The organism is Nocardiopsis yanglingensis, from assembly GCF_045809185.1.
GTDB classification, from domain to species: Bacteria; Pseudomonadota; Gammaproteobacteria; order Xanthomonadales; family Xanthomonadaceae; genus Stenotrophomonas; species Stenotrophomonas yanglingensis.
This window is the reverse complement of sequence record NZ_JBJNRH010000019.1, coordinates 1-56,413: the sequence shown is the minus strand read 5'-3', so window position 1 is coordinate 56,413 and position 56,413 is coordinate 1. Positions and strand designations below refer to the sequence as shown.

Genomic DNA, 56,413 nt, shown 5'->3' with positions numbered 1-56,413 from the left:
CAGACAGCGAGACACAGGGCGGTATGGCGGGTCATCAGGTTCATTCGGTCAGGCAGGGGAACCCCCGGTTACCGGCACACCCGGAAGGTGCACGCGGTAGACCGAGGGGGAGAGAGCGGGAGCGGACGGGCCGCCCACCCTGTCGGCGCAGCCGGCAGGAGGGAGGGAGGCGGGCGACCAGGCCGCGATTACTTGGTCAGGATCAGCTTGTCGTTGCTGGTGTGCCGCAGACGATAGAAGCGGTCGCCGTGCTGGATCAGGATTTCACGACGGCCCTTGAGCAGGGCTTCGCTGTCGATGACCTCTTCCGGCGGAACGACGCGGACCGGACGATCGCGGAGGGTCAGCGTTTCGGGGCGCAGCAGTACAGGTTGAGCATTCATGAGCATCTGGACTCGTGCGAGGGACGAGTTAAATGATAATGATTCTCAGTTGACAATCAACAACCATTCTCAATTTCATTGATGAGATTAATGATCGAATTCGGAAATTCAATAGACTGCATCAATCAAATATGAGCGCGGCGCCTCCGTAGAGTCGAGCCATGCTCGACTCTACAAAGGGCTGTCAGGCGAAGACGGCTTCGACCTGGGCCCAGCCGGCGGCGTCGACCTGCTCAAGCACGTCCAGTGCCTGCAGGTTCTGCAGCAGCTGGCTGACCCGGCTGGCGCCGAGGATCACGCTGGAGACATTCGGGTTGCGCAGGCACCAGGCAATCGCCAGCGTGGCAGGCGCCTGGCCCAGCGCACGTGCCACTTCGCTGAATCGGCGCACCTGGCCCAGGCGGGCCTCGGCCTCAGCACCCAGCACCAGGTCCTGCAACCACTCCATGCCTTCCCGCCCCAGCCGCGCATCGGCCGGGATGCCCTGGTCGTACTTGCCGGTGAGCAGGCCCGAGGCGAGCGGCGAGAAGATGGTGGTGCCCAGGCCAGCGCCGGCATACAGAGGTGCGTACTCCACCTCCACCCGTTCGCGGTGCAGCAGGTTGTACTGCGGCTGCTCCATCGACGGGCCCTGCAGGTTGCGCGCCTCGGCGATGTCCAGCGCCTGCTGGATCTGCGCCGCCGACCACTCCGAGGTGCCCCAGTAGAGAATCTTGCCCTGCCGCACCAGGGTGTCCATGGCGTGCACGGTCTCGGCGATCGGCGCCTCCGGATCCGGGCGGTGGCAGTAATAAAGGTCCAGGTAGTCCACCCGCAGGCGCTTGAGCGCGGCATGGCAGGCGTCGGTCACGTGCTTGCGCGACAAGCCGCGCTGGGTCGGCCGCGGGTCCTTGGCACTGCCGAAGAACACCTTGCTGGACACGCAGAAGCCGTCGCGTGGCAGGCGCAGGTCGGTGATCACGTCACCCATGACCTGTTCGGCACGGCCGTTGGCATAGCCCTCGGCGTTGTCGAAGAAGTTGACGCCATGATCCCAGGCGGCGGCCACCAGGTTGCGGGCCTCGTCGCGCGGGATCTGGTCACCGAAGGTCACCCAGGCGCCGAAGGACAGGGCGGAAATCGGCAGGCCGGTGGAGCCCAGGCGACGGTATTGCATGCGAATCTCCTGCTGCGGGCCCGCATCCGGGCCGGGATCGAGCCCCATTCTACCTGCCACCGCCAGCCGCAAGCCCTTGCCGTTGCTGGCCTGATCGGCACCGATGGCCGCGCGCACGCTGCTTTTTCTTGCCCCGGCCCCTGCCCTGCACTAGGCTTCCCGTTTTTCGCGACGCCCCAGGGGAGTCACTCACATGGTCGAAGGTTTGGGCAGGATCGGCTTCGGCCTGTTCGGGTTGGCGGTGCTGATCGGCATCACCTGGTTGTTTTCCAATAACAAGCGCGCGGTTGACTGGAAGCTGGTTGCCACCGGTATCACTCTGCAGATCGCCTTTGCGGCGCTGGTGATCCTGGTGCCGGGCGGGCGCGACGTGTTCGACGCGCTGGGCAAGGGCTTCGTCAAGATCCTCAGCTACGTCAACGAAGGCTCGGGCTTCATCTTCGGCTCGTTGATGGATACCAAGAATTACGGCTTCATCTTCGCCTTCCAGGTGTTGCCGACCATCATCTTCTTCTCTGCGCTGATGGGGGTGATGTACCACCTCAACATCATGCAGGGCATCGTGCGCGTGATGGCCTGGTCGATCACCAAGGTGATGCGCGTGTCGGGTGCGGAAACCACCAGCGTCTGCGCCAGCGTCTTCATCGGCCAGACCGAGGCGCCGCTGACCGTGCGTCCGTACATCGCCAAGATGACCCAGTCCGAGCTGCTGACCATGATGATCGGCGGCATGGCGCACATCGCCGGCGGCGTGCTGGCGGCCTACGTGGGCATGCTCGGCGGCGGTGATCCGGCGCAGCAGGCCTTCTACGCCAAGCACCTGCTGGCGGCCAGCATCATGGCGGCCCCGGCCACGCTGGTCGTGGCCAAGCTGCTGATCCCGGAAACCGGCACCCCGCTCACCCGCGGCACGGTGAAGATGGAAGTCGAAAAGACCTCCAGCAACATCATCGACGCGGCTGCTGCCGGCGCCGGTGACGGCCTGAAGCTGGCGCTGAACATCGGCGCGATGCTGCTGGCCTTCATCGCCCTGATCGCGCTGCTGAACGCACCGCTGACCTGGATCGGCGATGTGACCGGCCTGGCCGCCGCCATCGGCAAGCCGACCAACCTGTCGACCATCTTCGGCTACGTGCTGGCCCCGATCGCCTGGGTGATCGGCACCCCGTGGGCCGATGCCACCACCGTCGGTTCGCTGATCGGCCAGAAGGTCGTGATCAACGAGTTCGTGGCCTACACCGAGCTGTCGCAGATCGTGAACGGCCAGATCGCCGGCGTGAGCCTGTCCGAAGAAGGCCGCCTGATCGCTACTTACGCGCTGTGCGGCTTCGCCAACTTCAGCTCGATCGCGATCCAGATCGGCGGCATTGGCGGCCTGGCCCCGGAACGTCGCCACGACCTGGCCAAGTTCGGCCTGCGCGCCGTGCTGGGCGGTACCATTGCCACCTTCATGACGGCGACCATCGCCGGCGTGCTGACGCACTTCAGTTGAACCCTTGGTTGAGAAAAGATTCCCTATGAGCAGCAGTGTCGTTGTCGTCGGTTCCTTCAATGTCGATCACGTGTGGCGGTGTGAGTCGCTGCCGGCACCGGGTGCGACCATTGCCGGCCGTTACAGCACCGGCCCCGGTGGCAAGGGCTTCAACCAGGCCGTGGCAGCCTGCCGCGCCGGTGCCGACACCCACTTCGTCTGCGCGCTGGGCGACGACGCCGGTGGCGCCACCGCCCGCGAGCTGGCCGCGCAGGACGGCTTCGGGCTGATCGCCGAAGCCAGCAGCGAACCGACCGGCACCGCCGGCATCTACGTCGATGCCCGTGGCCGCAACACCATCGTGATCGGCCCGGGTGCCAACGCCGCGCTCAGCACCGACTTCCTGCAACAGCAGCAGGCCCTTCTGACCGGCGCCAAGGTGGTGCTGGTGCAGCTGGAATCGCCGGTGCAGACCATTGAAGCAGCGCTGGCCACGGCCCGCGAGGCCGGCGTCATCACCGTGCTCAACACCGCACCGGCCGACGCCCCTTCGACCATCGGCCTGCTCAAGCTGGCCGATGTGATCACCCCGAACGAGACCGAGTTCGCCGCCCTGCTCGGCCGCCATGTCGGTGAGCGCGTGGATGCCAACGACGTCGCTGCGCTGGATGGCGCCAGCCTGCACGCGCTGTGCCGCAAGCTGGTCGGCAACGGCACCGTGGTGGTGACTCTGGGTTCGGTGGGCGTGTTCGTGTCGCATGCCGACGAGAACCTGCGCGGCGATACCCAGCCGTACTACCGCGTGGGCGCCGAACAGGTGCAGGCGATCGACACCACCGGTGCCGGTGACGCCTTCAACGGTGCGCTGGCCGCGTCGCTGGCGCAGGTGGCCGACGCCCCGTTCGCCCGTCACGTACGCTTCGCCAACCAGTTCGCTGGCCGTTCGACCGAGAAGGAAGGCGCTGCAGCGGCCATGCCGCGCTTCACCCCGGCCGACGCTGAAGCCAAGTAATTCCACGCCATGCGTGGATGAAAGGGCCCGGGTGTGTAGACACCCGGGCTTTTCTTTTGGCCAGTTCCCAGCGGCCGCGACCGCCTGTCGCATTGCCCGCATCCCGCCCCTCACCCACCATCCGCGCAGCTTTCTTGCACGGGCATGACATGGACGGATTCCCCTGGTTGCTGGTTGCCGCCGCCGGCAGTGCCATCGCGGCCTTGCTGCATATCGGCTGCATTGCCTTTGGCGCCCCTTGGTACCGGTGGTTCGGCGCTGGCCCGCGCATGGTCCGGCTGGCGCAGGCCGGGCATTGGTGGCCACCGCTGATGACCGCCGGCATTACAGCCGTGCTGGTGGCCTGGACGCTGTATGCACTGGCGGCCGCGGGCTGGCATTCGCCGCTGCCAGCCAGTCGTCTGGTCCTCTCAAGCATCGCCCTGCTGTTGCTGCTGCGCGCGGCGATGGGCTTCGGGCTGGCGCTGCTCCGGCCCGGCTACAACGGCCGGCGCTTCTGGGTGGTCAGTTCACTGGTCTGCCTCGGCCTGGGGCTGGCCTTCGCGCTGGGTGCCCGCCAGGCCTGGCAGAGCCTGGGGTAGCCGCCTACCATCGCCCGCCCTTGGGGGCGGCGGAAGCAACCGTCAAGCATCTGTTGATGCCGGTACGGCATGAGCTGGGTGCCGATCGGCCTGAACCGAGGCGGGCCTGACACGGCCGTACCGCCGCCCGCGCCCTACAATGGGCGCATGCAGATCGGCCCCTACACCATTGCCCCCAACGTCGTGCTGGCACCCATGGCCGGCGTCACCGACAAGCCCTTCCGCCTGCTGTGCAAACGGCTGGGCGCGGGTCTGGCCGCCTCGGAAATGACCATCAGCGACCCGCGCTTCTGGAACACGCGCAAATCGATCCACCGCATGGACCATGACGGCGAACCGGCCCCGATCAGCGTGCAGATCGCCGGCACCGAGCCGCAGCAGCTGGCCGAGGCTGCACGCTACAACGTGGACCACGGCGCGCAGATCATCGACATCAACATGGGCTGCCCGGCCAAGAAGGTGTGCAACGCCTGGGCCGGTTCGGCACTGATGCGCGACGAGCAGCTGGTGGCGCGCATCCTCGAGGCCGTGGTCAACGCGGTGGACGTGCCGGTCACGCTGAAGATCCGCACCGGTTGGGACTGCGACCATCGCAATGGCCCGTTGATCGCACGCATCGCCGAGGACAGCGGTATTGCGGCACTGGCGGTGCACGGCCGTACCCGCGACCAGCATTACACCGGCCAGGCCGAGTACGCCACCATCGGTGAGATCAAGGCCGCGCTGCGCATTCCGGTGATCGCCAACGGCGATATCGATTCACCGCAGAAGGCCGCCTACGTCCTGAAGGAAACCGGCGTGGATGCGGTGATGATCGGGCGCTCCGCTCAGGGCCGGCCGTGGATCTTCCGCGAAGTGGCGCACTACCTGGCCACCGGCGAGGAACTGCCGCCACCGTCGCTGGCCGAGGTGCGCGACATCCTGCTCGGCCACCTGCACGCGCTGCATGCGTTCTACGGCGAGCCACAGGGCGTGCGCATCGCGCGCAAGCACCTGGGCTGGTATGCCAAGGACCGGCCGGAGAATGCCGCCTTCCGCGCGGTGGTCAACCGTGCCGAGGATCCGGCCAGCCAGATCGCATTGACCAGCGAATACTTCGACCGCCTGATCGCCGGGGAACCGGCACTGTCGTCTGCTGCCTGAGCGTACTGCCACGCTCGACGCTACAAGAGCCCGCCCCATGACCCCGCCGATTTCCTCCCCGACCTACCTGCACGGATTCTCCGGCACCGAGCAGCAGCGCCTGATGACCCAGGCACGGCTGCTGGAATCGAGCATCTTCGGCCAGATCGACTACAGCGGCGCGCGTCGCCTGCTGGAAGTTGGCAGTGGCGTCGGTGCACAGACCGAAATCCTGCTGCGCCGCTTTCCGGAGCTGCACGTGACCGGCGTGGACCTGAGCGAAACGCAGCTGGCCACCGCGCGCGAGAACCTGGCGCGCACGCCGTGGTGCAGCGACCGCTACACCCTGCAGCAGGCCGACGCCGGCGAGCTGCCGTTCGAGGCGCGCAGCTTCGACTCGGCGTTCCTGTGCTGGGTGCTGGAGCACGTGCCGTCACCAGCACGTGTGCTGAGCGAAGTGCGCCGGGTGCTGGCCCCGGGTTCGCCGGTGTACATCACCGAAGTGATGAACGCCTCGTTCCTGCTCGACCCGTATTCGCCGCACATCTGGCGTTACTGGATGGCCTTCAACGATTTCCAGTACGACCACGGCGGCGACCCGTTCGTCGGCGCCAAGCTGGGCAACCTGCTGCTGGCCGGCGGCTTCCGCGACGTGCATACCGAGATCAAGACCATCCACCTGGACAACCGCGAACCGGCACGCCGCAAGACGATGATCGCGTTCTGGGAACAGCTGCTGCTGTCGGCCGCCGACCAGCTGCTGCAGGCCGGCGCGGTGGACGAGGACACCGTGGAAGGCATGCGCCGCGAGTTCCGCCTGGTGCAGAACGATCCCAACGCGGTGTTCTTCTACTCGTTCGTCCAGGGCCGCGCCACGGTGTATTGAGGCCCATCCTCGCCATCGGGCGGCCAGCGGCTCCGGCGGCAACCGGCTAGAATCCCGCAGTCCCGGCCTCGGAACGGCGCGTGCCGGGATCCCCCTCTATTGCCCTCAGGCATCGGTGTGCGGGTACGTCGCGCATGGATGGACCTTACCTGCGAGCGCATGATGAGTGACAGCGGCCGAACGCCTTTCCCCGCCCATGATGCGAGTCCGGGCGGGCTCCTGCCCGGCCAGACGCGCCTGCTCGCCGGAATCGTCGCGCTGTTGTGCGTTCTCTATGTCGCATTCGCGCTGACGCCATCCTCCTACTCGCTGGCCTACGAGTATCTGGGCCTGGCACCACAGCACCCGCTGCTCGGCAGCGCCCGCATGATCCGCAGCGACGAGTGGATCGTGTTCACGCCCTACATCCAGATCGCGGTCAACAACGACTTCGGCCAGATCAACGCGTACTCGCCTTACCACGAGTCGCTGCGTACCTTCCAGGCGCTGCCGCTGCTCGACTGGGGACTGCTGTTCAAGCCCTACCACTGGGCGTTCTTCGTCTTACCCGCAGCGAACGCGTATTCGTTCTTCTTCATGTTCATGGCCATGGCCTTCCTGAGCGGATGGGCCCTGTTCCTGCGCCAACTGCGGATGCCGGTACTGGCCGCAGTGCTGGTTTCGGCCACGCTTTTCTTCGCCCCATTCGTGCAGGTCTGGTGGACCAGCAATGCCGGCGCATTTGCCCTGGCACCCTGGGCCGCCGCAGCCTGGCTGCGCATCGGCAATCGTTGGCTGCGCATCGCGGCCAGCGCGTATGCACTCGCGGCCTGGGTAATCGCGGTCTCCTATCCGCCCTTCATCATCTCCTCGCTGCTGGCCATGGCCGTACTGGTACTCGCCTTCCGCCGCGATGCCCTCACGCTTCCACGACTGATCGATGCCGGCATCGCAGGTGCGATGGCCTTGGCCGTGTTCGTCGGCTATTTCCACGACATCATCCCGATCGTGCGCAACACGGTGTATCCGGGCCAGCGCCAGAGCGCCGGAGGCGGCGTCGGGCTGACGTCCCTGTTCGCGCACGTCTTCCCGAACCTGATGACCTACAGGTTCGCACCGCTGCCGATATTCAAAGCCTCCAACGAGTGCGAGATCGCCGTACTCGGCAGCCTGCTGCCGCTGTTCACGCTGGTGCTTGCCGATGGCGCACGACTGCGCGAATGGGCGCACGGCCACCGCGGCAGCGTGCTGACCCTTGCTGCAGGCGTACTGCTGATCGCCTGCTGGATCTTCCTGCCCGTGCCCGTTCTGGTCGGCAAGCTGACCGGGCTGTCGATGGTGCCCCCTGCTCGCGCGCTGCTGGCGCTCGGCCTGCTGATCAACATCGGCTGCGCAATGATCCTGGTCCGATGCGGCGTGCGCCTGGAGCGCAGGCGTTTGTTGCTGCTGGCTGCGCTGCTGATGATGGGCACCGTGGCCAAGTTCCTGTTCGGCGAAGGCCAGTTCAGCCGCCTGCACAGCGCCGCCGACGCACTGCCCTACCTCTGCCTGGCGGCACTGGCCATTGCCGCCCGCCGCCCAAAGCTGTCGGTGCATGCCGCCAGCCTGGTGCTGGCCACGGCCGCACTGGCCAACCTGCTGGGCAATGGCTTGTTCAACCCTGTGCAGCCTGCCGGACCGATCTTCGCGATGGACCGCGCTGCCGTGCTGGAGGCGCTGCAGGCACAGGGCGCCCGCAAGAATGCCGACGGTGTGCTGGTTGCACCCGGGGCCTACGGCGGGCTGCTGCCCGGCCTCGGCATCCCTGCCGTCAACCACGTGCTGTACCTGCCGCAGATGGGTTACTTCGGCAGGTACTTCCCTGACATGCCGGACAATGAATTCAACTTCACCTTCAACCGCTATCACCACGTTGCGGTGGCGACCGATGGCGATGCCCCCCGTGTGCTGCAGGGAGACCAGGTGGTAGTACCGGCCACGGTTCTGCTGGCACCGCCGTCGCTTCCTGCAGATGGCACGCTACAGTGAGCCCCACCATGAATGTCGCAGCTCACGCCCTTGCCTCACCCCGCATCGCCGTGGTGATTCCCTGCTACAAGGTGACCCGCCACGTGCTGGCGGTGCTGGCCGCGATCGACCCGGTGGTGACCGCGATCTACTGCGTGGACGATGCCTGCCCCGATGGCAGCGGCCGGCTGATCCAGGCCGAAGCGAACGACCCGCGCATCACCGTGCTGTTCCATCCGCACAACCGCGGCGTCGGCGGCGCCATCAAGACCGGTTACCGCGCGGCGATCGCCGATGGCATGGACATTCTGGTCAAGGTCGATGGCGACGGGCAGATGGACCCGGCACTGCTGATGGACTTCGTCGCGCCCATCGCCGACGGCCACGCCGACTACACCAAGGGCAACCGCTTCTGGAACCTGACCCACATCCGCCGCATGCCCCCGGTGCGACGGCTGGGCAACCTGCTGCTGTCCTTCATGACCAAGGCCTCATCCGGGTACTGGCAGGTGTTCGATCCGACCAACGGCTACACCGCCATCCATGCCAAGGTTGCCAGCCACCTCAAGCTCGATGCGGTCAGCGACCGCTACTTCTTCGAGACCGACATGCTGTTCCGCCTGAACACCGTGCGCGCCGTGGTGCAGGATGTGGCGATGGATGCGCACTACGCCGACGAGACAAGCAACCTGCGCATCGGCCGCGTCCTGGGCGAATTCACCTTCAAGCACCTGCGCAACACGCTCAAGCGCATTGCCTACAACTATTTCCTGCGTGATCTCAGCATCGCCTCGCTGGAGCTGATCGCCGGCAGCAGCCTGCTCGCCTTCGGCGGGCTGTTCGGGCTATATCACTGGGTGCGATCGGCGCAGGCCGATGTGGCTACGCCGGTGGGCACGATCATGATCGCCATGGTCGCGCTGATTTCCGGGCTGCAGTTCCTGCTGGCGTTCGTCGGTTTCGATATCGCCAACGTGCCGCGCCAGGTGCTGAACCGTTCGATCAAGCTCAACCGCCTTCCGCAGTAGAGCCATGCCATGCGTGGCTGTTGTTCGCGCCATCCATGCATGGCGTGGATCTATGGGTGCGCGGCACCGGTCGCGGAGGCTGCCGGCTCGTGCCAGATGCGCTGCCACATCGCGGCAAGCCGGCGCCCGGCGTCGGCGCGCGCGGCGGGACTGCTGTAATCCGCCCGCACCTGCTCGGGCGTGATTGGCCGCCACTGCCCGTCGACCTGCTCGGCCACGACAAAGTTGAACGTGTAGTCCGGCTCCAGCCCCATGCGCAGGTCGCTCAGCACCAGCCGCCCGTCCACCACCTGCGCACGCATGAAGCCACGGTTGAACCACGTCAGCTGCTGCACCGCCGGGATGCCTCCTGCTTCACGGAAGGCCTGCACGTTGGACGCGTGGCCTTCGAACTGCATCGGCCCGTGGTCGGCCACCAGCGAGCGGTCGCCCACCACGTAGCCGGTCGGCGTCATCGCCACCACCCGCCACAGCAGGGTGTTGAACGGCATCGGCACCGAGAAGCGCGGTGCATCGCCCAGGCCCATCGCCGCCAGGCTCTGCTGCGCGGCACGGTCGACCTGGGCCTTGGCGATCAGGCCCCAGCCCAGGTAGGCACTGCTGACCAGCAACGCCACACCCAACACCTTGCCTGCCCAGGACCGAGCGCGGCCGAACCAGGCCAGCACGCAGCCCAGCAGCAGCCACACCGTGTAGCCGGGATCGATGATGAAAACGCTGGAGCCCATGGTCGGGTGTGGCCGCAACGGCCACCACAGCTGGGTGCCGTAGACGGTGAACGCATCCAACAGCGGATGGGTGACCAGCGCCAGCTGGATCGCCCAGAACCAGCGCACCGGCGATTGCGCGACGCGGCCGTTGCCGAAGCGCTTGAACAACCACCAGACCAGTGCAGCCACCCAGGGCAGCACCAACAGCGAATGGCTGAAGCTGCGGTGCTCGATCATGTTCGCCACCGGGTCGGCGGCGGTGAAGCCGAGCCACAGGGCGTCGAGGTCCGGCAGGGTGCCAAGCGCCGCACCGGCCAGCAGGGCCGCGCGGCGATGGCCGGGCGGGGCGATGGCGGCAGCGACGGCGCCGCCGAGCACGATCTGGGTCAATGAATCCATCGGCCGATGCTAGCGCGATGACCACACGTTTGTGGGGTCTTCGTAGAGCCGAGCCCATGCTCGGCTGCTCTTCGTTGCGTGTAACGGCAGCCGAGCGTGGGCTCGGCTCTACAAAAGGCAGGCTACGCCGCCTGCGACATCCGCGCGCCCGGCAGCTCCACCAGAGTCTGGCCGTTGTGGTCGAGCAGGCGCAGCGCGCCATCGTGGTCTTCGGCCAGTGCGGTCAGGCTCTCCACCCAGTCACCGTCGTTGGCATAGACCAGGCCATCGCGTTCAATCAACGCAGCGCGGTGGATGTGGCCACAGACGATGCCATCCAGTCCGCGCCGGCGCACGTCGTCCAGCCCGGCCTGCACGAAGCGCTCGATGTAGCGTTCGGCGGCACCGCTGCGCTTCTTCAGGAACTCCGACAGCGACCAGTAGCGCATGCCCAGCACGCGCCGCACCGCGTTCAGCGCCTGGTTGCCGGTGAGGATCCGGTAGTACAGCCAGTCGCCGAACTTTTCCTGCAGGCCACCGAAGTGGGTCACGCCGTCGTACTCGTCGCCGTGTGCGACCAGCAGCCGGCGGCCATCGGCGGTCACGTGGATGGCACGGCGGCGCACCTGCATTGCCGGCAGCATCAGTCCGCACACCTGCCGCAGCGAGGCGTCGTGGTTGCCGGGAATGTAGACGATCTCGGTGCCTGCACGGCGCAGCGCATGCAGGGCCTGGATGACTTCGCTGTGCGACTGCCGCCAGTTGGCGCGGCGATGCGCCATCCACCACAGGTCGATGATGTCGCCGACCAGATACAACCGTTCGCAGCGCAGCTGCGAGAGGAACCGTGCCAGCTCGGTGGCATGGCAGTGACGTGAACCCAGGTGCACATCGGAGACGAACACTGCGCGCCGGTGCGGCGACAGGTTCGCCAGCGCGCTCATGCCGGCGTCCCCGCGTCGCGCAGGTAGCGTTTGCGCTTGTTCGGCCGGATCGCGCACAGGTCCACTTCAATCAGGCCGTCGATCGAATCACTGAAGTCCGGGTCGACACCGAAGGCGAGGAAGCGGGCACCACCGGGTTCGCACAGATCGGTGTACTGGCGGTACAGCGTTGGTACCCCCGTGCCGAGTGCGGCCAGGTTGGCCTTGAGCACATCGAACGCGGCGCCTGCATCCAGCTCGCCGAAACTCGGCGGCGCGACGAAGTACTGGAACGGCCGGTTCGATTCGGCCAGGCCTGCGCTACCGCTGTAGTAGCGCTGGTAGTACGCCACCAGCTGCTCGCGTGCATCACGTGGCAGTGCCGCGCTGATCGACACCGCGCCGAACAGGTAGCGGATGCCCGGCCGGCACTGCAGGTAGGCACCGATACCCTGCCACAGGTAATCCAGGCTGCGGCTGCCCCAATAGTCGGGCACCACGAAGCTGCGGCCCAGTTCCAGGCCTTCGGCGATGTGGGTGATGGCATCGTCGGAATAGCGGAACAGCGACGCGCTGTAGAGCCCGGACAGGCCGTGCCGGGCCAGCGCATGGGCGCCGCGCATGATCCGGTACGCGCCGGCAATGCGCTGCGCGGCCGCGTCCCAGATCACGATGTGCTCGTACCGCGGGTCGTAGTCGTCCAGGTCACGGCTGCGCCCGGTGCCCTCACCCACCTGGCGGAAGGTCAGTTCGCGCAGGCGACCCAGCTCCAGCAGCAGAGGTGAATCGGCGGTACAGGTGGCCAGCAGGATCTGCTTGCCATCGGCGGTCTGGCCCAGCTGCGTGGCCGCGGCGATGCCGGCGGCTACCTGCGAGGGCGGCACCGGGGCGGCCAGCGGCTCCGGGCCTGCGCAGGCAGCGGCATTGCCGGCCGCGCCATTGCGGCCCAGCGCATACAGCGCGCGGCGTACCGCCAGCAGCTGTGCGCCCGGGTCACCGCCCTTGCCCAGCTGCATCGGCTCACCGATGCTCAGCCGCAGCGGACGACCACGACGGGTGAACATCTCGCGCGCCAGCAGCGCGGTACCGGCCGGCTTGAACAGGGTCGAGGCGCCGTAGAACAGCGCCGAGTTGCGCGCTTCCACACGCACCGGCAGCACCGGCGCACCGGCAGCGCGGGCAAAGCGGACGAACCCGCGCTGCCAGCGGCCATCACGGATGCCGCGCAGCGACAGCCGCGAGACCTCGCCGGCCGGGAACACGATCACACACTGCTCGGCGGCCAACGCCTCCTCAACCGCATGCAGGCTGCCGCGCTGCGCCTTGCCGCCAAGGATGCGCACCGGCAGCAGCAGGTCCTGCAGTGGCGCGATCGCCCCCAACAGATCGTTGGCCACGATCCGCACATCGCGGCGGATGCGGCCGACCGCGTCCAGCAATGCGAGGGCGTCCAGCGCCCCGGAGGGGTGGTTGGCGACGATCAGCAGGCGGCCGGTGGCGGGAATCTTCGCCAGCGCGGCCGGGTCCACCTGGTACTGGCCATCGATGAATTCCAGGCCGGCGGCGACGAAGCCGAATCCGCGCAATCCTGCACTGCGCTGCAGGAACGCTTCGATCTGGTCCAACCGCGACCAGCGGCCGACGCTGCGCAGCAGCGGCCGCGCCAGCTGGCCTCGACGGCCATGGAACCAATCGGGGAAGCGTTGCTGGAGGCGCTGTTCGAGTTCCTGCATGGCGAGTTCGCTCGTGCCCGGCGGCCGGATTGGCCGACAGCCTGCGCCCGGCAGGCGGCAGCCAGATGGCGGTTTTGGGGCAGAACGATGACGGCCGGCCCGTCTTGTCGACAGGGCCGCCGCCTGCGCGGTCGGGGGGCCCGGCGCCCGCCCGTTGTCACGCTGGTGGAACACTGGGCCTCGACGCTGGGCCCCAATCCCGGCCGGACGGCCCCTGCCGGGCCTACAAGGGCTTAACCACCGGCAACCGGTACAGGTTCACAATGCACAGGCGGCGCACCCCGTGTATCATTCGCGCCCATCTTTCCATCCGAATCAAGGGATATTACGCCTGATGTCCAGCTATCTCTTCACCTCCGAGTCGGTCTCCGAAGGCCATCCGGACAAGGTTGCCGACCAGATCTCCGATGCGGTGCTGGACGCGATCCTGACCCAGGACCAGCGCGCCCGCGTGGCCTGCGAGACCATGGTCAAGACCGGTGTTGCCATCGTGGCCGGTGAAATCACCACCAGCGCCTGGATCGACCTGGAAGCGCTGACCCGCAAGGTCATCACGGACATCGGCTACGACAGCTCCGACGTTGGCTTCGACGGCGCCACCTGCGGCGTGCTGAACCTGATCGGCAAGCAGTCGCCGCACATCGCCCAGGGCGTGGATCGCAAGAAGCCGGAAGAAATGGGCGCTGGCGACCAGGGCCTGATGTTCGGCTATGCCACCAACGAGACCGACAGCTACATGCCGGCCGCGATCCACCTGTCGCACCGCCTGGTCGAGCAGCAGGCCAAGATCCGCAAGAAGCGCAACTCGCCGCTGTCCTGGCTGCGCCCGGACGCCAAGAGCCAGGTCACCCTGCGCTATGAAAACGGCGTGGTCTCGGCCATCGACGCCGTGGTCCTGTCGACCCAGCACGCCCCGGGCATCAAGCAGAAGGACCTCATCGAGGCCGTCCGCGAAGAGATCATCAAGCCGGTGCTGCCGGCCAAGTGGCTGCACAAGGGCACCAAGTTCCACATCAACCCGACCGGCAAGTTCGAGATCGGCGGCCCGGTGGGCGACTGCGGCCTGACCGGCCGCAAGATCATCGTCGACACCTACGGCGGCTGGGCCCGTCACGGTGGTGGCGCCTTCTCCGGCAAGGACCCGTCCAAGGTCGACCGTTCGGCAGCCTACGCGGCCCGCTACGTCGCCAAGAACGTGGTTGCCGCCGGCCTGGCCGACCGTTGCGAAGTGCAGGTCTCCTACGCCATCGGCGTGGCTGAGCCGACCTCGATCTCGGTCACCACCTTCGGCACCGGCAAGATCAGCGACGACAAGATCGAGAAGCTGATCCGCAAGCACTTCGACCTGCGCCCGTACGGCATCATCAAGATGCTGGACCTGGTGCACCCGATGTACCAGCAGACTGCGGCCTATGGCCACTTCGGCCGCAAGCCGAAGGAGTTCAGCTACCTCAACGGCGAAGGCGAGACCGTCAACGCCACGGCCTTCTCCTGGGAGAAGACCGACCGCGCCGCCGCCCTGCGCGCCGATGCGAAGCTGAAGTAAAGTCGGCTGATAGAGCCGACGGGTAGAGCCGACTGTTAGTCGGCTGTCCCTGAAGAAGGGCCGCGCAAGCGGCCCTTCTCTTTTTCGGTAGAGCCGGCCGCTGGCCGGCTTTTTCATGGCCTCCGGAAACAATCGCGTGGTTGCCGGCCAGCGGCCGGCACTACCCGGTTGCCGATACAATCTGGCCATGTCGACCGAACTGAAAACCCACCAGCTGTCCATGACCGTGCTGATGTCGCCGGAGATGGCCAATTTCTCCGGCAAGGTCCACGGCGGCGCGATCCTGCGCCTGCTCGACCAGGTCGCCTACGCCTGCGCCAGCCGCTATGCCGGCCGCTACGTGGTCACCCTGTCGGTGGACCAGGTGATGTTCCGCCAGCCCATCGCGGTGGGCGAGCTGGTCACCTTCCTGGCCTCGGTGAACCACACCGGCACCTCGTCGATGGAGATCGGCATCAAGGTGGTGGCCGAGGACATCCTCAAGCGCAGCGTGCGCCATGCCAACAGCTGCTTCTTCACCATGGTGGCGGTGGACGAGGAGGGCCGGCCGACGCCGGTGCCGTCATTGCAGCCGGTCACGTCGGACGAGAAGCGTCGCCAGGCGGCCGCGCTGATCCGCCGCCAGTTGCGCCAGGAAATGGAGCAGCGCCATCTGGAACTGCTGGCATCGAACCCGCCGTCGCCGGAAGAATGAGGGCGTGCGGGGCAAGCCACGCACCCACCGAGGCAGGTAGCGCCGGACCATGCCCGGCGGATGCAGAGGGTCATCCGGTGTTCTGCACGCCCTGCGAAACACCGTTCACGCAGGCCACCAGCGCGCGCAGCAGGTCGTCATCCTCGCGCCCGCTGGCCCGCCAGCGCTGCAGCAGATCCACCTGCAGCACGCTGATCGGATCGACGTAGGGATTGCGCAGGCGGATCGAAAGCGACAGCCGCGCATCGTGGTCGAGCAGCGTCTGCTGGCCCATCAGCGCCAGCAGCCAGTGACGGGTCAGTTCCAGTTCGCGCTGCACCTGCGGGAAAAAACGCCCGTGCAGGTCGCCCGACAACAGGGAGAACTGCTCGGCGATGGTGATATCGCCCTTGGACAGCACCATCGCGATGTCGTCCAGGAACGTACGGAAAAACGGCCAGTCTCGCGCCATGTCGCGCAGGGTCTGTTCGTGGCCGGCATCAACCGCCGCCTGCAGGCCACTGCCCACGCCATACCAGCCGGGAATCACCGCGCGTGCCTGGCTCCAGGCGAACACCCACGGAATCGCACGCAGGTTGCCCAACGCCGCGTCCTGGCCTAGCCGGCGCGACGGCCGCGAACCCAGCGTCATCCGCTCGATCACATCGATCGGCGTGGCGGCGCGGAAGTAGTCCATGAAACCGGCCTGGCCAACGAATGCGCGGTACACCTCGCTGCTGGCCGATGACACCACGTCCATCACCGGTCGCCACTCATCCTCGCGGGATTCGGCGGCACGCGGGCGCAGGCTGGCGCGCAGCACCGCGCCGGTGGCCTGTTCCAACGAGCGCAGCGCCAACGCACGGATGCCGTACTTACGATGGATCACTTCGCCCTGCTCGGTCACCCGCAGGCGGCCATCAATGCTGCCGCGGGGCGACGCATCGACCGCGTGCGTGGTCTTGCCGCCACCACGGCTGATCGAACCGCCACGGCCATGGAAGAAGGTCAGGCGGATGCCGGCCTCGGCCGCCACCTCCAGCAGTTCCACCTGCGCACGTTGCAGGCCCCAGCGCGAAGCAGCGATGCCACCATCCTTGCTGCTGTCCGAATAGCCCAGCATCACCATCTGCACGTCATCGCGTGCACGCAGGTGCGCGCGATAGATCGGGTCGGCCAGCAGGTCACGCAGGGTCGCGGTGCCGCGCTTGAGGTCATCCACCGTCTCGAACAGCGGCGCGATATCCAGCGGCACCGCCCCGCTCTCTTCCACCAGGCCGCCACGGCGTGCCAGCGCCAGCACGGCCAGCACGTCACTGCGGTCGTGTGCCATCGAGATGATGTAGCTGCCCAGCGCATCGCCACCATGGCGCGCACGCGCATCGGCCAAGGCGGCGAACACCGCATCCAGGCGCTGGCTGCCTTCGTCGTCGCCCTTCGGCAACGGCGTGTCACCACTGGCATGCGGCGCCAGCAGGCCCGCGCGGCCCAATGCGTCCAGACCGTCCCACGCTGTGTCGCCGCCCAGCACGGTGGCCAGCGCACGCGCATGCACGCTCGATTCCTGGCGCACGTCCAACCGCGCAAGATGGAAACCGAACGTCTTCACCCGCCACAGCAGGCGCTGCACGGCGAAGCCGCCGGCATGTTCGCCGCGATTGGCGCGCAGGCTGTCGAGGATCAGCTGCAGGTCGTCGATCAGTTCAGCAGGGCCGGCGTAGGCACCCTCGTCATCGTCCAGCGTCGCCTGCAGGCGCGCACGCATGCGGTCGTTGAGCAACCGGTACGGCATGTCGGCATGGCGCGGGCGCGACTGCACCAGCGGCAGCAGCTGCTGGTAGCGCACCACGCGCGCCTGCAGCGCATCGCTCACGCCCACCCGCTCGGTGGACTGGCTGAGCAGGCTGGCCAGCTGCAACAGTTCCTTCTGGTAACGCCCCAGTACCGCCTGCCGCTGCGCATCCAGCGTGTTGCGGATGGTGGTGGCATCCACGTTCGGGTTGCCGTCCATGTCGCCGCCCACCCAGGTACCGAAGCGCAGCAGGCGCGGCAGCGGCAGTTCTTCGCCGTAGGTATCGCGCAGCGCCTGCTGCAGCGATTCGTACAGCACCGGAATCACCCGGTACAGCACCTGCACCAGATAGAAGCCGACGTGCTCGCGCTCGTCATCCACGGTGGGCCGCACCGGCGAGGAGTCGGTAGTCTGCCACGACGCCGTGAGCGCCATGCGGAAACGCGCGGCATCGGCAGCGGCCTCGCCCGGCGTGCGCTGGCCGTCGAGGTTGTCGACCAGACTGGCCACCATCAGCTGCTCTTTTTCCAGCAGCGCGCGGCGCACGGCCTCGGTCGGATGTGCGGTGAACACCGGCTCGATATCGATGCGCGGCAGCCACTGCGCCAGCTCGTCCAGGCCCACGCCCTGCGCCTTCAGGTGCTGGAGTGCATCCTGCAGGCCATCGGGCTGCGCCCCTGCGGTACCGGCGCGCTGGTAGTCACGGCGGCGGCGGATGCGATGCACGCGCTCGGCGATATTGACCACCTGGAAGTAGGTGCTGAAGGCCCGCACCATGGTTTCGGCCTGCTGCGGCGTGCGCCCGGCCAGGCCATCGGCCAGCTCCGACAACGGCGCCTGGTTCTCGCGGCGGGCGATGGCGCGGGTGCGCACGTCTTCGACATCGTCGAGGAAGGCGGCGGAGACCTGTTCAACCAGCAGGTCGCCGACCAGCGCGCCGAGCCGGCGCACATCATCGCGAAGCGGAAGATCGGGGGAAGCAAACTCGATGCTGCTGCGGTACTCGTTCATCGGCGACGCACAGGCCTCGGTCAACGGATCCAGACCCCAAGCCTAAACCAGAACGGGCATCGTGCTGCGATGCAAAAATGGTTTCATCTGGTAGTGCCGGCCGCTGGCCGGCAACCTCAGGTCGCGTGGGTCCATGAGGTTGCCGGCCAACGGCCGGCACTACCGAGTCACGTCAGCGCTTCTTCTTCGCCTTGCCCTGCTCGGCCGGGCCGATGGTCTGCTCCAGCCAGCGTTCGCTTTCGGCCAGCATGGTCATGATCGACTCGCGTGCGCGGTAGGCATGCGATTCGTTCGGCAGCATCACCAGGCGCGCGGTGCCGCCCAGGCCCTTCACCGCAGCGAACATGCGCTCGCTCTGGATCGGGAAGGTACCGGAGTTGTTGTCGTCCACACCGTGGATGAAGAGGATCGGATCCTTGATCTTGTCGGCGTAGTTGAACGGCGCCATCTTCTGGTACACGTCCTGCGCCTGCCAGTAGTTGCGCTCCTCGGCCTGGAAGCCGAACGGGGTGAGCGTGCGGTTGTAGGCGCCGCTGCGGGCGATGCCGGCCTTGAACAGGCGCGTGTGCGCCAACAGGTTGGCAGTCATGAACGCACCATAGGAATGACCACCGATGGCGATGTGATCGCGATCGGTCACGCCACGACGCACCACTTCATCCACCGCCGCCTGCGCGTTGGCCACCAGCTGTTCGATGTAGGTGTCGTTCGGCTCCTTGTCGCCCTCGCCGATGATCGGCATCGACGGGCTGGCCAGCACCACATAGCCCTTGGCCAGGAACGCCTGCGGGCCCCAGTAGCTGACCGCATTGAAGCGGTACGGCGAATCGGTCACCTGGCTGGCCGCGGCCGCGCTCTTGAACTCACCCGGGTAGGCCCACATCAGCAGCGGGCGCGGACCGTCGCGCTTGGGATCGTAGCCCGGCGGCAACAGCAGGGTCGCGGTCAGATCCACACCGTCCTTGCGCTTGTAGCGGATCTGCTCCTTCTGCACGCCTTTCAGCTGCGGCAGCGGATGCGCGAAGTGGGTCAGCGCACGCGGCGCGGCACCAGCGTCGGCCAGCGACTGCACGTAGAAGTTGGCCGGCTCGTCCGGGCTCTCGCGGCTCAGCAGCAGCGAGCTGGCCTGGTCGTCCAGCAGCGCCACCGGCAACGCATAGCTCGGCGCCTGCGAGTGGAACAGGCGGGTGGCCTTGCCCGTGGCAACGTCGAAGCGGTCCACGAACGGACGATCGCCTTCCGGCGATGCACCGGCACCGGCCAGATACAGGCTGCTGCCATCGGCGCTGGTCTGCAGCAGCGAGCGCCCGCGGTCGTCGCTGGACAACAGCGGCCGGCCCGGATCGGAATAGCGGTCCTGCCCGTCTCGATCCCACAGCAGGCGCGGCTCGGCGCTGGCATTGTCCGGGGCGATCAGCCAGGTCTTGGTCTTGCGCGTCTTCCACCACGACTCGGTCAGCAGGGCCAGGTCGCCACGGCCCCAGTTGATGCCCACCAGACGGCTGCCGAGCTGGGCCAACGTGACCGGCGGCTTGTCGAACGGCGCAGCCTGCATCAGCACCGCGTCGCGCACCTTGGCGTCCCTGTTCGGGTCACCACCATCCTGCGCTTCGGCCCAGACCAGGGTGGCATCGGCATCACCGCGCCAACTGATGTCGCGTACGCCGGTCACTTCGGCATCGTTGCCGGTCGGCAGGCCTTCCACCAGCGGACGCACGGCCACGGTGTGCACCAGCTTGCCGCTGGCATGGTCGATCACTTCAATACGGCGCGGGAAACTGCTCACCGGCACCACGTAGGAGTACGGCCGCTGCACCGGCTGGCGCAGCACGAAGCGGCCATCCGGCGACACCGAGAAGCCCATGAAGATGCCGGCGGCGCCGATCGCGCGGGTGTTGCCATCCAGGCTGACTTCCATCGGCTGGGTGGTGGCGTAGTAATCGAACTGGCGCGCGTCGGCCTCGTTCTTCAGCAGGTCCTGGTAGGTACGGATCGACACCACGCCGCCGCCCTGGCTGGTCTGCTGCACGGCCGGGCCAGTTGGAATGCCGTCGGCGGCCGGAGCCGCACCGAGGTTGGCCGGGCGGGTGAACACCACCAGACCGCGGCTGTCCGGCAGCCACTGGTAGCCACTGCCGATCACCGTGTTCAGGCCGGCGACCAGACGACGGGCGCTGCCACCGGCCACATCCACCAGCCACAGTTCATTGGCGCCGCTGGCGGCATCGACCTGGTTGAACGCCAGCCACTTCTGGTCCGGCGACCACATCACGCTGGCGATCGACAGCTTGGCCGGCAGGCCACTGATCTGCCGTTCCTTGCCGTCGGCCACGTTCATCAGCCACAGCTTCTCGCCGAAGCTGAAGCGACTGTCGGAGAAGGTGCGCGGGTTGATGCGCAGACCGGCCAGCTTCAGTTCCGGCTGCGCCACCACCTGGATCGACGGCAGCGACGGCATCTGCATCATCGCGGCGACGTCGCGGCGTGGCGACAGGTACAGCGAGGGCGCGCGTGGTGCGTCAACCACCGCCTGCAGCGCCGCCGAAGGCAGTTCGTAGCCGTTGACGCCCTGGGCCTGTGCGGCCGCGGGCTGCGGCGCCGCCGCCCAGACCAGCGGGGCCACCGCCAGCAGTCCCACCGACAGGACCAGGCCGGTCCAGCGCCGTGTGCGGCGCGCGTGCATGCTCATCGTTCCACCTGTGTGATGCGTGAAAACACCGACCTTAACAGGCCGTGCACGCCTGCCCATCTGCCGATGGTTGGGTCATCCGGATGTCATGCCGGGGCCGCGATATAATGGGGGTTCTCCCCTGCCGAGGGGCGCTGCGACCGGATCCCATGAGGCCCGGCCAGGCTCGGTAAGGTGGCTTTGTAACAACGGCGCCCGGCTAGATGCGAGCACCCGCTCGCCCACAACCGGAGCACACGAATGAACGCTGTTGCCAAGACCTTCTCCACCGAAGGTGATTACAAGATCCGCGATATCACGCTGGCCGACTGGGGCCGCAAGGAACTGGACATCGCCGAGCACGAAATGCCGGGCCTGATGTCGATCCGCCGCAAGTACCAGGCGGAGCTGCCGCTGAAGGGCGTGCGCGTGACCGGCTCGCTGCACATGACCATCCAGACCGCGGTGCTGATCGAGACCCTGAAGGACATCGGCGCCGACGTGCGCTGGGCCTCGTGCAACATCTTCTCGACCCAGGACCACGCCGCTGCCGCCATCGCCGCCACCGGCACCCCGGTGTTCGCCTGGAAGGGCGAGACCCTGGAAGAGTACTGGGACTGCACCCTGGACGCGCTGACCTTCACCCTGGCCGACGGCACCCTGACCGGCCCGGAGCTGGTGGTCGACGACGGCGGTGACGTGACCCTGCTGATCCACAAGGGCTACGAGCTCGAGAACGGCAGCACCTGGGTTGACGAGCCGGCTGCATCGCACGAAGAGCAGGTCATCAAGAACCTGCTCAAGCGCGTCGCCAAGGAGCGCCCGGGTTACTGGGGCCGCGTGGTCAAGGACTGGAAGGGCGTCTCCGAAGAGACCACCACCGGCGTGCACCGCCTGTACCAGCTGGCCCAGGCCGGCACCCTGCTGATCCCGGCGATCAACGTCAACGACTCGGTCACCAAGAGCAAGTTCGACAACCTGTACGGCTGCCGCGAGTCGCTGGCCGATGGCCTGAAGCGCGCGATGGACGTGATGCTGGCCGGCAAGGTGGCCGTGGTCTGCGGCTACGGCGACGTCGGCAAGGGCTGCGCCGCGTCGCTGCGTGCCTACGGCGCGCGCGTGGTGGTTACCGAAATCGATCCGATCTGCGCCCTGCAGGCGGCGATGGAAGGCTATGAAGTCAACACCATCGAATCGACCCTGGGCCGTGCCGACCTGTACGTCACCACCACCGGCAACAAGGACATCATCCGCATCGAGCACCTGAGCGCGATGAAGGACCAGGCCATCGTCTGCAACATCGGCCACTTCGACAACGAGATCCAGGTCGACGCGCTGGTGTCGTTCGCCGGCGTCAAGCACGTCAACATCAAGCCGCAGGTGGACAAGTACATCTTCCCGAACGGCAACGCGATCTTCCTGCTGGCCGAAGGCCGCCTGGTGAACCTGGGCTGCGCCACCGGCCACCCGAGCTTCGTGATGTCCAACAGCTTCGCCAACCAGACCCTGGCACAGATCGACCTGTGGGCGAACAAGGACAGCTACGAGAAGAAGGTCTACCTGCTGCCGAAGAAGCTGGACGAGGAAGTGGCGCGCCTGCACCTGGAAAAGATCGGCGTGAAGCTGACCACCCTGAGCCAGGAACAGGCCGACTACATCGGCGTGCCGGTGGAAGGCCCGTTCAAGCCGGACCACTACCGCTACTGATGCCTGCGCGGTGCCGGCCAGCGGCCGGCACTACCGGTGCATGCAACACACGGAACGGGCGCCTTCGGGCGCCCGTTCTGCGTCTGCCTGCAGCCGTACACCACGTATCCACGCATGGCGTGGATCTACTGATCGTCCGGCCCCAGTAGATCCACGCCATGCATGGATATCCCCCAGCCAACCCACAGTAGATCCACGCCATGCGTGGATGTTCCCCACCGGAGCGGCAACAATAGCCTCGGTCAAGGCAACGCCCCTGCCCCGCGCTACGATTCACCCATGACCCCGGCCATCAACCTGCTCAAGCGCGAGAAGATCGCCCACACCGTGCGCAGCTACGTGCACGATGCTCACGCCGAATCGTATGGCGGCGAAGCCGTCGACAAGCTCGGCCTCGACCCGGCCCAGGTGTTCAAGACCCTGCTGGCCAGTACCGAAACCCACGAACTGCTGGTGGCAATCGTGCCGGTCGCCGGTCAGCTCGACCTGAAGGCGCTGGCCGAAGCCGCCGGCTGCAAGAAGTGCGAGATGGCCGCTGCCGATGCCGCACAGCGCGCGACCGGTTATCTGGTCGGTGGCATCAGCCCACTGGGGCAGAAGAAGCGCCTGCGCACCTTCCTGGACGCCAGTGCCAAAGCGCTGCCCGCGCTGCATGTCAGTGCCGGGCGCCGAGGCCTGGAAGTGGAACTGGCGCCGACCGACCTGCTGCGACTGACTGCCGGCCACTACGCTGCCATCGGCAAGTCACGCTGATGCGCTGGCCCTGGTCTGCGGCGCCGATACCCCGGCTCGACGATGCACAGGCCGATGTGCTGCTGCAGGACCTGCTGTCGCGCGACGCAGCGCGCATCACCGATGCCGCACGTACGGTCGCACGACTGTTCAGTGCCTCATCGTTGGACGCGTTGGCCGCACATGTGGACCTGATCGAACAGCGCTGCCAGGGCATCGCTCTTGGCGGCATGCTGATCAGCAACCAGGCCCACCTCAAGGCCGCGCTGCAGCGGCTGCGTTACTGGCGTGCACGCGGGGGGTGCCTGTGCGCGCTCAATCCCGGCTACCCGTTCTTCGATCCCCGTCGCCTGATCGAACAAGGACAGGTGCAGCTGCTCGCGGTGGAAGAGGCCGAGGGCAGCTGGGGCGACTGCCACGCCGTTGCCTGCACCGTGTGCGGCCAGCATTGGCAGGCCATCGACCGCGAGTACCACTACCCGTGGTGGGAGTGGAACGCCGTCTGAAGGCCAAGCAGCCACGCACGGCGTGGCTCTACTTCGGCCGCCAGTTGGCGTTGTTCTCCCAGAACGCCACCGAGCGCCGGTAGGCCTCCCGGTCCAGCGGCACACCGGAACCACCTTCCTCCACGCCCAACGCATTGCGCATCATCGTGATCGGTGCCATCGGTACCTCTTCCGGTTCGGCAGTGTAGATGCAGCCGACGATGCCCCAGTCGGCCTCGATCGGTGAACCTTCCTTCGCCAGCTGCTCGGCGCTGTACAGGATCACCACCAGGTAGTTCGCACGCGGTGACTCCACGCCCTCGAACCAGCGCACCAGTACCGGCAGTTCCTCGCGGTTGCGCGCTTCGTAGCCGCTGCGCAGCTGGTGGCGGTTGGCCTCGGTGACCGGCACCGTCAGGCAGCGCGTGCTGGTCCAGTTCTCGTAGACGAACAGCTTGCAGAACGGTGCGTAGCCGTCGAGCACCTTCAGCGGCGCGTGCGCATTGAGGTGTGCCTCGAACTGCTCGGCAGTGCAGTCCTGGATGGTGTTGCCGCGCGGCACGCGCGGGAACAGGCGGGGACGGGCGAAATCGGTGAGGACGATGGACATGGCAGGGCGTGGTCAGGAGTTCCACCGCACAGGGTAACCGCCCCGGAGGCAGGCAGGGCCGGATGCCGATGGTCACTGGCGCCCGCGTCCGGCTTGCAGCACTCTGCAGGCGACCCAATGCAAGGATCGCCGGCTCATGGATGCAGCACGCGCGTTGCCCCGTTCCGCCCGCCGTCGGCGATGGCCGATCGCCCTGGCCATCCTCCTGCTGGCGCCGCCATTGCTGTTCGCCGCCGCCCTGCTCTGGCCGCTGTCGGCACCGCCGTTGCCCGAGCCGGGCAACAGCCGTGTGATCGTCAATGCCCGCGTGGTGGATGTCGAGCGCGGCCACGTCAGTGAACCGACCACGGTAACAGTGCGCGATGGCACGATCACCGCCATCGGCGAAAGCGTTGCCGATGCAGCGTTGCCGGTCTTCGACGCCGGTGGCCGGTGGCTGCTGCCCGGCTTCTGGGACATGCACACCCATGCACTGCAGGTGTCGCCGCAGCTGCAGTTCCCGCTGATGCTGGCCAACGGCATCACCGGCACCCGCGACATGATGGACTGCCCGCAGGCTACCGATCCGTTGATCGCCTGCGTGGCCGACAAGCGCCGCTGGACCGCACAGGCCATTGCAGGGCAGCAGGTTGCACCGCGCTTCGTGCAGATCGCCAGTTTCTACTTCGAAGATCCGTCACTTGCGCCGGGGGCCGCCGCCGAGCGTGCACGCACGTACAGCGCGCGCGGCATCGACGCGTTGAAGGTCTACAACCGGCTGCGTGCGGATACCTACCGGCGGCTGGCCACCGAGGCGCAGCAGCTGCGTCGCCCGCTGGTCGGCCACCTGCCCAAGGCCGTGCCGCTGGACGGCGCACTGCAGGCAGGCCAGCGCAGCTTCGAGCATGCCCATCTGTTCGTACGCCACTGCTTCGACAACGCGGCGGCGTGGCGGGGTGGCACGCTCGACAGCGAGGATCCAACCGCGCTGGCCGAACGCATGGTCGGCGGCTACCAGCCCGCGCTCTGCAACGAGGCGTTCGGTGTGATGCAGGCCAGCGGTGCCGCGTTCGTGCCGACGCACGTCACCCGCGAGGAAGATGCGCGCGCACGCGATCCGGCATTCGTCGACGATCCGCGTCTGGCCTATCTGGATCCACTCTCACGCTGGGCGTGGCGTGATGACCTGCAGGCCACCGTGGCGCGCTACCCCGGCCTGCGCGGCGAAGACGCATTGAAAGCCTACTTCGAGCACGGGCTGGCGCTGACCGGTGCCGCGCATCGCGCCGGCGTCACCGTGCTGGTCGGCACCGATACCGGGCTGGGCGGCTTCCGCTACCACGATGAACTGCAGTGGCTGCGGCGGGCCGGCCTGAGCCAGGCCGACGTGCTGCGCGCAGCCACGCTGCAGGCCGCGCGCCATCTTGACCTCCAGGCATCGCACGGCAGCGTCGAGGTCGGCAAGGTGGCCGATCTGGTGCTGCTCGATGGCAATCCGCTGCACGACACCGCCAATACCCGCCGCGTGCATGCGGTGCTGCTGGCCGGCCATCTCTACGACCGCCCGCGGCTGGATGCGCTGCTGGCCTATGCGCGCAAGCAGGCACGTTCGCCCGCCGTGATGGCGCGGTTGTTGTGGGGTTTCCTCACCAGCCCGGTCAGTGCCGAGCTGTAGCGGCAGCTACAACGCCATCCGTTCACGCAGTTCACGCGCCTGTCGCCGCGACACTTCCACCTCGCTGCCATCGTCCAGCGCCAGGTCATAACCATCAGCGATGCTGGGCGTCACGCCACGGATGCGGCGCAGGTTGACCAGCGTGTTGCGGTTGGCACGGAAGAACAGATCCTGCGGCAGTCGTGCCTCCAGCGCGCTCAGGCTGCGGGTCAGCAAGGCGTTCTGGTCGCGGAACCACAGCCGCGTGTAGTTGCCATCCACCACCAGCCGGCGGATCTCCGAGACCGCCACGAACCAGCAGCGTTCGCCCTCGCGCACGAACACCTGGTCCTGCGCGCCCAGCGTGCCGCGCGATTCCGGCGTTTCACCCGCCCCCCCCTCGCGCTGCCGCGCCCGCTCGAGCGCTTCCAGCAGCCGCGGCGCTTCCACCGGCTTCACCAGATAATCCAGCGCATTGGCCTGGAACGCGCGCACCGCGTAGGTGTCGTAGGCGGTGACGAAGACCACGGCCGGCACCGTCTCCAGGCCGTCCAGCACGTCGAAACCACTGCCGGAGGGCATCTGCACATCCAGCAGCACCAGGTCCGGCGCCAGCGTGGTGATCGCCTCGCGTGCGGCGGGCACATCGTCGGCCTCGCCCACGCACTGCACCCACGGCAGCGCCGACAACAGCGTGCGCAGCTCCTGCCGCGCCAGCCGCGCATCATCAACGATCAACACGCGCAGCACGCAATTCATTGCGGAATCTCCAGCAGGGCCTGCATGCGGTCGCCGACCGGCTGCAGGGTGAAACGACCTTGCGTACCGAGCTGTGCACGCAGGTAGGCCAGGCCGACGCCATGGCCATGGGTGGGCTCGCTGGCGCTGGCCAGTGGATTGTCCACCTGCAGGCGCAGCACGTCATTGTCCAGCGTGGCACGGATCTGCACCTCGCCGCCGCCGGGGCGACTGGCGATACCGTGCTTGATCGCGTTCTCCACCAGCAACTGCAACGCCATCGCCGGCAGCTGCGCCTGCGTGGCAGCGGCATCGATCTGCTGCCGCACCTGCAGGCGCTGTTCGAAATGGACCGCCTCGATGGCCAGGTAATCGTCGACCACCGCCAGTTCGTCGGCCAGCGTGACCTGCTCGCTGCGGTTGTGCGCCAGCGCCTGGCGCAGTGTGCGCGACAGGCGGGTGACCATGTCGCGCGCACGCTCAGGATCTTCCAGGATCAGCGCGCGCAGGTTGTTCAGCGCATTGAACATGAAGTGCGGGTTGAGCCGCGCACGCAACGCATCGCGCTCCAGCGCACTGCGCTCGGCTTCGGCGCGCAGCCGGGCCAACTCGCTGTGACGCGCCCGCCGCAGGCCGTGCAGGCCCGCCCACAAACCGGTCCACATCAGCAGGAACAGCGCGGTGTTCATCCAGTACACCAGCAGCGAAGACCACTGGTAATCCGCATGGCCGCCAGGCAGTTGCACCCAACCCAATGCCAGCGCCGGCAGCAGCAACGCGGCAGTCACCGCCTGTGCGACGCTGGCCCCGAGCACCACACCGGCAGCCAGTTTCAGCACCAGGCTGCCCAGGCTCGCCTCCCACCAGTGCTGGCGCAGTGCAATCGAACGCAGCGCGCCGCTGCACAACCAAAGTGAGACCGCGACGCTGACGGTGATCAACACGATGCCACTGAACACCGCACCGCCGCCGATCCGCGTGCCGACCCACAGCCCGTACATCGCATAGCCAGCCCATGCCAGTGCGTTGAGCGTCCAGAAGCGGCGGGATGACGTGGTGGCGTCCATGCAGGCTCTCGGCGGTGGCAGGAGGGCGGACAACGGTCAGGGGTGCGCGGCGAGGAAACGCTGCACCTGTTCCTGCAGCCAGCGCGGATCATCCCACATCAGGAAGTGGAAGCCCTGCGCGCTCATCGCGATCTGCACGCCCTGCAGTTTCGCGTACTGGGCCTGGAACACCGCGCGCGTGCTGTCCTCGGTGCCGCCCATCGGCTGGTAGCCGGCCCAGCTGCCCAGCACCAGCGTCGGCGCGGTGATCGAGGCGATGCTGTCGCGCAGGTCAGTGGTCATCACCGCATGCATGGCATCGGCCGTGGTCTGGCGGTCGCTGGCTTCGCCCCAGCGCCCCAGCTCGGCCTGGCGCTGCGGATCGCGGGTCATGCCCGGCAGGCCCGCCTTCAACTGCGCCTGCCATTGCGCGGCGTCAGCGGCCAGCATGCCCTTGCGCAGCTGGTCGGCCATCGGCCGCACGCTGTCAGCGGTGGCCTTCGGGTCACGCGCGGCCGGCAGGAACGGCAGTGCGTCAACCACCACCAGTGCGCTGACCGCCGTCGGCTCGGTCTGTGCCATCTGCAGGCCCAGCAGGCCACCCAGGCTGTGGCCGACCACCACCACCGGCCCCAGGTGCTGATCATGCAGGTAGGCCAGCAGCTGCCCGCGCATCGCCGGCAGGAACTCGGCCGGGCGCGGATCAGCGGCTGCGGCGCCGGCAAAGCCGGGCAGCTGCACCAGATGGCACTGCACATCCTTCAATGCCAGGCAGGTTTCACGCCAGACCTCGGCGCTGCTGTTCAGGCCGGGAATCATCAGCAGCGGGCGGCCCTTGCCGACCACCTCGACCTGCACCTTGCCCGCAGCCGGGGCGCCGGCGGCATGCGCCGAGCCGGAGCCGAGCACGGCCATTGCCATGCCGATCATGGCCAGCCGGGCCAGGGCCTTCATTGCGTACCAGAGTGCCAGGAAGATCTTCATCGTCAGCTCCTTCATCGGGTGGGTGTTGCCGGGATGGGATCAGCGTGCCGCCGGCCGCGGCATCCGGGTTGCGATTTCGGAGCAGCGGCCGGAGACCGGGGCAAACGGTCGCAGGCGGCGGACGGCGCCTTTCCACGCAATCAACCAACATCCATCTTGATGAAGCGATATACTGATCCGCACCCGCCGCTGCCGCCCGTGCCATGACCGCCATCAGCTTCGAGTTCTATCCACCCAAGACCGACGAACAGCGCAGCCAGCTGGACCGCGCCGCGGCCAAGCTGAAGGACTACGATCCCCAGTACGTGTCGTGTACCTTCGGTGCCGGTGGCTCGACCCTGAGCTATACCTCCGAGACCGTGCGGCACCTCAACCAGCACCATGGATTCGATGCCGCACCGCACCTGTCCTGCGTCGGCGGCACCCGTCAGGAAATCCGCGAGCTGCTCAAGCTGTACCGCGCCATCGGTTGCCGCCGCCTGGTCGCGTTGCGCGGCGATCTGCCGTCGGGCATGGGTTTCCCCGGCGACATGCGCTATGCCGCCGAACTGATCGACTTCATCCGCGCCGAGCACGGCGATGCGTTCCATATCGAAGTGGGCGCGTACCCCGAAACGCACCCGCAGGCTTCCGACGCACTGGCCGACCTGAAGCACTTCAAGGCCAAGATCGACGCCGGTGCCGATGCGGCGATCACCCAGTACTTCTTCAACCCCGACGCGTACTTCCATTTTGTCGACGAAGTGCGGCGGCTGGGCGTGCAGGTACCGATCACCCCCGGCATCATGCCGATCGCAAACTTCAGCCAGCTGCGCCGCTTCTCCGAACAGTGTGGTGCGGAGATTCCGCGCTGGATCAGCCGCAAGATGCAGGCCTATGGCGATGATGCGGAGTCGGTGCGTGCATTCGGCACTGAAGTGGTGGCCCGGCTGTGCCAGCGCCTGATCGAAGGCGGCGCACCCGGCCTGCACTTCTACACCCTGAACCTGGCCAGGCCGACCACCTCGGTGCTGAAGCTGCTGCAGGGCTGAGAGCACGGCGCGCAAGCGTGATCGGCGCTACCCTGCGGGGATGATCCGGCTTTCCTTCCTGCTGTTGCTGCTGCCGCTGTGCGTGCTGCCGAGCGTCGCCCACGCACAATCCACGCGCCTGAACCGCTGCACCGATGCCCAGGGCCAGAGCGTGTATACCGACCGCCCCTGCGACAGCATGGGTGCGCAGTCGCGGCTGCCACCGCCTGCGCCCGCCGGCAATACCCTGCAGCGCGACACCCTGGGGGCACGCTGCCCGCGGCGGCTGAGCGAACTGGTGGATGCGCTGCGTACTGGCATCCTCAGCAACGACGTGAACCGGCTGTCTTCGCTGTACCTGTGGGGCGCGGTCTCTGATGCCGGCGCGCAGCGCATCCTCGGCCAACTGGAATCGTTGGCGCGGCGGCCGCTGGTGGACGTGGTGCCGGTGTATCCCTCGCAGGCGCTGCCGCAATCGGAGGATGAGGGTCAGAGCCCTGCTGCGCAGGGATCCGACCCCGAGCCGCCGGCCGTGCGCCATCCTGTCGGCCTGCGCCTGGAGCAGACCTTGCCCGGCAGCGCGTCGCGCGCTTCGACGGTGCTGGGGTTGCGGCGGCAATACGGGTGTTTCTGGATCACGTTGTGATCGGGAGGGGTTCATCCACGCATGGCGTGGATCTACTGCATCCGGTGAGGGGTCGGATCCCTTTCCAGCGGAAAGGGCTCTGACCCCGCGTGCACGGCATCACGCTGGCCACAGCCCACGAATCGCAGCGATGCCCTGCCCACCATGGCGACGCGCCTCACTAATGTGGCCACTGCCCATGCCACCCAGCGCGTAGATCGGCAGTGACACCTGCGCGCGCAGCTCGGCGAAGGCATCCCAGCCCAGCGGCACGGCTTCGGGATGGCTGGCCGTAGCCTGCACCGGACCCAGCACGGCGAAGTCGCAGCCCAACTGCTGTGCGGCCTGCAGCTGCTGCAGGTCGTGGCAGGACGCGGCCACCAGCTGGCCTTCGGGCAGCGGACGCTGCGACAGCTCCAGCAGCTGTTCGCTGCCCAGATGCACGCCCACGCCCAACGCGCGTGCCAGATCGATATCGCGGTTGAGCAGCCACTGCACCCCGCTGCGACGGTGGGCGCGCACGGCCTGTTCGACCATCGCCTGCCGCTGCGGATACGTCGCCGGCAACCGCAGCTGGATGCGCTGCTGGCCCGCCGACACCACACGCTGAAGCTGCTCACGCCAGTGCTGCACGCCGTCGGCGTCATCGGCCGGCGCCGGGGTGATCAGGTAGCTGTCGGGCTGGCGCAGGGCGGCCACCACCGGCAGGTCGGCCGGCGGCATCGAATAGCGGCCCAGCTTGTCCGGCGCCACCCAGGTGATCGCCTGCCCCTCACGTCCGCGGGGGGTGCCCTTCCAGCTGCGCACATGGCGCACCTCCAGGGTCAGGTGCTTGTCCGGATAGCGCTGCGGCACGTCCATCAGCCACTCGCCGACATCGGCCTCGATGCCCAGCTCCTCACGCAGCTCGCGCACCAGCGCCTGTTCGGAGGTCTCGCCGGATTCGCGCTTGCCGCCGGGGAATTCCCACAGGCCGGCCATGTCGCGGTTCTCGGTACGGCGGTTGAGCAGCACGCGGCCACGGGCGTCGGTGATGACGGCGGCCACAACATGGATCGATCGGGTGGGGGAAGGCATGGAGGAAGCATGCCCAGAACAGGGCGACCGGCGCAATCACGGATCCGGTGCAGCTCCCCCGCCACAAACGAAAAGCCCCGCTTCCGCGGGGCTCTTCGGGATCAGCTCAGCTGGCCGTGGCAGTGCTTGTACTTCTTGCCACTGCCGCACGGGCACGGATCGTTGCGGCCGATCTTCGGCTCGTCGCGCTGCGCCTGTGTAATGCCCTGCTGGGCAGCCTGCACCTGCGCGGCTTCCTCGTCAGCGCTGTAGCCGCCCACGTCCTGGTGCTGGAACTGCGACTGGCTCAGGCGCGCTTCGGCCTGCTGGCGCTCGGCCGCTTCCAGTGCCTGCACTTCCTCGTCGCTGCGGATGCGCACGCGCGACAGAAGGGTCACCACTTCGCGCTTGACGTTCTCCAGCATGTCCGAGAACAGCTCGAAGGCTTCCTTCTTGTACTCCTGCTTGGGCTGCTTCTGTGCGTAGCCGCGCAGGTAGATGCCCTGGCGCAGGTAATCCATGCGGGCCAGGTGCTCCTTCCAGCTCTGGTCCAGCACGGTCAGCATCACGTGCTTCTCCAGCGCGCGCATGGTCTCTTCGCCCACGCCGGCTTCCTTCTCGGCGAAGTGCTGGTTGACGCGCTCCTGCACCTTGGCGGCAATCGCCTCGGCGTCCAGTTCCTCGTGTTCCTTGACCAGGTCGGTCAGCGACATCTGCAGGCCGAAGTCCGACTCCAGGGTCGCTTCAAGGCCACGCAGGTCCCACTGCTCGTCGATCGAGTTCGGCGGCACGAAGCGGGCCACCACGTCGAAGATCACGTCGTCGCGGATGCCGTCGACGTTGTCCTTCACCGACTCGGCGTCCAGCAGTTCGTCGCGCTGGGCGTAGATCACCTTGCGCTGGTCGTTGTTGACGTCGTCGAAGTCCAGCAGGTTCTTGCGGATGTCGAAGTTGTGGGCCTCGACCTTGCGCTGCGCCTTCTCGATCTGGCGGCTGACCAGGCGGTCCTCGATGACGTCGTCTTCCTTCATGCCCATCATGCGCATGGCCTTCTGCACCCAGTCGGAGGCGAAGATGCGCATCAGGTTGTCTTCCAGCGACAGGTAGAAGCGGGACGAACCCGGGTCACCCTGGCGGCCGGAACGGCCACGCAGCTGGTTATCGATACGACGCGATTCATGGCGCTCGGTACCGACGATGTGCAGGCCGCCTGCAGCCTTGACGGCCTCGTGGCGCTTCTGCCATTCGGCCTTGACCGCGGCCTTCTGCTCGTCGGTGGCGCCTTCGCCCAGCTCGTGGATTTCCGCTTCCAGCGAACCGCCCAGCACGATGTCGGTACCACGGCCGGCCATGTTGGTGGCGATGGTCACGGCCGCCGGACGGCCGGCATTGGCGACGATGGTCGCTTCGCGGTCATGCTGCTTGGCGTTGAGCACTTCGTGCTTCACCCCCGCCTTGCGCAGGTGCTCGGACAGCATTTCCGAGGTTTCGATCGAGGTGGTACCCACCAGCACCGGCTGGCCACGCTTGGCGCACTCTTCGATGTCGGCCAGCACCGCATTGAACTTGCCCTTGCGGTTGAGGAACACCTGGTCCGGGCTGTCCTTGCGGATGGTCGGGCGGTTGGTCGGAATCACCACCACTTCCAGGCCGTAGATGCTCTGGAACTCGAAGGCTTCGGTATCGGCCGTACCGGTCATGCCGGACAGCTTCTTGTACATGCGGAACAGGTTCTGGAAGGTGATGCTCGCCAGCGTCTGGTTCTCGCGCTGGACCGGCACGCCTTCCTTCGCTTCCACGGCCTGGTGCAGGCCATCGGACCAGCGGCGGCCGGACAGGGTGCGGCCGGTGAACTCATCGACGATGACCACTTCGCCATCGCGCACGATGTAGTCCACGTCACGCTGGTAGATCGCGTGCGCGCGCAGTGCGGCGTTGAGGTGGTGGACCACGGTCAGGTTCTGCGGCGCGTACAGGCCTTCGGTCTCGCCGTCGAGGATGCCGGCCTCGACCAGCAGCTGCTCGGCGTGCTCCATGCCCGCTTCGGACAGGTGCACCTGCTTGCCCTTCTCGTCGACCCAGAAGTCGCCTTCGCCGTCTTCCACTTCCTGCTTGACCAGGTTCGGCACGACGCGGTTGACGCGGATGTACAGCTCCGGGGAATCATCGGCCGGGCCGGAGATGATCAGCGGGGTACGCGCTTCGTCGATCAGGATGGAGTCGACTTCGTCGACGATGGCGTAGTGCAGGCCGCGCTGGTAGCGGTCGGCCTTGGACAGCGCCATGTTGTCGCGCAGGTAGTCGAAGCCGAATTCGTTGTTGGTGCCGTAGGTGATGTCCGAGGCGTAGGCTTCACGCTTGTCGCTGTGCGGCATGCCCGGGTAGACCACGCCCACGCTCAGGCCCAGCCAGTTGTACAGCTTGCCCATCTGCGCGGCGTCGCGGCGCGCCAGGTAGTCGTTCACGGTGACCACGTGCACGCCCTTGCCTTCCAGCGCGTTGAGGTACACCGGCAGGGTCGCCACCAGGGTCTTGCCTTCACCGGTGCGCATTTCTGCGATCTTGCCCAGGTGAAGCACCATGCCGCCGATCAGCTGCACGTCGTAGTGGCGCATGCCCAGCACGCGGCGACCGGCTTCGCGGCAGACCGCGAACGCTTCCGGCAGCACCTTGTCCAGGGCTTCACCATCGGCGATGCGCTGCTTGAACTCCGGCGTCTTGGCCTGAAGCTGCTCGTCGGAAAGCTTCTCGATCTCCGGCTCCAGCGCATTGATCTTGGCGACGATGCGGTTGAGCTGGCGCAGCTGTCGTTCGTTACGACTGCCAAATACGCGGGTAAGCAGGCTGTTGATCATTGAAGGAACCGGGTTGGATGGACACGACGCCCGGCCTCCCCCTTGGGATCCGTCCGCCGCAAACGAAACAGGGCGCCTGGCGCCCTGTCGATGGCAACACCCATTGTAGCTTGGGACGGCCGCGAGGGGTTTCAACCCCGCGGGGTAGTGCCGGCCGCTGGCCGGGTACGCGTCAACGCATGCGCGCTGGCGCTCCCACGCTTTGCTGCGCGAACCGTGGGCCCCACTTACCTCGCCTCCACACCCCCGCGCCTAAGGCGCTGCCCCCGTACTCCGGGGGCCGTAGTGCCGGCCGCTGGCCGGCAACCTCTTTCTGTCGCATCAAGGGTTTGCCGGCCAGCGGCCGGCACTACCCAGAGCGGGATCAGCCGCGGCTGACGCGGCCGACCGGCGTGTTGCCGCCATCGCCGAGGAACTTGCGCGGGTTGACCACGTTGCCGTTCTCCCACACCTCGAAGTGCACGTGGGCGCCGGTCGAACGACCGGTGGAACCGGCCTTGGCCACTTCCTGCCCGGCACGGACCAGGTCGCCGACCTTCACCACCAGGCGCGAATTGTGCGCGTAGCGGGTGACATAGCCGTTACCGTGGTCGACGTCGACCACGTTGCCGTAGCCGCCCTTGACGCCGGAGAAGCTGACCACGCCTTCGGCCACGGCCATCACCGGGTCACCGACCTTGGCGTGGAAGTCCATGCCCTTGTGGGTGGCGGCACCGCGGCCGAACGGGTCGGCACGGGTGCCGAAACCGGAGGTCACATAGCTGTTGCGGATCGGCATGCGCGAGGGCACGGCGTTCTGCTGCAGCTGGTGGTCGAACATCAGCGATTCCATCACCGACAACTGGCGGCCTGAAGCAGCGAAGCGCTGCTCCAGCACCTGTAAGTCGGCGTTGACGTCCTTGACCGGGATGTCGCTGGTCGGGCCGCCGGCGTCACCGTCACCGAGACCGGGGGTCTCGTTGAAGTCGAACTCGCCGTCTTCCAGCTTGCCCATCTGGGTCAGCCGTTCGCCGAGGGCGTTGAGGCGGGTGGCCTGGGCCTGCAGCTCGCCGAGGCGGGCCGCCAGCGCATTGACCTGGGTCTGCGCATCGCGCTTGACCTTGGCCAGTTCTGCATCCTGGCGCTCGACCTTGGCCTGCAGCCGGGAATCATTCAGCGCGCTGGCGCCGATGCCGCCAGCAAGGCCGATAATGCAGCCTACCCCGAGCACGCTGCCCAGCAGGGCGCGGGGGCGGTCCTCGAAATAGAACCGCAAACGCGCGATGGGCGACGATTTGGCCTGTCCTTCACGCGTTTTGATTACGATCTTTTTGAATGCCATCAGTGAGTTTTCATGTCTGAGCCGAAATCCAGCGTTCGCCCCGCGTCAGTGCCGAAGCCGGCGCTGGATGCGGTGATGGCGGACAAAAGCGGGAACCCGCTGCGGCGTGCCTTGTGGCTCGACGCGCTGGACCGTCAGTTGCGCCCCCAGTTGCCGCCACCTCTGCGCAGCCGTTGCCGGCTGGCCAATGTGGACGGGGAACACCTCGTTTTTCTCGTCGAGTCCCCGGTCTGGCATGCCAAGTTGCGGCTTGCCGAAGCCCAGTTGCTCGACGCGGCCCGTTCCATCGGGCTGAAGGCCACCAGGGTGACCATCAAGACTGCGTCTCCCACTCCCACGCGCTCCCCAGCGCTCGACAACCGGAATGGACCCCACGCAGTTTCAGCCGCCACGCACAAAGGGCTACGCGACGCCTTGGCTTGCCTGCAGGACGTTCCTTCGAAGCCGAAGAAGCGGTCCTGACGACAACGGAGCATCCGGCTCCGCTCCCCGTCGCGCGTGTCACCACGGCGTGAAACATTTCGGGGGCCGGGTCGCATCCTAGCTGCCATCCGGGGGCCTGTCGTTAGATTGTTGTTAAAACTGCGTTAAATTCAGGCTTCCGATCCAACAGGTTCACAAAACCGTGACCTCGAACCGGCCTTGACGCGCGTCAAGCATGCTGAATGCGCCGAACACGCCTGAAACGACAACGCCGCCCTGGAAGGCGGCGTTTTTATCTTTCAATTCAACAGCCTACAGGAATCAGGCATAGGCCGGAGTGGCATATTCGACCGGGTCCGGCGTCGCCGGCGAGTCGAAGCTGACCCATTCCCAGGCCGTGGCGTCGGCCATGAGCGCCCGCACCAGCTTGTTGTTGAGGGCGTGACCGGACTTGAAGCCTTCGTAGGCACCCAGCACCTGGCCACCGGCCAGATAGAGGTCGCCGATCGCATCGAGGATCTTGTGGCGCACGAATTCGTCGGCGTAGCGCAGGCCGTCTTCGTTGAGCACGCGGAACTCGTCCAGCACGATGGCGTTGTCCATCGAGCCGCCCAGGCCCAGGTTGCGCTCGCGCATGTATTCCAGGTCGCGCATGAAGCCGAAGGTGCGCGCGCGGGAGATTTCCTTGGTGTAGGCCAGCGTCGAGAACTCGATTTCCTGGCGCGACTGCTTGGCCGGGATCATCGGGTGATCGAACTGGATGGTGAAGCCCAGCTTGTAGCCCTCGTACGGGGTGAAGCGGGCCACCTTGTCGCCCTCGGTCACTTCCACGGTCTTCAGCACGCGGATGAAGCGCTTGGGCGCCTCCTGTTCCACGATGCCCGCCGACTGCAGCAGGAACACGAACGGGCCGGCCGAACCGTCCATGATCGGCAGCTCGGCCGAGGACAGTTCGACGATGATGTTGTCCACACCCAGACCGGCCAGCGCCGACATCAGGTGTTCGACGGTCTGGATCTTGGCGTCGTTGCAGGTCAGGCCGGTGCACAGGGTCACTTCGGTGACCAGCTCGGCCTTGGCCGGCACTTCCACCACCGGGTCCAGGTCCACGCGGCGGAACACGATGCCATGGTTGACCGGTGCCGGGCGCAGGGTCATGTAGACCTTGTCACCGCTGTGCAGGCCAACGCCGGTGGCGCGGATCGTGTTCTTGAGGGTGCGTTGCTGGATCATGGGGGATGGACCGGAAGTGACACATTAGATTAACACGCACGGTCCCCTACCCCGACTGAAACGCCGGCAGGACACACCGGCGCGCCGGTAGGACACGCGTGAAGCAGGGCAGCCGGGCCCATCCTGGCCCGGCGCCCGCATTTTCAGGACATGGTGGCGCAACCCGGGGAGGACAAGCCCCGGGCCGCCCCGCTCAGTCCGCCTGGCGGCGCAGGAAGGCCGGGATGTCCAGGTAATCGTTCGGCAGTTCCGCCGCAGCCGGGGCCGAAGCCGCCGGGGCCGACGGGGTGGAGGCTGCGGCGGTGTCGCTGCTGGCGCGACGCAGGCCCAGGCCCATGCCGCCGACAGCCTTGGACACGGCGTCGCCACCATTGTCGAACTCGCCGAACTCCGGCTGGCCGGTGGTGGCGTTGCGGACCAGCTTGATCGGCGCACGCTCGCCCGGACGCTGGGTCTTGCTGGCCGAGATGCGGTTCAGGCCGGTGGCGACCACCGTCACGCGCACTTCGTCCTGCATGTCCGGGTCCAGCACGGTACCGACCACCACGGTGGCGTCTTCGGAAGCGAAGCCATCGATGGTGCGGCCGATCTCGTCGAACTCGGCCATGGTGAAGTCAGCGCCGGCAGTGATGTTGACCAGGATGCCGTTGGCACCGGCCAGGTTCACGTCGTCCAGCAGCGGGTTCTGGATCGCCGACTCGGCAGCGGCCTGCGCGCGGTCATCACCACGGGCGGTGCCGGTGCCCATCATCGCCAGGCCCATTTCGGACATGACGGTGCGCACGTCGGCGAAGTCGACGTTGATCAGGCCCGGACGCACGATCAGGTCGGCGATGCCCTGCACGGCGCCCTGCAGCACGTCGTTGGCAGCGCGGAAGGCCTGGATCATGGTCGCGTTGCGACCCAGCACGGTGATCAGCTTCTCGTTCGGGATGGTGATCAGCGAGTCGCAGTGCTGGCTCAGTTCCTCGATGCCCTTCAGCGCCACCTGCATGCGGCGACGGCCTTCGAACGGGAACGGCTTGGTGACCACGGCCACGGTCAGGATGCCCATTTCCTTGGCCAGCTGTGCCACCACCGGCGCAGCGCCGGTGCCGGTGCCGCCGCCCATGCCGGCGGTGATGAACACCATGTCAGCGCCCTGCAGCGCGTCCATGATGCGCTCACGGTCTTCCAGCGCGGCCTGGCGGCCGACTTCCGGGTTCGCGCCTGCGCCCAGGCCCTTGGTCACGTTGGTACCCAGCTGCAGCTGCAGCTTGGCACCACAATTCTTGATGGCCTGCGAGTCGGTGTTGGCGGTGATGAATTCCACGCCATCCACCGCCGAGTTGACCATGTGCGCCACGGCATTGCCGCCGCCGCCGCCCACGCCAACCACCTTGATCACCGCATTGGGTGCCATCTTTTCGATCAGTTCAAAATGCGCCATGTCCGTGTCCTCGTTGTATCCGCTTTGGCGGGCATGGGCATTCGGGCGTCCTGCCGTCCTGCTGCATGCCGACGTTGCGGCTGTGTGGGTTGTGTGTTGCCGGTGTTGCGTTGTGATGCGGGTACTGCGGGTGTTGCGCCCGGGCCAGGCCCGGGTTTACGGGTTCCGCGTCAGAACTCGCCGCGGAACCAGGTCTTGAGTTTCTTGAACATGCTTCCAGCGCGCCCGGTCGGCAGCGAAGGCCGCCGCGGGTGCTCGATCTGGCTGCCCATCAGCAGCAGGCCCACGCCGGTGGCGTGCACCGGGTTGCCGACCACTTCGCCGAGGCCGGTGACGTGCTGCGGGATGCCCACGCGCACCGGCATCTGCAGCATTTCCTCGGCCAGTTCGACCACGCCTTCCATCTTCGACGCACCGCCGGTCAGCACCATGCCGGCGCGCACCAGTTCCTCGAAGCCGGAGCGGCGCAGTTCGGCCTGCACCATCTCGAAGATTTCCTCGTAGCGGCCCTGCACGGCCTGCGCCAGCGAATGGCGCGGCATGCGGCGCGGCGGGCGATCGCCCACCGACGGCACCTGGATGCTTTCCTCGGCGGTGGCCAGCTGGGCCAGGGCGCAGGCGTAGCGCACCTTGATCTGCTCGGCTTCCGGGGTCGGCGTGCGCAGCATGTGCGCGATGTCGTTGGTGACGTGGTCGCCGGCGATCGGCAGCGAGGCCGTGTGGCAGATCGCGCCCTGCACGAACACCGCGATATCGGTGGTGCCGGCGCCCATATCGACCAGCACCACGCCCAGTTCGCGCTCGTCGGCGGTCAGCACCGCCACGCTGGAGGCCAGCGAGGACAGCACCAGGTCGTCCACCTGCAGGCCACAGCGCTGCACGCACTTGCTGATGTTGGCCGCAGCCGACTGCGCGCACACCACCAGGTGCGCGTGCACCTCCAGGCGCACGCCGGTCATGCCGACCGGGTTGCGGATGCCTTCCTGCGAATCGTCCAGCACGTACTCGCGCGGGATCGCGTGCAGGATCTTCTGGTCGGCCGGGATCGCCACGGCCTTGGCCGCATCGAGCACGCGATCCAGGTCGCCCCAGGTCACTTCACCGTCGCGGATCGGCACGATGCCCGGCGAGTTCTTGCACTGCACGTGGTTGCCGGAGATCGAGGCATACACCGAGCGGATCTCGCAGCCGGCCATCAGCTCGGCTTCTTCCACCGCACGCTGGATCGACTGCACGGTCGATTCGATGTCCACCACCACGCCGCGCTTCAAACCGCGCGACTCGTGCGAGCCGATGCCGATCACTTCGATCGGGTTGCCCGGCGAATACTCGCCCACCAGCGCCACCACCTTGGAGGTGCCGATGTCCAGGCCAACGATCAGCGATTTGTCACCCTTGCGATTCATGTCCTTTCCTGCGTCCTGCTGGCCGGGGTCGCCGGCGTTTTCGCCGACGTGGCCGGGGTACCCCAGCTCAGCGTGAAACCATTGGTGTAACGGAGGTCGGCGCGCTCGATCGGCGCGTCCTGACGGTTGAGCTGCGGCAGCACCTTGACGAAGCGCTGCATGCGAGAGCGCGCGTCGTCGCGGCCGACCACCACTTCGGTGCCGTTGCTCAGCACCAGCGACCAGCTGCCCCGCGCATCCATCGTCACCCGGCGCACGTCCACGCCGGCCGGTGCGAACAATGCACGTGAGTCGCTGTACAGCTTCATCACTTCTTCGGTCTGGCTGTCCGGGCCGTCCAGCTCGGGCAGCGCCAGGTCGGCCAGCTTCTTCGGTGTGGGGAACAACTTGCCCTGCTCGGAGACCAGACGGTCGTTGCCCCAGCGCGCGAACGGCTTGTGCTCGACCAGGGTCACTTCCAGCACGTCCGGCCACTGCTTGCGCACCTGCGCGCTTTCCACCCACGGCAGCTGTTCCAGTGCGTCCTGCGCATCCTGCAGCTTGACCGCGAAGAAGCCCGCGTGCGCGTACGGCAGCAGTACCTGCTGCAACTGTTCGGCCGGCACCCGCTTGAATTCACCGTGCACGCGCAGCTTCGCCAGCGGCCAGCGCTCGGCGCCGACCCAGCCATTGACCACGGCCACCACCGGCAGTGCAACCACCGACAGCGCCAACAGCCAGACGAAGATGCGCAGCACCGCGTTCATGCGTGCGAGGCCTCCAGGGTCTGTTCCAGCACGCGCCACACCAGTTCTTCGAAGCTGATGCCGGCCTGGCCTGCGGCCTTGGGCACCAGCGAGTGGCTGGTCATGCCCGGCGCGGTGTTCACTTCCAGCAGGAAGAAGCGGCCGCTGCTGCGATCGCGCATCACGTCCACGCGGCCCCAGCCGCGGCAGCCGGCGGCACGGAACGCGGCCAGCGCGATGCGCCGGATCTCGTCCTCGTCGTCACCCTCCAGGCCCGGGCACAGGTACTGGGTGTCTTCGGCGATGTACTTGGCGTTGTAGTCGTACCACTGGCCCTTGGGCACGATGCGGATCGACGGCAGCGCGACATCGCCGAGGATGGCCACGGTCAGTTCGTCGCCGACCACCATCTGCTCCATCAGCAGCTGGCCGTCGTAGCGCGCAGCCAGGGCCACTGCTTCGTCCAGGCCGGCGTCATCAGTGACCCGGCTGATGCCCACGCTGGAGCCTTCGTTGGCCGGCTTCACCACCACCGGCAGGCCGAGTTCGGCAGCATTGGTGTGCACGTCCTCGGCAGTGACCTTCCGGTACTGCGGCGTCGGCAGGCCCAGCGACAGCCACACCTGCTTGGTGCGGATCTTGTCCATGCTCAGCGCCGAACCCAGCACGTTCGAGCCGGTATACGGCACGCCGAAGGCGTCCATCAGGCCCTGCACGATGCCGTCCTCACCACCACCGTTGTGGCCGTGCAGGATGTTGAACACGCGGTCGACACCGCCGGCGGCGAGCGCCTTGGCCAGCGCCGGAATGCCGTCCACCGCGAACGCGTCGACGCCACGCGACTGCAGGGCTTCGAGCACGTTGCGGCCGGAGTCCAGCGACACCTCGCGTTCGCTGGAACTGCCGCCCAGCAGCACGGCGACGCGGCCGAACACAGCCGGGTCAGTCACGCGCAGCGGTGGGAAGGTCAGCGCGCTCACGCCTCGCCCTCCCCCTTGAAGCCTTCCACCGCGATATGGGTGGCCACGGCACCGATGTCGCCGGCGCCCATCATCAGCAGCAGATCACCGTCCTGCAGCACGTCCGGCAGCACGCTGGCCAGCTCGGCGGCCTTGCCCACCACCACCGGCTCGCTGCGGCCGCGCGCACGGATGGCGCGCGCCAGCGCATGCGAGTCGGCACCAGCAATCGGCTCTTCACCGGCCGGGTAGACCTCGCTCAGCACCAGTGCATCGACGCTGGACAGCACCGCGGCGAACTTGTCGAACTGGTCGCGGGTACGGCTGTAACGGTGCGGCTGGAAGGCCACCACCAGGCGCTTGTCGGCCCAGCCACCACGGGCGGCGGCGAACACGGCTTCCAGCTCGCTCGGGTGATGGCCGTAGTCGTCGATGATGCGCACCTTGGCACCAGTGGCCGTGGTCACTTCGCCCAGATCGTTGAAGCGACGGCCGACACCTGCGAAACCTTCCAGCGCGCGCGCGATCGCATCCGGGGCCACGCCCAGCTGCCAGCCCACCGCAGCGGCGGCCAGCGCGTTGAGCACGTTGTGCTTGCCCGGCAGCGCCAGCACCACTTCCTGGCTGGTGCCCTGCGGCAGGCGCAGGGTGAAGCGCATGCGCGAACCTTCCTGCACCACGTTCTCGGCGCGCACGTCGGCCTGCGGGCTCATGCCGTAGCTCATCACGTGGCGCGGGGTCTTGGCGGCCAGCGCGGCCACTTCCGGGTCATCGATGCACAGCACCGCCAGGCCGTAGAACGGCAGGCGCTGCAGGAACTCGGCAAAGGCCGCCTGCACGCGGGCGAAATCGTTGCCGTAGTTCTCCAGATGATCGGCATCAATGTTGGTGATGATCGACATCAGCGGGTTCAGGCGCAGGAAGCTGCCATCGCTTTCGTCGGCCTCGGCCACCAGCCACTGCCCACCGCCCAGCTTGGCGTTGGCACCGGCAGCCAGCAGCTGGCCACCGATCACGAACGTCGGGTCCAGGCCACCTTCGCTCAGCACCGCAGCGGTGAGGCTGGTGGTGGTGGTCTTGCCATGGGTACCGGCCACCGCGATGCCACGGCGGAAGCGCATCAGCTCGGCCAGCATCGCCGCACGCGGCATGATCGGAATGCGCTGGCTGCGCGCTTCCATCAGTTCCGGGTTGTCTTCGCGGATGGCGCTGGAGACCACCACGCAGTCGGTGCCCAGCACGTTGGCCGCGGAGTGGCCGCGCATGATGCGCGCACCCAGGCTGGCCAGGCGGCGGGTCGCCACGTTGTCGGCGTTGTCCGAGCCGGACACTTCATAGCCCAGCGTCAGCATCACTTCGGCGATACCGCTCATGCCGGTGCCGCCGATGCCGACGAAATGCACGCGCGGGAACGCGCGCACCAGGTCGTTGGTGTCGTGCAGGCGACGGATCATGCGCGGCCTCGCGCAGGGCAGGCGCGGTGGCATGCCTTCTTCATACAGCTTCCTCAAGAATGATATCGGCGATGCGCTCGGCGGCATCGACCTTGGCCAGGGCACGCGCGGCTTGCGCCATCTGCATGCGGCGGGCGGGATTTTCGGACAGATCGCGCAGCAGTGCGGCAATGCCGTCGGCCAGCGTTCCGTCCTGCTTCAGCAAAACCGCCGCGCCGCGCTCGACCAGGTACTCCGCATTGCGGGTCTGGTGATCGTCGACGGCGGCGGGGAATGGCACCAGCACGCTGCCGACACCGACCGCGCACAGCTCGGCCAGGGTCGACGCGCCGGCACGGCACACGACCAGATCGGCCCAGGCGAACGCGTCGGCCATGTTCGCGATGAACGGGGTGATTTCAGCCTGCACGCCGGCCTTGGCATACGCCTCGACCGCCTCGGCATGCATCTTCTCGCCACTCTGGTGGCGGACCTGCACCGGCACGCCGTCACCCAGCGCGGCAATCGCCTGCGGTACACCGGTGTTGAGCGCACGTGCGCCCTGGCTGCCACCGACCACCAGCACGCGCAGCGGGCCGTGGCGGTCGGCGAAGCGCTGTTCCGGCGGCGCGATGGCGGCGATTTCCGCACGTACCGGGTTACCGACAAACTCCTCGCCCTTGGCGAAGGTACCCGGGAAACCGGTCAGCAGCCGGCGCGCATAGCGCGACAGGATGCGGTTGGTCATGCCGGGAGCGCGATTCTGCTCGTGCACCAGCAGCGGCAGGCCATGCAGGCGCGTGGCCATGCCACCCGGGCCAGAGGCGAAACCACCGAAGGCGACCACCGCACGCGGCTGGCGCTTGCGGATGATCATGCCGGCCGCGCGCAGCGCGCGCATCAGCCGCCACGGCGCGCCCAGCAGGGCCAGCTTGCCCTTGCCGCGCAGGCCGGTGATGGCCAGCGTATCGATCGGAATGTCGTGCTGCGGCACCAGACGGGTTTCCATCGCACCATCGGCGCCCATCCAGGTGACCGGCACGCCGCGCTCGCGCAGCACGCGGGCCACGGCCAGACCGGGGAAGATGTGCCCGCCAGTACCACCGGCGAGGATCATCACCGGGCGCACGCTATCGGTGGCTGCGTTCATGACAGCCTCCCGAAGGTCGGTTCGATGCGCGACTGCAGGCGGCTGGTGCCGCGTGCAGCGGCCGGGACCGCTGCGGCGGCCGCGGCCGGCTCGGCACTCATCGGCACACTGGTCGACGCCGGCGCCACCGGCTCATCCATCGGCTCGGCAGCGGCGTCTTCGGCGCCTCCGATGCGCACGGCCTGGCGGCGCTCGGCGCGCTTGAGTTCATAGGACACGCGCAGCAGCAGGCCCATCGCCACGCAGGTCATCAGCACCGACGAACCACCGGAGGAGATCAGCGGCAGGGTCAGGCCCTTGGTCGGCAGGATGCCCAGGTTCACGCCGATCGAAACGAAGGTCTGCATGCTGATCCACAGGCCGATGCCGAAGGCGATGTAGCCGGAGAAGTGCCGCTTCATTTCCACGCAGCGCATGCCCAGCCAGAAGGTGCGGCCGACCAGCAGCGCGTACAGGGACACGATCACGCAGGTGCCCAGGAAGCCGAATTCCTCGGCGGTGACCGAGAAGATGAAGTCGGTATGCGCTTCCGGCAGGTAGTACAGCTTCTGCACCGAGTTGCCCAGGCCGACGCCGGTCCATTCACCACGGCCCACGGCCATCAGCGCGTTCGACAGCTGGTAGCCGTCACCCTGCTGGTCGGCCCACGGGTCCAGGAAGGAGGTGATGCGGCGCATGCGGTACGGCTCGATGATCGCCAGCGCGCTCATGCCGACCAGGCCGATGATCACCGGCATCGACATGCGCGGCATGTTCACCCCGCCCAGCACCAGCATGCCGGCGGTGATCGCCAGCAGCAGGGTGGACGAACCGAAGTCCGGCTGCAGCAGCAACAGCACGACCAGGGCACCGGCCACGCCCAGCGGCTTGAGCATTGCCGGCCAGGTCGCATTGACCTCGTCGCGGAAACGCACCAGGTAGCTCGACAGCCAGACGATGTAGAGCACTTTCACCGCTTCAACCGTCTGGAACTTGGAGATGCCCAGGTTGATCCAGCGACGCGCACCGTTGACCGTGCTGCCCAGGCCTGGCGTGAACACCGCCAGCAGCAGCACGAAGCAGCCCAGCAGCAGCATCTGGTTGTACTGCTCGATGGACTTCAGCTCGGTGCGGGCGGCGATGACCGCCAGCACGATGCCCACCGCCAGGAAGATCAGGTGGCGGTTGAGGTAGTAGAACGGGCTGCTCATCAAGGCGATCGAGCTGGACGCCACCATCACCACGCCGACACCGGTGAGCGCGATGATCGCGCCCAGCAACCACTTGTCGTAGCTGCCTTCGATGGCTTCAAGGCGTGTTGCCTGGCGGGACAGGTCGTTCATCTCAGCGCACCTTCAACGTGGCCAGGCCGATCAGCACGAGCACGACGGAGATGATCCAGAAGCGCACGATCACGCGCGGCTCCGGCCAGCCCTTCAGTTCGAAATGGTGGTGGATCGGCGCCATGCGGAACACACGCTTGCCGGTCAGCTTGAACGAGGCCACCTGGATCATCACCGACAGCGTTTCGATGACGAACACGCCGCCCATGATCACCAGCACCAGTTCCTGGCGGGTGATCACCGCGATCGTGCCCAGCACCGCGCCCAGCGCCAGCGCGCCGATGTCGCCCATGAACACCATGGCCGGATAGGTGTTGAACCACAGGAAGCCGAGGCCCGCGCCGGCGATGGCCGCGCAGATGATCACCAGCTCGCCGGCACCCGGAATCTGCGGGATCTGCAGGTAGTTGGCGAACACCACGTTGCCCGAGGCATAGGCGAACACGCCCAGCGCGCAGGCCACCAGCACGGTCGGCATGATCGCCAGACCATCCAGGCCGTCGGTCAGGTTCACCGCGTTGGAGAAGCCGACGATCCAGAAGTAGGCGATGGCCACGAAGCCGATGCCCGCCAGCGGCAGCGCGATCGACTTGAACATCGGGATGTAGAAGGTCAGCGCTGCCGGCACGTCGGCCGTGTAGAACAGGAACAGGCCAGCGGCCAGGCCGAAGATCGACTGCAGCAGGTACTTCCAGCGCGACTTCAGGCCGTTCGGGTCGCGGCGGACGATCTTGATCCAGTCGTCATACCAGCCGATGGCGCCGAAGCACAGCATCACCGCCAGCACCAGCCACACGTAGCGGTTGCGCAGGTCGGCCCACATCAGCACCGACAGGGCGATGGTGAGCAGGATCAGCGAACCGCCCATGGTCGGCGTACCGGCCTTGGAGAAATGGGTCTGCGGACCGTCCTTGCGGATCGGCTGGCCGCCCTTGAACTGGGCAAGCTTGCGGATCATCGCCGGGCCGAGCCACAGCGACAGGAACAGGGCCGTCAGCGCGGCAAGGATGGCGCGGAACGTCTGGTAGTTGAACAGCCCGAACAGGCTCTCCAACTGCTGCAACCATCGAGCCAGTTCATACAACATGCGGGGATTCCTCTCCTTGCGCCAGCAGCGCTTTGACAATCGTGTCCATGGCGCTGCCACGGGAACCCTTGACCAGGCAGCGCACGCCGGCGTGCAGCTCATCCTTCAACGCCTGCGACAGCGCGTCATGGGTGGTGAAATGACGGCCACCGTCGCCGAAGGCGGTGGCGGCAGCGGCGCTGAGCGGACCCAGCGCATACAGGCGCTTGAGGCCAGCGGCGCGCGCGCGGAACCCCGCCTGCGCGTGCAGCGCTTCGGCGTCCGGCCCCAGCTCGCGCATGTCGCCCAGCACCAGCCAGCCCTCTTCCGGCGCAGCGGCCAGAGCGTCGATGGCCGCAGCCAGCGAACCGGGGTTGGCGTTGTAGCTGTCGTCCACCAGCACCGCACCGTTGCGCAGCTGATGGGCAATCTGGCGGCCCGGCACTGGCTGCGCTTCGGCCAGGCCGGCGGCAATCAGCGTCAGATCGACACCGGCGGCCAGCGCCAGGCTGGCAGCGGCCAGCGCATTGCTGACGTTGTGGCGACCCGGCAGGCCCAGTACCACGCGGGCTTCGCCGCCCGGTGCGACCAGGGTGAACTGGCTGCCCTGCGCGCCGGCGCGGATGTCGCGCGCGGTGATGTCCGCGGTGTGCTCCAGGCCATAGCGCAGTACGCGGCAACGTGCCGGGGTGCCGACGAAGTGCTGTTCGAACCAGCGGCCGTAGGCATCGTCGACATTGATCACGGCCACGCCATCGGCCGGCAGCGCGGCGTAGATCGCGCCCTTGGTCACCGCCACGCCGAGCAGACTGCCCATGCGTTCCAGGTGCGCCGGGGCGATGTTGTTGACCAGCGCATAGCGCGGGCGGGCGATGTCGGTCAGGTAGGCGATGTCACCCGGCTTGCCCGCGCCCATCTCGTAGACGGCGTAGTCGGCATCTTCGGGAGCATCGATCACTGCCAGCGGCAGGCCGATCTCGTTGTTGCGGTTGCCCGGGTTGGCGTAGACCACCTTGTGCGCGTGCCGGGCCACCTGCTGCAGGATGGACAGCAGCAGGCTCTTCACGCTGGTCTTGCCATTGCTGCCGGTGATCGCGAACACCTCGGTACCGCGGTCGCGCTGCATGCCGGTGGCGATCTTCGCCAGCGCCAGTTCGCTGTCGGCCACCAGCACCTGCGGCAGTTCGATCGGCAGCAGGCGCTCGACCAGCAGCGCGCTGGCGCCGCGCGCCTGTGCGTCGGCGGCGAAGTCATGCCCGTCGAAACGCTCACCGCGCAGCGCCACATACAGGCTGCCCGGGCCGAGATTGCGGGTGTCATTGCTGACCGCATCGATGGCCACGTCGTCGCCGTGGATCTCGCCGCCGGCCCAGTGTGCGATCAGCGAAAGCAGGGTGCGCTTCATGCGGCGCCCTCCCCGGCCTGGGCCGCCAGGACACCGGCCTTGGCCGCCAGTGCAGCGGCAGCCACTTCGGTGTCGTCGAAGTCATGGCGCACGCCATTCACTTCCTGGTACGGCTCGTGGCCCTTGCCAGCAATCAGGATGATGTCGCCGGCACCGGCACGCTTCACCGCCAGACCGATCGCACGCGCGCGGCTGCGCTGCACGGTCACGGCGGAGGCATCGGTGAATCCGGCCAGGATGTCGGCCACGATCACGTCGCCATCTTCGCCACGCGGATTGTCGTCGGTGACGATCACCTGGTTGGCCAGACGCTCGGCGATCGCGGCCATCTGCGGGCGCTTGCCGGTATCACGCTCGCCACCGCAGCCGAACACGCAGAACAGCGCGCCGTGCAGGTGGCCATGCAGGCTGTCCAGCGCCTGTTCCAGCGCGTCCGGCGTATGCGCGTAATCCACCACCACGGTCGGCAGGCCATCCTCGCCGCCGAGGCGGTTCATACGGCCGCGGATCGGCTGCAGCGCCGACAGCACCTCGGCAATGCGCACCAGCGGCTGGCGCTGCGCGTGCAGGGTGCCGGCCACGGCCAGCAGGTTGTCCACGTTGAAGCGGCCCAGCAGCGGCGACTGCACCGCCGCGCGCTGGCCGTCGATGACCAGTTCGAAGGCAATGCCACGGCCGTCCAGCTGCAGCGCTTCGGCACGCACGCTGGCGCCGTCAGCACCGCGCGAGCTCAGACCGATCGGCTGCACGCCCGCCGGCAGGCCGGCGAACAGCTGGCGACCGAACGCATCATCCAGGTTGACCACTGCGGCCTTCAGGCCCGGACGATGGAACAGCCGCGCCTTGGCCGCGCCGTAGCTGGCCATGTCGCCGTGGTAATCCAGATGATCGCGGGTGAGGTTGGTGAACACCGCCACGTCGTAGTGCACGGCATCCACGCGGCCCTGGTCCAGTGCGTGCGAGCTGACTTCCATCGCCACGGCGCGCGCACCGGCGTCACGCAGCTGCGCCAGCAGCGCATGCATCTGCAACACCAGCGGCGTAGTGAAACCGGTCGGCTCAACCGAACCATAAAGTCCGGCGCCCAACGTGCCGATACTGCCACTGGGCGTTCCGAGCAGGTGCCAGGCCTGGGCCAGCAGCTGCACGGTGGAGGTCTTTCCGTTGGTGCCGGTCACGCCCACCATCGCCATCGCCCGCGACGGTGCGCCATGGAACTGGTCGGCCATCGCACCCATGCGCGCGCGCAGGCCCGGCACGGCGATCGCATCGCCCGGCGCCGGCAGCTCGGCAGGTGCCGGCGGTTCGAACAGGATGACACCGGCGCCAGCCGCACGGGCCTGCTCGACAAAGCCAAGGCCATGCGCGCCGAAACCGGCGATGGCGACGAAGGCATTGCCGGGGCGCACGGCGCGGCTGTCCAGCACCAGGCCGGTCAGAACGGGATCGTGGCCCGCCAGGGCCACATCCGGAAGCAACTGCGAAAGCAACATCGAAGGACTCATTGCGTGCCTCCCGTAGCGGGCGGCGTCTGGGCTTGCGCGCTGGGCAGCGCAGCGTCGAATTCAGCGGCGGCATCCACCGGCAGCGCGGCTTCGGCCGGCGGCGCGGGCAGGATCGAGGCCGAATGGCCGACCTTGCCAGACTGCTGTGCGGCCAACCACGACTGCAGGTCGTCCAGCGGCACGTCCATCAGCCGCAGGGTGCCTTCCATCACGTTGTGGTAGACCGGCGCCGACACCAGGCCGCCGTAGAACTTGCCGGCCTGCGGGTCGTTGATGACGATGACGGTGGCGAAACGCGGGTTGGTGGCCGGCACCACGCCGGCGAACAGCGCGTTGTAATGGCCACGCTCGTAACCACCCGGGCCGGTCTTGCGCGCGGTACCGGTCTTGCCGGCCACGCGGTAGCCCAGCACCGCCGCCTGCTTGGCGCCACCCTGGGTGACCACCGTTTCCATCATCGCCACCACCTGCCTGGCGACGCTCTCATCGATGATCTGATGCGCTTCGTTGCGCTGGCCCTTGACGAAGGTCGGCGCGATGAGCTTGCCGCCGTTGGCCAGCGCCGAATAGGCGGTGGCGATCTGCAGCGGCGTCACGTTCAGGCCATAGCCGTAGGACATGGTGGTCTTGGTGGCACCGTCCCAGTTGGCCGGGCGCCGCACCACGCCACCGGATTCACCCGGGAAGCCGCTGTGCGGCACCGAGCCATAGCCGAAGCGGCGCACGCCGTCATAGAACACCTGGTCCGGCATCTTCGCCGCAACCTTGGCCGCGCCGATGTTGGAGCTGCGGGTGATCACACCGGTCACGTTCAACACGCCGTTGTTGCGCGGCACGTCGCGGATGGTGAATCGGGCCACCTGCATGTAGCCCGGATTGGTGTCGATGACGGTGTCCTTGGTCACCGCACCGGCCTGCAATGCGGTGGCGATGGTCAGCGGCTTCATCGTCGAACCCGGCTCGACCAGGTCGGTCACTGCGCGGTTGCGGCGGGTATCAGGAGCCGCACCACCCACCGAGTTCGGGTTGTAGGTCGGCAGGTTGACCATGGCCAGGATCTCGCCGGTGGTCACGTCCATGATCACCATCGAACCGCCGGCCGCCTTGTTGGCCACCAGCGCGTTGCGCAGTTCCTTGAACGCCAGGTACTGGATGCGGCGGTCGATGCTGAGGGTCAGGTCCTTGCCCGGTTCGGCGGCGCGCAGCAGATCGCTTTCGACGGTCTCGCCCTTGCGGTTGCGGATCACCCGCTTGGCACCGGCCTTGCCGCGCAGCCACTCGTCGAACGCCAGCTCCAGGCCTTCCTGTCCGCGGTCGTCGATGTTGGTGAAGCCCAGCACGTGCGCCATCGCCTCACCCTGCGGGTAGAAGCGGCGGAACTCGCGCTGCGCGGCCACGCCCGGAATCTTCAGCGCGACCACCTTCTCTGCCTCGTCCGGATTGATCCGGCGGCGCAGGTACATGAATTCCTTGTCCGACTTCTGCGACAGGCGGCTGCTCAGTTCATCCACCGACATGCCGACCGCCTGGGCCAGCTCCGGGATGCGCTCGGGCGAACGCAGCAGGTCCTGCGGGTTGACCCAGATCGAGGCGACCGGGGTCGACACCGCCAGCGGCTCGCCGTTGCGGTCGGTGATCATGCCGCGCGAGGTCTTGATCGGCAGCTCGCGCAGGTAGCGGGCCTCGCCCTGGCGCTGGTAGAAGTCGCTGTTGATGATCTGCACGTAGGCCGCGCGGCCGACCAGCGACACCGAGCACAGGCCGAGCGCCAGGGCAACCCAACGCAGGCGCTGGCGCAGGTTGAAGGCGTTGCGCGGGCGGTTGCGACCGGCCTTGCTCATGGGCGCACCACCACGATGTCGGCGGCCTCGGGGAACTTCATGCCGAGCTTTTCGCGGGCGATGCGATCGACACGGTTGGCTTCGGCCAGCGTTGCCTGTTCCAGCTGCAGGCGGCCGAATTCCAGATTGATGTCATCGCGCTTGCGCTCAGCGCGCGACAGCTCGATGAACGTCTGCCGGTGACGGTGACGCACGAACACGACGCCGATCGCCGAGGCCACGGTCGAGGCCAACAGGATGATCAGCAGCAGCCGGCTCATGCATCGGCCTCCCGCTTCTGGGCCACGCGCAACACGGCGCTGCGGGCACGCGGGTTGGCCGCCAGTTCCTCGTCGGTGGCCTTGATGGCGCCGCCGATCAGATCCAGGGTCGGCACGAACACCTCCGCCTCGGGCAGGCGGCGGTTGGCCGGCGGCGCCTTGGCCAGGCGGTTCATGTACTGCTTGACGATTCGATCTTCCAGCGAGTGGAAGCTGATGATCGCCAGGCGGCCGCCGGGCTTGAGCCGTTCCACGGCCGCATCGAGCCCGGCTTCCAGATCGGCCAGCTCGCGGTTGATGTGGATGCGAATGGCCTGGAAGCTGCGCGTGGCCGGGTGGATCTTGTCCTTGCCGCGCGGCATCACCGAGGCGATCAGCTCAGCCAGTTCGGCGGTGCGGGTGAACGGCTGCTTCTCGCGGCGGGCCACGATGGCACGGGCGATGCGGCGGCTCTGGCGCTCTTCGCCGTAGGTCCACAGCACGTCGGCAATCTCGCGGTCTTCAACGCGGTTGATCCACTGCGCAGCGCTTTCGCCGCTGTCCGGGTCCATGCGCATGTCCAACGGGCCGTCCTTGCCGAAGCTGAAGCCACGTTCGGCCACGTCCAGCTGCGGCGACGACACGCCCAGGTCGAACAGCACGCCGTCCAGGCCTTCGGCCGTCGCATCCCACTGCAGCAGCTGGGCGAAGCTGCCACGGAAGATGGACACGCGCGGGTCCGGCGCGAAATCGCGCTCGGCTACGGCGATGGCTTCCGGATCCTTGTCCATGACCAGCAGGCGCCCCTCGGGACCGAGCTGGGTGAGCACGCCACGTGCATGACCGCCACGACCGAACGTGCCATCCAGATAACGTCCGTTTTCGATCACCCTCAGGCCTTCAAGGACCTGGGTGTACAGGACCGGCAGGTGCACCGCCGGCGACTGCGACACCGGAAGGTGACCGGCCTGCGCTTCTGGGCGCATCCGGGCACCCCGGCTCACAACTTCAGGTCGAGCAACCCATCACCCAGATCCTCGTCAGACAATGTCTGCTGGATCAGGGCCCGATGCGCCTGCTCGCTCCACAATTCGAACTTGTCGCCCATACCGAGCAATACCGCCTTCTTCTCAATGCCCACCGCACCGCGGTGGCTGGCGGGGATGCTGATGCGACCGTTGCCGTCCAGCTCAAGATGGGCGGCCGAGCCGACCAGCTTCTGCTGCAACAGGCGCACGACGCGCTGGGTGTTGGGCTTGGACATCACGTCGTCGCGGACCCGCTCCCATTCCGACTCTGCATACAGCCACAGGCAGCCGGCTTCGAACGGGTTGTAGGTCAGCACGAGACGGTTGTTGCTGGCGCGCGCGACGAGGTCGCGGTAAGCGGTGGGAACCGCCATGCGCCCTTTATCGTCAACTGTGATGGCCGTCTCGCCCTGGAACACGACGCGTGCACCTATCCTTCGCCCGGTGAAACATTGAACCACGAAAACCCACAAAACACCCGGATTTCCCTCTGATGCCCACCTTAGCAGCGGCCGAAGGGTTGTCAACAACTTTTCAGCGGGGAAATCGCCAGCCACATCAATGGCTTGCAACAACCTTTAGAGAATTGTTCAAGGCTTATCCACAAGTTGCTGATCCGTCTCAATTTTTGAGATTGAACGGAAGTTCAGGGCTGTGGACAGCGCGTGAAACATCGGCCGCGCATTCATCCAAAACGGGCCGGAAGCGGCGCCAGACTGCGCAAACCGTGCACAATGAGGCCATGTGCCTGCTCGCTCTTGGCTGGATGCACCACCCGCGCTGGCGACTGGTGATGACCGGCAACCGTGATGAGTTCCACGCCCGCCCGACGGCGGCGCTGGCCCCCTGGCAAGATGAGACCTCCGTCATCGGGGGGCGCGACCTGCGCTCCGGCGGCGGCTGGGCCGGCGTCGGCGCCTCGGGCCGGATGGCGGTGGTCACCAATGTCCGCGATCCGCTGGCCGCCCAGACCGGTCCTTCACGGGGCGCGCTGGTGGCCGACTTCCTGCGCGGCCGCGACCCGGCCGCCATGCATATCGACCGACTGGCAACGGTGGCCGGCGCCTACGCGCCATTCAACCTGTTGCTGGCCGACGGCCACAGCCTGGAGTTCCTGGGCAACCACCCCGCCGAGCGGCAGAGCCTGGGCCCGGGCGTGCATGGCATGTCCAACGGCGCGCTGGACGCGCCCTGGCCGAAGACCCGACGGCTGATGGCGGCCCTTGAAGCCTGGCTGCAGGAAGATGGGGTCAGATTCCATTCTCAAGGCGAAAGGGATCTGACCCCAGACCTGACCCCGCTCTGGGCCGCCCTGGCCGACGAACATCGCCCCGCCGACAGCGACCTGCCCGACACCGGCATCGGCCTGGAACGCGAGCGCTGGCTGAGCCCGGCGTTCATCCGCGGCGACGACTACGGCACCCGCGCCAGCACCGTGCTGTTGATCGACGCCGATGGCCACGGCCAGATCCACGAGCGCCGCTTCGGCCCGCAGGGCGTCGCCTTGGGCCAGAGCAAGGTCGATTTCTGACCCTGTACCTGTTTTCTGTGTCTATAAATGTCTGCACGCACGCCACACGATGATCTGGCGCGGTCCTGCCGCGCGCCTCACCGATCCACAGGGAGTCATCGATGCGCCGTGTTCTCGTACTTGTCGCCACCCACCTGCTCACCCTCGGCCTCGGCTTCGGCCTGGGGGTGTACTTCCTGCCGATCCTGATCGCCCCTGATGATCCGCCGGTGGCACAGGTGCAGGCCGCCATGAACAATGCCACCCATCACACTACGTTCCGCCGTGACCTCAAGGGCAGCGACGCGGTGCACTGGGCGGAAGGCAAGGTCAGCGTCAGCGCACGCCAGGTGGCCTTCGACGGAAAGATGGGACCGGGACCGGACTACAAGGTCTACCTGGTCCGCGATTTCGTCGACAACAAGGCCGACTTCCTGAAGATCAAGGCACAGGCCCGGCGCATCGGCGAGGTGAAGACCTTCAACCGGTTCCTGGTCGATGTGCCCGATGACGTCAACGTGGACGACTACACCACCGTGGTGGTGTGGTGCGAACGTTTCTCGCAGTTCATTTCGGCCGGGCAGTACCGTACGCCGGGTTGAACAACATCCCGAGCATCTGAACGGAGAGCAGCCGAGCATGGCTCGGCTCTACTGTAGAGCCGAGATCCTATGTTCGCGGTCAAGCCTGCTGGAAGCAGGTTTGACCCACCTTCAGCATGGCGGGATCGAAATCCTTGCCGCTCTTGAAGACGCCCCAGGCGATCTTGGCCAGCTTTCTGGCCAGGATGTTGAAGCTGGCGGTGCTGCTGTGTCCGCGCTCGCGGATGGCGAGGTAGAGAGGCTTGCCGCCTTTGGATCGGGTCAGGCCCATGGCGGCCATGTAGAGGATCTGGCGCAGGCTGGCATTGCCTCGTTTGGACAATCGGCGTCGGCCGATCCGTGCACCGGACTCGTTGGGTCGCGGATCCAGACCGGTGCAGGCGATCCAAGCGTCGGAGTTGGCCAGCGGCCAGCGGGTGATGTGATGGGTGACGAAGGCAGCCACCGTCGGCCCGATCCCGGGGATGGTCATGATCCGCCGGTACAGGTCGCGCTGTTGGCCGCTGCGACACAGCTGCTGAATCTGCTGGTCCAGCATGGCAATGGCCTCTTTCAGGCTACTGAAAATGCGCCCAAAGAGGGCGGACTCCGATGCCCCCGCGCCCAGAGAGAGATTCAACTTCGCCTTGCTCCGGACCAGACTGTCACGTTGCTGGAGCAGCACGTGCAGCCGCTCCTGCTCGGGCGAGCGAGCGACATGCTCGTGCAGATTGTCGGCCTCTTTGGCGATGTAGCGCGCAATGACCTGGGCATCGCCGGAGTCGGTCTTGCCGCGGCAGGCCACGCCCTTGGCGTAGTGCTTGATATCGCGAGGATTGAGCACGAAGACGGCGTGATCGGCCTTCTGGGCAGCGTGAACCACAAGCTCGTGGTAGCGGTTGGTTGCCTCAACGCCAATACGGGACTTCGCGGGCAGGCTGGACAGCCATTTGTTGATGGCCGAGGCTGAATTGGCGATTCGGATGCTGCCCTTGGTGCCGTGGCACGCCACCACCAGGGTCCTTGAATCGGTATCGATACCGACAGCGTGACGATCTGACATCTGCGCAACTCCCAGCTATTGTTGAAGGGCTGGGGTGGTACCGCACCACGTTGGCTTGCCTACATCGGCGGTCCTCAAAGGCCGCTAGATCCTTTATCGACGTTAAGGTGCGGGATGGGGATCGCTCGGCTCGTCTGTCGGCTGCTACCCGCAGATATCATGTTGACGGTCCCTCCACCCTGGCTCCTACATACCTCGTAGGAGCCGGAAGGAACATACAAGCCATGCTCGGCT

Annotated in this window: 49 protein-coding genes and 1 riboswitch (1 of these 50 cut by a window edge); of the genes, 18 read left to right on the top strand and 31 right to left on the bottom strand. The window is 67.1% G+C overall.

The features are described 5' to 3' along the window. From ACJ7C5_RS19160 to ACJ7C5_RS19150, 3 genes are all read right to left on the bottom strand, one after another. Nucleotides 1-35, bottom strand: partial view of a TonB-dependent hemoglobin/transferrin/lactoferrin family receptor gene (locus ACJ7C5_RS19160; protein WP_412704792.1) — the 5' end (the start) only. 2,209 nt of this gene lie to the left of the window's left edge; the window shows 35 of its 2,244 coding nt (coding positions 1-35); the start codon lies at nt 33-35; the stop codon falls past the left edge of the window. Between the two features lie 153 nt (nt 36-188). Further along, nucleotides 189-383, bottom strand: a complete 195-nt coding sequence (gene hemP / locus ACJ7C5_RS19155) for a hemin uptake protein HemP (protein ID WP_005412278.1) — start codon at nt 381-383, stop codon at nt 189-191. 184 nt (nt 384-567) lie between these two features. After that, complete coding sequence (locus ACJ7C5_RS19150) at nt 568-1,539, bottom strand: aldo/keto reductase (protein ID WP_094000639.1); 972 nt, start codon at nt 1,537-1,539, stop codon at nt 568-570. Between the two features lie 193 nt (nt 1,540-1,732). Here ACJ7C5_RS19150 and ACJ7C5_RS19145 point away from each other — a divergent pair, with 193 nt between their 5' ends. The 7 genes from ACJ7C5_RS19145 (at nt 1,733) to ACJ7C5_RS19115 (ending at nt 9,625) form a co-directional block, all read left to right on the top strand. Beyond that, entirely contained in the window at nt 1,733-3,031 is a 1,299-nt protein-coding gene (locus tag ACJ7C5_RS19145) for a NupC/NupG family nucleoside CNT transporter (protein WP_032129935.1), read from the top strand. A gap of 25 nt (nt 3,032-3,056) precedes the next feature. Continuing rightward, on the top strand, nt 3,057-4,022 hold the full coding sequence (locus ACJ7C5_RS19140; protein WP_094000398.1) for a ribokinase: 966 nt from the start codon (nt 3,057-3,059) through the stop codon (nt 4,020-4,022). 149 nt (nt 4,023-4,171) lie between these two features. Beyond that, nucleotides 4,172-4,603, top strand: coding sequence for a hypothetical protein (locus tag ACJ7C5_RS19135; protein ID WP_106467097.1), 432 nt, complete (start codon nt 4,172-4,174; stop codon nt 4,601-4,603). 147 nt (nt 4,604-4,750) lie between these two features. After that, complete coding sequence (dusB, locus tag ACJ7C5_RS19130; RefSeq protein ID WP_412704791.1) at nt 4,751-5,746, top strand: tRNA dihydrouridine synthase DusB; 996 nt, start codon at nt 4,751-4,753, stop codon at nt 5,744-5,746. Between the two features lie 37 nt (nt 5,747-5,783). Further along, nucleotides 5,784-6,611: a methyltransferase domain-containing protein gene (locus tag ACJ7C5_RS19125; RefSeq protein WP_094000400.1), complete on the top strand. Its 828-nt coding sequence runs from the start codon at nt 5,784-5,786 to the stop codon at nt 6,609-6,611. Between the two features lie 138 nt (nt 6,612-6,749). Continuing rightward, a complete protein-coding gene (locus ACJ7C5_RS19120; protein WP_485873435.1) occupies nt 6,750-8,618 on the top strand; it encodes a DUF7657 domain-containing protein in 1,869 nt (622 codons plus the stop codon). An 8-nt stretch (nt 8,619-8,626) separates the two neighbouring features. Then, entirely contained in the window at nt 8,627-9,625 is a 999-nt protein-coding gene (locus ACJ7C5_RS19115) for a glycosyltransferase family 2 protein (protein WP_094000402.1), read from the top strand. 50 nt (nt 9,626-9,675) lie between these two features. On the opposite strand, the gene ACJ7C5_RS19110 is transcribed toward ACJ7C5_RS19115, so the two are convergent. From ACJ7C5_RS19110 to olsF, 3 genes are all read right to left on the bottom strand, one after another. Next, nucleotides 9,676-10,734 carry a metal-dependent hydrolase gene (locus ACJ7C5_RS19110; RefSeq protein ID WP_412704789.1) on the bottom strand — a complete coding sequence of 353 codons (1,059 nt, stop codon included), beginning with the start codon at nt 10,732-10,734 and terminating at the stop codon, nt 9,676-9,678. Nucleotides 10,735-10,856: 122 nt separating this feature from the next. Continuing rightward, nucleotides 10,857-11,657, bottom strand: coding sequence for a UDP-2,3-diacylglucosamine diphosphatase (locus tag ACJ7C5_RS19105; RefSeq protein WP_088024349.1), 801 nt, complete (start codon nt 11,655-11,657; stop codon nt 10,857-10,859). Then, nucleotides 11,654-13,369 carry a bifunctional ornithine lipid synthase OlsF gene (gene olsF / locus ACJ7C5_RS19100; protein WP_412704788.1) on the bottom strand — a complete coding sequence of 572 codons (1,716 nt, stop codon included), beginning with the start codon at nt 13,367-13,369 and terminating at the stop codon, nt 11,654-11,656. Before olsF ends, ACJ7C5_RS19105 begins: the two co-directional genes overlap by 4 nt. A gap of 334 nt (nt 13,370-13,703) precedes the next feature. On the opposite strand from olsF, the gene metK reads away from it, so the two are divergent. Beyond that, entirely contained in the window at nt 13,704-14,915 is a 1,212-nt protein-coding gene (metK, locus tag ACJ7C5_RS19095; protein WP_088024342.1) for a methionine adenosyltransferase, read from the top strand. Between the two features lie 187 nt (nt 14,916-15,102). After that, on the top strand, nt 15,103-15,609 hold the full coding sequence (locus ACJ7C5_RS19090; RefSeq protein ID WP_412704787.1) for an acyl-CoA thioesterase: 507 nt from the start codon (nt 15,103-15,105) through the stop codon (nt 15,607-15,609). A 70-nt stretch (nt 15,610-15,679) separates the two neighbouring features. Here the strand turns inward: ACJ7C5_RS19090 and ppc are convergent, their stop codons facing one another. Beyond that, entirely contained in the window at nt 15,680-18,391 is a 2,712-nt protein-coding gene (gene ppc, locus ACJ7C5_RS19085) for a phosphoenolpyruvate carboxylase (protein ID WP_412704786.1), read from the bottom strand. A gap of 172 nt (nt 18,392-18,563) precedes the next feature. Next, a complete protein-coding gene (locus ACJ7C5_RS19080; RefSeq protein ID WP_412704785.1) occupies nt 18,564-21,080 on the bottom strand; it encodes a S9 family peptidase in 2,517 nt (838 codons plus the stop codon). A 120-nt stretch (nt 21,081-21,200) separates the two neighbouring features. After that, nucleotides 21,201-21,284, top strand: a riboswitch (S-adenosyl-L-homocysteine riboswitch). Nucleotides 21,285-21,320: 36 nt separating this feature from the next. Here ACJ7C5_RS19080 and ahcY point away from each other — a divergent pair. From ahcY to ACJ7C5_RS19065, 3 genes are all read left to right on the top strand, one after another. Next, nucleotides 21,321-22,766: an adenosylhomocysteinase gene (gene ahcY / locus ACJ7C5_RS19075; RefSeq protein ID WP_094000408.1), complete on the top strand. Its 1,446-nt coding sequence runs from the start codon at nt 21,321-21,323 to the stop codon at nt 22,764-22,766. Between the two features lie 279 nt (nt 22,767-23,045). After that, nucleotides 23,046-23,519 (top strand): Cys-tRNA(Pro) deacylase, encoded by a 474-nt coding sequence (ybaK, locus tag ACJ7C5_RS19070; protein WP_097048820.1) that lies wholly within the window; start codon nt 23,046-23,048, stop codon nt 23,517-23,519. Further along, nucleotides 23,519-24,004, top strand: a complete 486-nt coding sequence (locus tag ACJ7C5_RS19065) for a hypothetical protein (protein ID WP_094000410.1) — start codon at nt 23,519-23,521, stop codon at nt 24,002-24,004. The genes ybaK and ACJ7C5_RS19065 overlap by 1 nt, the downstream gene beginning before the upstream one ends. Nucleotides 24,005-24,032: 28 nt before the next feature. Here ACJ7C5_RS19065 and ACJ7C5_RS19060 read toward each other — a convergent pair whose 3' ends face one another. Beyond that, entirely contained in the window at nt 24,033-24,593 is a 561-nt protein-coding gene (locus tag ACJ7C5_RS19060) for a DUF3228 family protein (protein ID WP_412704784.1), read from the bottom strand. A gap of 136 nt (nt 24,594-24,729) precedes the next feature. Between ACJ7C5_RS19060 and ACJ7C5_RS19055 the strand changes: the two genes are divergently transcribed. Then, on the top strand, nt 24,730-26,247 hold the full coding sequence (locus tag ACJ7C5_RS19055) for an amidohydrolase family protein (protein WP_412704783.1): 1,518 nt from the start codon (nt 24,730-24,732) through the stop codon (nt 26,245-26,247). Nucleotides 26,248-26,253: 6 nt separating this feature from the next. Here ACJ7C5_RS19055 and ACJ7C5_RS19050 read toward each other — a convergent pair whose 3' ends face one another. Genes ACJ7C5_RS19050 through ACJ7C5_RS19040 form a run of 3 tightly spaced genes read right to left on the bottom strand, consistent with a single transcriptional unit; the run spans nt 26,254 to nt 28,994 of the window. Then, complete coding sequence (locus ACJ7C5_RS19050) at nt 26,254-26,985, bottom strand: LytR/AlgR family response regulator transcription factor (RefSeq protein WP_412704782.1); 732 nt, start codon at nt 26,983-26,985, stop codon at nt 26,254-26,256. Beyond that, nucleotides 26,982-28,031, bottom strand: coding sequence for a sensor histidine kinase (locus tag ACJ7C5_RS19045; protein WP_412704781.1), 1,050 nt, complete (start codon nt 28,029-28,031; stop codon nt 26,982-26,984). The genes ACJ7C5_RS19050 and ACJ7C5_RS19045 overlap by 4 nt, the downstream gene beginning before the upstream one ends. 36 nt (nt 28,032-28,067) lie before the next feature. Further along, on the bottom strand, nt 28,068-28,994 hold the full coding sequence (locus ACJ7C5_RS19040) for an alpha/beta fold hydrolase (protein ID WP_412704780.1): 927 nt from the start codon (nt 28,992-28,994) through the stop codon (nt 28,068-28,070). Between the two features lie 203 nt (nt 28,995-29,197). On the opposite strand from ACJ7C5_RS19040, the gene metF reads away from it, so the two are divergent. Next, entirely contained in the window at nt 29,198-30,025 is an 828-nt protein-coding gene (gene metF / locus ACJ7C5_RS19035; RefSeq protein ID WP_094000416.1) for a methylenetetrahydrofolate reductase [NAD(P)H], read from the top strand. A 40-nt stretch (nt 30,026-30,065) separates the two neighbouring features. Continuing rightward, a complete protein-coding gene (locus ACJ7C5_RS19030) occupies nt 30,066-30,650 on the top strand; it encodes a DUF4124 domain-containing protein (RefSeq protein WP_412704779.1) in 585 nt (194 codons plus the stop codon). Between the two features lie 99 nt (nt 30,651-30,749). Here ACJ7C5_RS19030 and ACJ7C5_RS19025 read toward each other — a convergent pair whose 3' ends face one another. From ACJ7C5_RS19025 to ACJ7C5_RS19015, 3 genes are all read right to left on the bottom strand, one after another. Beyond that, on the bottom strand, nt 30,750-31,706 hold the full coding sequence (locus ACJ7C5_RS19025; RefSeq protein WP_412704778.1) for a Nudix family hydrolase: 957 nt from the start codon (nt 31,704-31,706) through the stop codon (nt 30,750-30,752). A 101-nt stretch (nt 31,707-31,807) separates the two neighbouring features. Next, nucleotides 31,808-34,540: a preprotein translocase subunit SecA gene (gene secA, locus ACJ7C5_RS19020; protein WP_094000419.1), complete on the bottom strand. Its 2,733-nt coding sequence runs from the start codon at nt 34,538-34,540 to the stop codon at nt 31,808-31,810. Nucleotides 34,541-34,904: 364 nt separating this feature from the next. Next, nucleotides 34,905-35,861: a M23 family metallopeptidase gene (locus ACJ7C5_RS19015; RefSeq protein WP_049435611.1), complete on the bottom strand. Its 957-nt coding sequence runs from the start codon at nt 35,859-35,861 to the stop codon at nt 34,905-34,907. Nucleotides 35,862-35,873: 12 nt separating this feature from the next. Between ACJ7C5_RS19015 and ACJ7C5_RS19010 the strand changes: the two genes are divergently transcribed. Beyond that, nucleotides 35,874-36,323 carry a DciA family protein gene (locus ACJ7C5_RS19010; protein ID WP_005408086.1) on the top strand — a complete coding sequence of 150 codons (450 nt, stop codon included), beginning with the start codon at nt 35,874-35,876 and terminating at the stop codon, nt 36,321-36,323. Nucleotides 36,324-36,605: 282 nt separating this feature from the next. Here ACJ7C5_RS19010 and lpxC read toward each other — a convergent pair whose 3' ends face one another. The 15 genes from lpxC to mraZ form a co-directional block, all read right to left on the bottom strand. Then, nucleotides 36,606-37,517: a UDP-3-O-acyl-N-acetylglucosamine deacetylase gene (gene lpxC, locus ACJ7C5_RS19005; protein WP_049448929.1), complete on the bottom strand. Its 912-nt coding sequence runs from the start codon at nt 37,515-37,517 to the stop codon at nt 36,606-36,608. A gap of 193 nt (nt 37,518-37,710) precedes the next feature. After that, nucleotides 37,711-38,946 carry a cell division protein FtsZ gene (gene ftsZ, locus ACJ7C5_RS19000; RefSeq protein WP_049448927.1) on the bottom strand — a complete coding sequence of 412 codons (1,236 nt, stop codon included), beginning with the start codon at nt 38,944-38,946 and terminating at the stop codon, nt 37,711-37,713. Between the two features lie 170 nt (nt 38,947-39,116). Beyond that, the gene (gene ftsA, locus ACJ7C5_RS18995) at nt 39,117-40,352 is read right to left on the bottom strand and encodes a cell division protein FtsA (protein WP_005408083.1); all 1,236 of its coding nucleotides are present in this window, start codon (nt 40,350-40,352) and stop codon (nt 39,117-39,119) included. Further along, complete coding sequence (locus tag ACJ7C5_RS18990; RefSeq protein ID WP_088024293.1) at nt 40,349-41,098, bottom strand: cell division protein FtsQ/DivIB; 750 nt, start codon at nt 41,096-41,098, stop codon at nt 40,349-40,351. Before ACJ7C5_RS18990 ends, ftsA begins: the two co-directional genes overlap by 4 nt. Further along, nucleotides 41,095-42,057: a D-alanine--D-alanine ligase gene (locus ACJ7C5_RS18985; protein ID WP_412704777.1), complete on the bottom strand. Its 963-nt coding sequence runs from the start codon at nt 42,055-42,057 to the stop codon at nt 41,095-41,097. Before ACJ7C5_RS18985 ends, ACJ7C5_RS18990 begins: the two co-directional genes overlap by 4 nt. Next, nucleotides 42,054-43,490, bottom strand: coding sequence for a UDP-N-acetylmuramate--L-alanine ligase (gene murC, locus ACJ7C5_RS18980; RefSeq protein WP_094000421.1), 1,437 nt, complete (start codon nt 43,488-43,490; stop codon nt 42,054-42,056). Before murC ends, ACJ7C5_RS18985 begins: the two co-directional genes overlap by 4 nt. A 40-nt stretch (nt 43,491-43,530) precedes the next feature. Continuing rightward, the gene (gene murG / locus ACJ7C5_RS18975) at nt 43,531-44,619 is read right to left on the bottom strand and encodes an undecaprenyldiphospho-muramoylpentapeptide beta-N-acetylglucosaminyltransferase (protein WP_094000422.1); all 1,089 of its coding nucleotides are present in this window, start codon (nt 44,617-44,619) and stop codon (nt 43,531-43,533) included. Then, nucleotides 44,616-45,941, bottom strand: coding sequence for a putative lipid II flippase FtsW (gene ftsW, locus ACJ7C5_RS18970; protein ID WP_094000423.1), 1,326 nt, complete (start codon nt 45,939-45,941; stop codon nt 44,616-44,618). Before ftsW ends, murG begins: the two co-directional genes overlap by 4 nt. Nucleotide 45,942: 1 nt before the next feature. Beyond that, nucleotides 45,943-47,028 (bottom strand): phospho-N-acetylmuramoyl-pentapeptide-transferase, encoded by a 1,086-nt coding sequence (mraY, locus tag ACJ7C5_RS18965; protein WP_412704776.1) that lies wholly within the window; start codon nt 47,026-47,028, stop codon nt 45,943-45,945. After that, nucleotides 47,018-48,412 carry a UDP-N-acetylmuramoyl-tripeptide--D-alanyl-D-alanine ligase gene (locus ACJ7C5_RS18960; RefSeq protein WP_412704775.1) on the bottom strand — a complete coding sequence of 465 codons (1,395 nt, stop codon included), beginning with the start codon at nt 48,410-48,412 and terminating at the stop codon, nt 47,018-47,020. Before ACJ7C5_RS18960 ends, mraY begins: the two co-directional genes overlap by 11 nt. Further along, nucleotides 48,409-49,917 carry a UDP-N-acetylmuramoyl-L-alanyl-D-glutamate--2,6-diaminopimelate ligase gene (locus tag ACJ7C5_RS18955; protein WP_412704774.1) on the bottom strand — a complete coding sequence of 503 codons (1,509 nt, stop codon included), beginning with the start codon at nt 49,915-49,917 and terminating at the stop codon, nt 48,409-48,411. Before ACJ7C5_RS18955 ends, ACJ7C5_RS18960 begins: the two co-directional genes overlap by 4 nt. Further along, the gene (locus ACJ7C5_RS18950; protein WP_094000426.1) at nt 49,914-51,758 is read right to left on the bottom strand and encodes a peptidoglycan D,D-transpeptidase FtsI family protein; all 1,845 of its coding nucleotides are present in this window, start codon (nt 51,756-51,758) and stop codon (nt 49,914-49,916) included. The genes ACJ7C5_RS18955 and ACJ7C5_RS18950 overlap by 4 nt, the downstream gene beginning before the upstream one ends. Further along, nucleotides 51,755-52,018 carry a cell division protein FtsL gene (gene ftsL, locus ACJ7C5_RS18945; RefSeq protein WP_005412242.1) on the bottom strand — a complete coding sequence of 88 codons (264 nt, stop codon included), beginning with the start codon at nt 52,016-52,018 and terminating at the stop codon, nt 51,755-51,757. Before ftsL ends, ACJ7C5_RS18950 begins: the two co-directional genes overlap by 4 nt. Beyond that, nucleotides 52,015-52,983: a 16S rRNA (cytosine(1402)-N(4))-methyltransferase RsmH gene (gene rsmH / locus ACJ7C5_RS18940; RefSeq protein WP_094000427.1), complete on the bottom strand. Its 969-nt coding sequence runs from the start codon at nt 52,981-52,983 to the stop codon at nt 52,015-52,017. Before rsmH ends, ftsL begins: the two co-directional genes overlap by 4 nt. A gap of 14 nt (nt 52,984-52,997) precedes the next feature. After that, entirely contained in the window at nt 52,998-53,444 is a 447-nt protein-coding gene (gene mraZ, locus ACJ7C5_RS18935) for a division/cell wall cluster transcriptional repressor MraZ (protein ID WP_004143635.1), read from the bottom strand. A gap of 323 nt (nt 53,445-53,767) precedes the next feature. On the opposite strand from mraZ, the gene ACJ7C5_RS18930 reads away from it, so the two are divergent. Continuing rightward, on the top strand, nt 53,768-54,556 hold the full coding sequence (locus ACJ7C5_RS18930; RefSeq protein WP_412704773.1) for an NRDE family protein: 789 nt from the start codon (nt 53,768-53,770) through the stop codon (nt 54,554-54,556). A gap of 101 nt (nt 54,557-54,657) precedes the next feature. Continuing rightward, nucleotides 54,658-55,137: a DM13 domain-containing protein gene (locus tag ACJ7C5_RS18925; RefSeq protein ID WP_412704772.1), complete on the top strand. Its 480-nt coding sequence runs from the start codon at nt 54,658-54,660 to the stop codon at nt 55,135-55,137. Between the two features lie 79 nt (nt 55,138-55,216). On the opposite strand, the gene ACJ7C5_RS18920 is transcribed toward ACJ7C5_RS18925, so the two are convergent. After that, nucleotides 55,217-56,179 carry an IS110 family transposase gene (locus tag ACJ7C5_RS18920; RefSeq protein ID WP_088026673.1) on the bottom strand — a complete coding sequence of 321 codons (963 nt, stop codon included), beginning with the start codon at nt 56,177-56,179 and terminating at the stop codon, nt 55,217-55,219. Nucleotides 56,180-56,413 lie beyond the last annotated feature (234 nt).

What these genes read in the sequence shown, in the direction of transcription:
- hemP (WP_005412278.1), bottom strand. Translation starts at nt 383, where the DNA reads ATGAATGCTCAACCTGTACTGCTGCGCCCCGAAACGCTGACCCTCCGC.
- ACJ7C5_RS19150 (WP_094000639.1), bottom strand. Translation starts at nt 1,539, where the DNA reads ATGCAATACCGTCGCCTGGGCTCCACCGGCCTGCCGATTTCCGCCCTG.
- ACJ7C5_RS19145 (WP_032129935.1), top strand. Translation starts at nt 1,733, where the DNA reads ATGGTCGAAGGTTTGGGCAGGATCGGCTTCGGCCTGTTCGGGTTGGCG.
- ACJ7C5_RS19140 (WP_094000398.1), top strand. Translation starts at nt 3,057, where the DNA reads ATGAGCAGCAGTGTCGTTGTCGTCGGTTCCTTCAATGTCGATCACGTG.
- ACJ7C5_RS19135 (WP_106467097.1), top strand. Translation starts at nt 4,172, where the DNA reads ATGGACGGATTCCCCTGGTTGCTGGTTGCCGCCGCCGGCAGTGCCATC.
- dusB (WP_412704791.1), top strand. Translation starts at nt 4,751, where the DNA reads ATGCAGATCGGCCCCTACACCATTGCCCCCAACGTCGTGCTGGCACCC.
- ACJ7C5_RS19125 (WP_094000400.1), top strand. Translation starts at nt 5,784, where the DNA reads ATGACCCCGCCGATTTCCTCCCCGACCTACCTGCACGGATTCTCCGGC.
- ACJ7C5_RS19120 (WP_485873435.1), top strand. Translation starts at nt 6,750, where the DNA reads ATGGACCTTACCTGCGAGCGCATGATGAGTGACAGCGGCCGAACGCCT.
- ACJ7C5_RS19115 (WP_094000402.1), top strand. Translation starts at nt 8,627, where the DNA reads ATGAATGTCGCAGCTCACGCCCTTGCCTCACCCCGCATCGCCGTGGTG.
- ACJ7C5_RS19110 (WP_412704789.1), bottom strand. Translation starts at nt 10,734, where the DNA reads ATGGATTCATTGACCCAGATCGTGCTCGGCGGCGCCGTCGCTGCCGCC.
- ACJ7C5_RS19105 (WP_088024349.1), bottom strand. Translation starts at nt 11,657, where the DNA reads ATGAGCGCGCTGGCGAACCTGTCGCCGCACCGGCGCGCAGTGTTCGTC.
- olsF (WP_412704788.1), bottom strand. Translation starts at nt 13,369, where the DNA reads ATGCAGGAACTCGAACAGCGCCTCCAGCAACGCTTCCCCGATTGGTTC.
- metK (WP_088024342.1), top strand. Translation starts at nt 13,704, where the DNA reads ATGTCCAGCTATCTCTTCACCTCCGAGTCGGTCTCCGAAGGCCATCCG.
- ACJ7C5_RS19090 (WP_412704787.1), top strand. Translation starts at nt 15,103, where the DNA reads ATGTCGACCGAACTGAAAACCCACCAGCTGTCCATGACCGTGCTGATG.
- ppc (WP_412704786.1), bottom strand. Translation starts at nt 18,391, where the DNA reads ATGAACGAGTACCGCAGCAGCATCGAGTTTGCTTCCCCCGATCTTCCG.
- ACJ7C5_RS19080 (WP_412704785.1), bottom strand. Translation starts at nt 21,080, where the DNA reads ATGAGCATGCACGCGCGCCGCACACGGCGCTGGACCGGCCTGGTCCTG.
- ahcY (WP_094000408.1), top strand. Translation starts at nt 21,321, where the DNA reads ATGAACGCTGTTGCCAAGACCTTCTCCACCGAAGGTGATTACAAGATC.
- ybaK (WP_097048820.1), top strand. Translation starts at nt 23,046, where the DNA reads ATGACCCCGGCCATCAACCTGCTCAAGCGCGAGAAGATCGCCCACACC.
- ACJ7C5_RS19065 (WP_094000410.1), top strand. Translation starts at nt 23,519, where the DNA reads ATGCGCTGGCCCTGGTCTGCGGCGCCGATACCCCGGCTCGACGATGCA.
- ACJ7C5_RS19060 (WP_412704784.1), bottom strand. Translation starts at nt 24,593, where the DNA reads ATGTCCATCGTCCTCACCGATTTCGCCCGTCCCCGCCTGTTCCCGCGC.
- ACJ7C5_RS19055 (WP_412704783.1), top strand. Translation starts at nt 24,730, where the DNA reads ATGGATGCAGCACGCGCGTTGCCCCGTTCCGCCCGCCGTCGGCGATGG.
- ACJ7C5_RS19050 (WP_412704782.1), bottom strand. Translation starts at nt 26,985, where the DNA reads ATGAATTGCGTGCTGCGCGTGTTGATCGTTGATGATGCGCGGCTGGCG.
- ACJ7C5_RS19045 (WP_412704781.1), bottom strand. Translation starts at nt 28,031, where the DNA reads ATGGACGCCACCACGTCATCCCGCCGCTTCTGGACGCTCAACGCACTG.
- ACJ7C5_RS19040 (WP_412704780.1), bottom strand. Translation starts at nt 28,994, where the DNA reads ATGAAGATCTTCCTGGCACTCTGGTACGCAATGAAGGCCCTGGCCCGG.
- metF (WP_094000416.1), top strand. Translation starts at nt 29,198, where the DNA reads ATGACCGCCATCAGCTTCGAGTTCTATCCACCCAAGACCGACGAACAG.
- ACJ7C5_RS19030 (WP_412704779.1), top strand. Translation starts at nt 30,066, where the DNA reads ATGATCCGGCTTTCCTTCCTGCTGTTGCTGCTGCCGCTGTGCGTGCTG.
- ACJ7C5_RS19025 (WP_412704778.1), bottom strand. Translation starts at nt 31,706, where the DNA reads ATGCCTTCCCCCACCCGATCGATCCATGTTGTGGCCGCCGTCATCACC.
- secA (WP_094000419.1), bottom strand. Translation starts at nt 34,540, where the DNA reads ATGATCAACAGCCTGCTTACCCGCGTATTTGGCAGTCGTAACGAACGA.
- ACJ7C5_RS19015 (WP_049435611.1), bottom strand. Translation starts at nt 35,861, where the DNA reads ATGGCATTCAAAAAGATCGTAATCAAAACGCGTGAAGGACAGGCCAAA.
- ACJ7C5_RS19010 (WP_005408086.1), top strand. Translation starts at nt 35,874, where the DNA reads ATGTCTGAGCCGAAATCCAGCGTTCGCCCCGCGTCAGTGCCGAAGCCG.
- lpxC (WP_049448929.1), bottom strand. Translation starts at nt 37,517, where the DNA reads ATGATCCAGCAACGCACCCTCAAGAACACGATCCGCGCCACCGGCGTT.
- ftsZ (WP_049448927.1), bottom strand. Translation starts at nt 38,946, where the DNA reads ATGGCGCATTTTGAACTGATCGAAAAGATGGCACCCAATGCGGTGATC.
- ftsA (WP_005408083.1), bottom strand. Translation starts at nt 40,352, where the DNA reads ATGAATCGCAAGGGTGACAAATCGCTGATCGTTGGCCTGGACATCGGC.
- ACJ7C5_RS18990 (WP_088024293.1), bottom strand. Translation starts at nt 41,098, where the DNA reads ATGAACGCGGTGCTGCGCATCTTCGTCTGGCTGTTGGCGCTGTCGGTG.
- murC (WP_094000421.1), bottom strand. Translation starts at nt 43,490, where the DNA reads ATGATCCGTCGCCTGCACGACACCAACGACCTGGTGCGCGCGTTCCCG.
- murG (WP_094000422.1), bottom strand. Translation starts at nt 44,619, where the DNA reads ATGAACGCAGCCACCGATAGCGTGCGCCCGGTGATGATCCTCGCCGGT.
- ftsW (WP_094000423.1), bottom strand. Translation starts at nt 45,941, where the DNA reads ATGAACGACCTGTCCCGCCAGGCAACACGCCTTGAAGCCATCGAAGGC.
- mraY (WP_412704776.1), bottom strand. Translation starts at nt 47,028, where the DNA reads ATGTTGTATGAACTGGCTCGATGGTTGCAGCAGTTGGAGAGCCTGTTC.
- ACJ7C5_RS18960 (WP_412704775.1), bottom strand. Translation starts at nt 48,412, where the DNA reads ATGAAGCGCACCCTGCTTTCGCTGATCGCACACTGGGCCGGCGGCGAG.
- ACJ7C5_RS18955 (WP_412704774.1), bottom strand. Translation starts at nt 49,917, where the DNA reads ATGAGTCCTTCGATGTTGCTTTCGCAGTTGCTTCCGGATGTGGCCCTG.
- ACJ7C5_RS18950 (WP_094000426.1), bottom strand. Translation starts at nt 51,758, where the DNA reads ATGAGCAAGGCCGGTCGCAACCGCCCGCGCAACGCCTTCAACCTGCGC.
- ftsL (WP_005412242.1), bottom strand. Translation starts at nt 52,018, where the DNA reads ATGAGCCGGCTGCTGCTGATCATCCTGTTGGCCTCGACCGTGGCCTCG.
- rsmH (WP_094000427.1), bottom strand. Translation starts at nt 52,983, where the DNA reads ATGCGCCCAGAAGCGCAGGCCGGTCACCTTCCGGTGTCGCAGTCGCCG.
- ACJ7C5_RS18930 (WP_412704773.1), top strand. Translation starts at nt 53,768, where the DNA reads ATGTGCCTGCTCGCTCTTGGCTGGATGCACCACCCGCGCTGGCGACTG.
- ACJ7C5_RS18925 (WP_412704772.1), top strand. Translation starts at nt 54,658, where the DNA reads ATGCGCCGTGTTCTCGTACTTGTCGCCACCCACCTGCTCACCCTCGGC.
- ACJ7C5_RS18920 (WP_088026673.1), bottom strand. Translation starts at nt 56,179, where the DNA reads ATGTCAGATCGTCACGCTGTCGGTATCGATACCGATTCAAGGACCCTG.